We start from the raw sequence: 57,671 nt of genomic DNA, 5'->3' as shown, positions 1-57,671 counted from the left end.
GGCTGTGTAGGTGGACCGAAGGTGCTCATTGAAAAAGAGAGTGGGAGAGAATATGTAACGCAGTACGGCAAAGCGGCATCGTATCAGACACCGCTCGAAAATCCTTATATAAGAGAAGTGTTAGAACGTCTTGGATTTACGGAAATTGAAGATTTTGTGGAGCACAGCAGACTGTTAGACCGTACATTTTCCTAAACAGGAGGAATGATTACTTTGTTTCGTTACTGTTCACTCCGTGAGCAGTAACTCGTGATTTTTGCATGAAAGTTCGCTTTGCGAAGCAAAAATCACCACCTGAATCACTTTCTTACGCAGCCAGACAGCAAATGTCTGTCTGCTGTGTGAACTGTAACTTTGTTTCTATTTTTGTACCAAAAAATGTCGTCGAAACTATTGATTTTTTGGCATAAGACCTATATAGTATTATATTAGAGGCGGCATGAAAAAGCCGCCATAAATCTAGGAACATTATAATCTTTTAAGGAGGAAAACAAATGTCTAGAGCAAAACAGTCAATGGACGGTAACACAGCTGCTGCACATGTAGCATACGCTTTTACAGATGTTGCTGCCATTTACCCAATTACTCCTTCCAGCCCAATGGCTGACACTGTTGACCAGTGGTCCGCAGCAGGACAGGAGAACATTTTCGGAAACCAGGTTAAAGTCGTAGAGATGGAATCAGAAGCAGGTGCTGCAGGTGCCGTTCATGGTTCATTAGCATCCGGTGCTTTAACTACAACATTTACAGCATCTCAGGGTCTTTTACTTATGATCCCGAATATGTACAAGATCGCTGGTGAGCAGTTACCATGTGTATTTGATGTATCAGCACGTACAGTAGCTACACAGTCTTTAAATATCTTTGGTGACCACAGTGACGTATATGCCTGTCGTCAGACCGGTTTCGCAATGTTATGTGAAACAAACCCACAGGAAGTTATGGACTTAAGCCCGGTTGCCCATTTAGCAACAATCGAAGGAAAAGTTCCATTCATCAACTTCTTTGATGGATTCCGTACATCCCATGAGATCCAGAAGATCGAGAAATGGGATTATGCAGATTTAAAAGAAATGTGCAACATGGACGCAGTTGCTGCATTCAGAGCACATGCATTAAATCCGGAACATCCTGCAATGCGTGGTTCCCACGAAAACGGGGATGTATTCTTCCAGCATCGTGAAGCTTGTAACACAGCTTACAATGAATTACCGGCTATCGTTGAAAAATACATGAACAAAGTAAACGAGAAACTTGGTACAAACTATGGTTTATTTAACTACTACGGAGCAGAAGATGCAGACCGTGTGATCGTAGCTATGGGTTCCATCAACGACGTAGCAGAGGAAGTTATCGATTACTTAACAGCTAAGGGTGAGAAAGTCGGACTTGTAAAGGTTCGTTTATATCGTCCATGGGTTGCTGATGCATTCTTAAAAGCTCTTCCAAAAACAGCTAAGAAAGTTGCTGTTCTCGATAGAACAAAAGAGCCGGGATCATTAGGAGATCCATTATACTTAGATGTTGCTGCAACACTTCGTGAAGCAGGATTAGATACGATCGTATTAACAGGCGGACGTTACGGATTAGGTTCTAAAGATACACCACCTTCATCTGTATTCGCTGTATACAAAGAATTAGAGAAAGATGCTCCAAAGGCACGTTTCACGATCGGTATCGTAGATGATGTTACAAACTTAAGCTTACCAGAAGTTAAACCAGCTCCTATCACAGCAGCAGAAGGAACTGTAGAATGTAAGTTCTGGGGACTTGGTGGAGATGGTACTGTAGGTGCTAACAAGAACTCTACTAAGATCATCGGTGACCATACAGACAAATACATTCAGGCATACTTCCAGTATGACTCTAAGAAAACCGGTGGTGTTACAATTTCTCACTTAAGATTTGGTGACAAACCGATCAGAAGCCCATATTACATCAATCAGGCTGACTTCGTTGCCTGTCATAACCCAGCTTATGTAAATAAGGGATTCAAGATGGTTCAGGACGTTAAACCAGGCGGAGTATTCATGATCAACTGCCAGTGGTCTGACGAAGAATTAGAGCATCACTTAAATGCAGAAGCTAAGAAATACATTGCTGATAACAACATTCAGTTATATACGATCAACGCTATCGATAAAGCAATCGAAATTGGAATGGGTAAACGTACCAATACAATTTTACAGTCTGCTTTCTTCAAATTAGCAAACGTTATGCCGATCGATGAAGCAGTTGACTTTATGAAAGCAGCAGCTAAGAAATCCTATGGTAAGAAGGGTGACGCAGTTGTAGAAATGAACTACAAGGCAATCGATGCCGGTGTAGATGCAGTACATAAAGTAGAGATTCCGGCTTCATGGTCTAATCCGGCAGCAGATCCTGTTAAGAAACCATACGAAGGACGTCCGGAAGTAGTTAAGATGGTAGAAAACCTTCTTGATCCTATCTCCTTAATGGATGGTGATTCTTTACCGGTATCCGCATTCATGGGTAACCCAGACGGACAGTTTGAACATGGTGCATCTGCATATGAGAAACGTGGTACAGCAGTTACAGTTCCTACATGGAATGCAGAGAAATGTATCCAGTGTAACCAGTGTGCATTCGTATGTTCACATGCTACCATCCGTCCATTCATGTTAAGTGAAGACGAAGTAAAGGCAGCTCCTTCTAATATTAAACTTGCTGATACAAAACCAAAGGCAAGCGAATACAAATATACAATGAGTGTATCTCCATTAGATTGTATGGGATGTGGTGAATGTATCACTGTATGTCCAGTTGGTGCAATCGAAATGGTTCCACAGGAATCTCAGGCAGACGAGCAGCCAGTATTTGACTACTTAGTAGCAAATGTTGGTAAGAAACCGGGAATGCCGGCAGACAATACTGTAAAAGGTTCCCAGTTCAACCAGCCATTACTTGAGTTCTCAGGATCTTGTGCTGGATGTGCTGAAACATCTTACGCTCGTTTAATCACACAGTTATTTGGTGAGCATATGTACATCTCCAATGCAACAGGATGTTCCTCTATCTGGGGTGGTCCGGCTGCTACATCACCATATACAGTAAATAAAGATTCTAAGAAAGGACCAGCATGGGCTAACTCCTTATTCGAGGATAACGCAGAGCATGGTCTTGGTATGGAAATCGGACAGAAAGTTCTTCGTGAGCAGGCAATCGCAAGCGCAGAGAAATGTGCTTCTTCCGATAAAGCAAGCGCAGAATTAAAAGATGCATTTGCTAAATTTGTTGAAACAAAAGATGATACAAAAGCAAATACACCTGCAACAGCTGCATTAGTAGCTGAATTAGAAAAAGCAGCAGCAGCCGGATGCCCGGATGCAAAAGCAGCGGTTGACAAGAAAGATTACCTTGCTAAGAAATCCGTATGGATCTTCGGTGGTGACGGATGGGCTTATGATATCGGATTCGGTGGATTAGACCATGTACTTGCTTCCGGTGAGAACGTAAACGTTATGGTATTCGATACAGAAATGTACTCTAATACAGGTGGACAGGCTTCTAAGGCTTCTAACATCGGTGAAGTTTGTCAGTTCGCTGCAGCAGGTAAAGAAATCGGCAAGAAGAGTCTTGCAGAGATCGCTATGAGCTATGGCTATGTATATGTAGCACAGATCGCTCTGGGTGCAAACATGGCTCAGGCTGTTAAAGTTATCGCTGAAGCAGAAGCTTACAACGGACCTTCTCTGATCATCGGATATGCTCCATGTGAGTTACACGGTGTTAAGGGTGGAATGAACCATTGTCAGGATGAAATGAAGAAAGCTGTTGCAGCCGGATACTGGAATCTCTTCTCCTTCAACCCAGCATTAAAAGCAGAAGGAAAGAATCCATTTACATTAACATCTAAACCTGGTGATGGAACATATCAGGAATTCTTAAATAATGAAACACGTTACAGCCGTCTGACAAGATCCTTCCCGGATCGTGCTAAGAAGTTGTTCGAAGCTTCAGAGCAGGCTGCAAAAGACCGTTACGATCACCTGTTAAGATTAGTTGAATTATACAAATAATTTTTATCAGGCAGACCGTGGATAGTCTGTATCAGGAGTTGTTGTATGAGTTTTTCATACAACAACTTCTTTTTAAATTTTTGAGTGTTTTATTGTACAAACTGTATAGAATATGTTATCATAAGATTGTGGTTATATAAAAAATGTACAAAGGAGAGAAGCTATGAAAAACTTAAAAGTAAGAAACAAGCTCAACCTGATATTGCTCTGCATGGCAGTTATGATCCTTACAGCCGGGATCTGTGCAATCAAGGGATTGAATGATGTACGGAATCATGCAGATGAAGTGTTAGAAGAAGCTGTACGGGTGGATTATGATGAATCAATTAAAGAGGAAGTAGAGAATGCGATTTCCGTTTTGGATCAGTACAATGCTAAGTATGAGGCTGGTGAATACAGTTTAGAAGAAGCAGAGAAACTTGCAGCAGATATGCTTCGTGAAATGCGTTATGGCGAAGATGGTTATTTCTGGGCTGATGATACAGAAGGTAACAATATCGTACTTCTTGGAAGTGCAACAGAAGGAACGAACCGAATGGAAACTGTAGATGGTAACGGCTATCAGATGGTAAAGAATATCATTGCAGTAGGACAGGAAGAAGGCGGTGGATACAGCGATTATGTATTCCCAAAAGCAGGTGAAACCGAGAATTCACCAAAGAGAAGTTACTCAAAATTATATAAACCGTTTGGCTGGGTGATTGGAACCGGAAATTATACAGACAGCCTTGATGAGCAGGTCCAGGCAGAAAGTGCAGAAGTCAATAAGATCGTAAGGAAATGGATCAGTGCCATGTGCGCAGTTGTTGTTATTTTCTTTGCATTGACAGTAATATTGACAATATGTGTGATCAAGGATATTACATCTTCGTTAAAGAGAGTGGTTGCATTTGTTGAGAAGCTTGAAACCGGAGATATGACAGGGCGTGCAAGTAAGCGGCAGTTAGCACGTAAAGACGAATTTGGAACATTAGCAAGAGCAATGAATAATCTTTCTTCGACTTTTGACCATGTGATCAGTGATGTGAAAAACAGCAGTTTTATATTGACAAATGGCGTTGGAGATTCTGTTGAGAATATCGATCTTTTAAATGGTGAGATCGAAGGAGTTTCCGCAACAACCGAAGAATTATCCGCAAGTATGCAGGAAACAGCAGCGGCAGCACAGCAGATCGCTACCATGTCCCATGAGATAGAAACTGTTTCAAAAAGTATTGCAGTACGTTCACAGGAGGGTGCAGAAAAAGCAGTCAGCATACATGAACGGGCAGCAAAAGCAAAAGATGAAACCGAACAGAACCAGCAAAAGGCAAAGACCATACAGTCTGAGATCAGTGTAAGATTAAAACAGGCATTAGAAGATGCCAAAGTCGTAGACCAGATCGAACTGTTAGCAGAGTCTATTATGGAGATTACAGCGCAGACGAACCTGCTTGCACTCAATGCTTCTATTGAAGCAGCAAGGGCAGGAGAAGCCGGTAAGGGATTTGCAGTTGTTGCAGATGAGATCAGAAATCTTGCAGAACAGTCAAAGACAACGGTAGAGAATATCCAGCAGGTAACGCAGGAAGTAACCGGTGCTGTCAGTCAGTTGTCAGAGGATTCCGGCAAGCTGTTAGAATATGTTTCTGAAGATGTTACAGAAAACTTTGATTCTTTCCTGACAGTTGCAAGTGCATACAATGAAGATGCAGCTTATGTGGATGAATTAGTCACTGATTTCAGTGCAATCTCAGAAGAATTACTTGCTTCTATCGATGGGGTCTTAGAGTCAATCGAAAGTGTCAGCAGATCAGCAAATGAAGGAGCCACAGGAACGTCAGATATCGCCGTTAAAGCTGCAAATGTGGCAGAAAAATCTTCGCAGGTGCTTGATGTGATCAAGAATGCAGGCTCAACAGCAGAGGTCTTAAAAGAAAAAGTAAGTAAATTTATTGTAAACGAACACGAATAATTTAGGCAAGGCAGTTCACAGATGATATGTGGACTGCCTTTTTCGGCATTGACAATATATGGAAAATTGATTAGACTATAACCGAAAATAAAATTTAGGAGGATGGATTTATGAAAATCTTAAAAAAAGTATCATGCTTTGTGCTGACACTTGCGATGTTAGCAACAATCGTCAGTGTACCGGATGCAGCATATGCAGCAACAACAAAAGACACAGTTCCTGCAAAGATCCGTATTTATTCTGGAGTTTATGATAACTCTGCGATCAGTTTTGACTATGATAATGCAGGTGATCAGGTAAAGAATGTTAAGACAAGCAACAAGAACCTGATCGCAAGACAGACAAGACAGGAAAGTGCATCAGAAGAATATGCAAAAGACAGTGATTTTTCTTATAATTCTGCACAGATCGGTCTGTATGCAAAAAAAGAAGGAAAATATACCGTATCATTTGATGTATACAGCAGTGATGGAACAACAAAGAGAAACAGCTACAAAGTAACTGTTTTTGCAAAGAATGACAATCCGTTTACAGATATCAAGTACGCGGGAAAATCCCTGTTTTCCTACAATTCTTCTTATAGTTCATCACAGGAGATTGCAACAAAGAGCAGTGGTAAATTATCCATTAAGATGGCAAAAGGATATAAATTAAAGAAAATCGAAGTCATTACCCGCGATAAAGCCGGTAATGAAGTTGTAAAAGTTGTAAAGAACAACAAGAAAATCAAACTTGGTGAATATCCATACAGCTATTCTTATGAATACCAGAGCAGCTACAATCCACAGTACTGGAGAAGTTACTGGTATAAATATATGAATGCATCGACAAGAATCCAGATCACATATAAGGACAAATGGACAAAGCAGGAAGAAGTGACTTCTTACAGCATCAATAAACTTGCAAAATAGAATAGGGCAGTTTATTTCCCCGGTCTATCTGTAATATGCAGATAGGCCGGGGATTTTTTTTGAATGATATGGTTGTTGCCTCAATCCCTTGTTCTATAGAATTCTGGATAAATTTATAGAAAATGGAAATCCTATCAAAAAAAGAAAAGAGGATTTTTTATGGAGCGAAAAAAAGCAGCGATGGATGGAAATCATGCAGCAGCTTATGTGGCATATGCCTATACGGATATTGCAGCGATCTATCCGATCACACCTTCCTCTGTGATGGCAGAGGCAACAGAAGAATGGGCAGTAGAAGGACGAAAGAATCTGTTTGGAAATGTAGTGGAAATTTCAGAAATGCAGTCAGAAGCAGGAGCGGCAGGAGCCGTCCATGGGGCACTTACAGCCGGTACATTAGCCACGACTTTTACCGCATCACAGGGATTGCTTTTAATGATCCCAAATCTTTATAAGATCGCAGGGGAAGGACTGCCGGGGGTCTTTCATGTGGCAGCGAGAAGTATTGCGACACATGCACTCAGTATTTTTGGGGATCATTCGGATGTTTATGCGTGCAGGCAGACAGGAGCAGCTATGCTTTGTGCATCTTCAGTACAGGAAGTGATGGATTTTGCACCAGTGGCGCATGCTTCTGCAGTAGAAGGACGTATTCCGTTTATCCATTTTTTTGATGGATTCCGAACTTCACATGAGATTCAGAAGATCTCCATCTGGGACGAAGAAGATCTGCGTGATATGTTTCCTATGGATTCCTTAAAAAAATTCCGCAGGAATGCCTTAAATCCAGAACATCCGTTTGAGTGTGGGCAGGCACAGAATCCGGATACATTTTTTCAGGTGCGTGAAGCTGCAAACCGTCATTATGAGGAAATACCAAAGATCGTAGAGCAGTACTTTAAAAAAGTAAATGAAAAGACCGGTGCAGATTATCATCTGTTTGAATATTATGGGGATCCAGATGCGGAATGTGTGATCGTTGCCATGGGTTCTGTCTGCGAAACGATCACAGAAACGATTGACCGTCTGCGTATGGAAAATCAGAAGGTGGGACTGATTAAAGTACGCCTTTACCGTCCATTTGCAATAGAGCATTTTATTAAATGTCTGCCGGAAAGTGCAAAAAGGATCGCCGTCATTGACCGGACAAAAGAACCAGGATCAGCCGGAGAACCATTGTATTTAGATGTAGTGTCTGCTCTGCGTGATACAGCATTTGCCGATAGGAAGGTCTATCATGGACGTTACGGATTAAGTTCAAAAGATACGACACCGGAACAGATCGCAGCAGTATTTTTAAATCAGGAAAAGCAGGAATTTACGATTGGGATCAAAGATGATGTGACAGAACTTTCCCTAGAACCCGTTCATATACCGGAAATGCCTGAGAATGAGGTATACAGTTGTAAATTTTATGGGTTGGGAGCAGATGGTACTGTCGGTGCAAATAAAAATTCCATTAAGATCATTGGAGATCATACGGATATGTATGTACAGGCATATTTTGAATATGATTCTAAAAAATCGGGCGGTCTTACGGTATCACATTTGAGATTCGGCAAACAGCCTATCCGGTCTGCTTATCTGGTGCAGAGAGCAAATTTTGTGGCATGTCATAACCCATCTTATCTCTGGAAATACAATATGGTACAGGAACTTGTAGAGGGTGGGACGTTTTTATTAAACTGTCCATGGGAGGAACAGGAAATTGCAGAGCATCTTCCGGGACAGTTGAAGCGTTATATTGCAGAAAATAAGATCCGGTTTTATGTGATCGATGCTGCAAAGATCGGAATGGAAACCGGCATGGGGGCGACAAGGATCAATACGATTTTGCAGGCGGCATTTTTTAAGTTGGCAGATATCCTGCCGGAAACACAGGTGATAGAGTTATTAAAAGATGCAGTCAGACGCACCTATGGCAAAAAAGGTGAAGACATTGTGGAAAAGAACTGTGCAGCCATTGATGCCGGTATGCAGGGAATCAGAAAGATCGAGCTAAAACAGGAATGGCTGTCATGTGAAAGTGATGATCTGTTTGGAAAGAAAATCTGTGCAAAAAGCGAATATGTATCTGATTATGTCAATCATATCCAGCGTGCCGTCAATGCGTTTGAAGGAAATAAACTGCCGGTATCAGCATTTTTAGAATATGCAAGCGGGGCAGTCCCTTCCGGTACAGCGGCTTATGAAAAAAGAAATATTGCTGTACGCATACCGCACTGGATCGCAGGAAATTGTATCGAATGTAACATCTGTTCTTATGTATGTCCACATGCGGTTATCCGTCCGGTGGCAATGGATCATACCGAACGGCAGAAAGCTCCGTCTGGCATGGTCAGCAAAGATATGCGTGGTGCAGAAAAATACCAGTTTGCAATTACAGTATCTGTATTAGACTGTACCGGCTGTGGAACATGTGCAGCCTGCTGTCCGGCAAAGGACAAAGCGCTTGTCATGGAACCTACGGAAAAATACTATGATTACCAGAAATATTATGAATATGGAAGAACGATCAAAGAAAGAGAAGAACTGGTGGAAAAATTTGGAATTTCCAGTGTCAAAGGCAGTCAGTTTAAACAGCCATTATTAGAGTTTCACGGAGCATGTGCCGGCTGTGGAGAAACCGCATATGCAAAACTGGCAACACAGTTATTCGGAGAGAGGATGTATATTGCAAATGCGACCGGATGTTCTTCTATCTGGGGTAATTCATCACCTGCCACACCATATACAATCAATGAGAAAGGAAGGGGACCGGCGTGGTCAAATTCCTTATTTGAAGATGCTGCAGAATTTGGCTATGGAATGTTATTAGGGGCAGATGCGATCCGCAAAAGCCTTCGGGAAAAAGTAGAGGAGATCGTGGAAACGACAAAGATAGAATCATTAAAAAAGGCGGCAGATGCATGGATTTTAAGCTATGAGAACGGGCATGAAAACCAGATGACATCTGAAAAACTGACCGGAGAACTGTTAGAATGTGACTGTCAGCTTGCAGAAGAAATCCTTGAGAAAAAAATGTTTTTATCAAAGAAATCAAACTGGATCTTTGGTGGAGATGGCTGGGCATATGATATCGGTTTTGGAGGTTTAGACCATGTACTTGCCAGCGGCAGGGATATCAATATCTTAGTATTTGATACAGAAGTGTATTCTAATACCGGCGGACAGGCATCAAAGTCAACTCCGATGGGGGCAGTTGCACAGTTTGCAGCCGGTGGCAAAAAAAGCAGAAAAAAAGATTTAGCAGCCATGGCAATGAGTTACGGAAATGTATTTGTGGCACAGGTAGCCATGGGAGCAGATTACAACCAGTGTATCAAGGCATTTACAGAGGCAGAAGCATACCCTGGAACATCATTGATACTTGCCTATGCACCATGTATCAATCATGGGATAAAGTCTGGAATGCAGATGGCGCAGGAAGAAGAAAAGTCAGCAGCAAAGTCAGGCTATTTTCCATTGTTCCGCTATCAGCCGGCAGTTAATGGGCAGGACAAAGCAGTATTTCATTTAGACAGTAAAGAACCAGATGACGGATTTTACGATTTCCTGCATGGAGAACTGAGGTTTGAATCATTAGTCAGACAGAATCCCATATTAGCACGGGAGTTGTTTGAACAGGCGAAGGCGGATGCCGACGCGAGGTATAAAAGCCTTAAGTTTTCCTCTTTACAATAAAACACGATAATGCTACAATCATAGAAGTTAATCACAGTTCAGTGAATGTATTTATGGCTCATATGACATGTTGATCTAAGAAGGCATGATTCTTATGTTATATGGGCTATAGCTGAACGGTTATAAAATATAGTTTCGTATGCATAGATATGAGGGCGGACTTTAGGAGGAAGCATTTATGAGTGGAATGTCACAAAAGTTAAAAGGATATATAGACCGCCGGAAAATACAACGGGAAAGGATAACAGATAACGTGGAAAGAGAAGATTTTTTACTCAGTCAGATTGACGAATTTAGAGAAAAAGCAAAGCAGCTTCAGAATTTGATCTCATCAAAAGAAGATAAAGTGCAGGAACTTCAGGAAATCGTAGAAGAAAAAGAAGGACAGGCAAAAGAACTCTCTGATATTATAGAAGAACGGCAGGATGCGGCAGAACGTGTTGTTTCCGGTGTAGGCGAACAGATTGACGGCATGGTCAATAAAGTAGATGCCAAGTTAAAAGAATTAAACGAAACATTTGCAGAGCGTTTAGCAGAGAATGCGGTAAACAGCACAGAACAGAATGAAGCAGTACGCAAACTGATCGATGAATATCAGGACAAAATGTCAGAAGCGATCAAAGGCTTAGACGGACAGTTTGAAGCAGTTAAGAATGAAATCTGTGAGAAAGTACATACCGAGGACGTGAAATGTTACCGGAATATGCAGACACTGATCGAAGAGTCTGACCGTAAGATCGAAGAAACCAAAGATGCAGTTGCAGAGTTAGTATCTTTAAAGACGATGGTCAAAGTGACACTAGTGTTCACTGCATTGAATTTTGTTGGATTAGCGGCATTTTTGATCCACGTTTTAGGAATTATATAAGAAACATTTTTTGAAACAGGAATATATATAAGATATACGAAGTTCAGGGGGTGTCAGGAAGCAATGCATATACAGCTTTTTTTGACAGCCCTATTCGTTGTATAACAATACCGGCTGTATTACGGTTGACAAAATATTCGTGAATGGTAATACCGGATACATGACAGGTGAGGATGACATGGGATTAGAACAGAAAAATAAAGTATGGATCATAGGACATAAGAATCCTGACACAGATTCAATCTGTGCTGCGATTGCCTATACAGAATTGAAAAACCAAATCAGCAAAGAGCATCATTATGAAGCAAAGCGTGCAGGAAGTGTCAATGAAGAAACAAAATATGTGTTAGAGTATTTTCATATGAAGGAACCAGAGTTAGTGACAGATGTTGGTGCACAGATCAAAGATATTTCTTTTCGGAGGACTGCAGGAGTCACTGACCATATTTCTTTAAAACGGGCATGGGAACTGATGAAAACAGAGAATGTTGTAACACTTCCGGTAACAGATGCAAATAACAGGCTGCGTGGACTGATCGTTACGAGTGATATTGCAACTTCTTACATGGATGTATACGATAACCGTATCTTAGCAACAGCAAAGACACCTTATAAGAATATCGTGGAAACATTAGACGGTATGATCTTAGCAGGAAATGAACATGCATATTTTGTAAAAGGTAAAGTCGTTGTTGCAACCTCGAGTCCTGAGTGGATGGAAGAATTTGTAGAAGACGATGACCTTGTAATCTTAGGAAACCGCTTAGAATCACAGATGATGGCAGTAGAGAATAATGCAAGCTGTCTTGTAATCTGTTCAGGATTTGCAGTCAGTCAGGAAGTGATCGATGCCGCAAATAAGAGAGATTGTGTCATTATCGGGACACCTTATGATACTTTTACAGCTGCACGTCTGATCAATCAGAGTATGCCGATCAAATATTTTATGACAAAAAAAGACCTGATCGGATTTGATGTGGAAGATTATCTTGATGATGTCAAAGAAGTGATGTCAAAAGTGCGTCACAGGGATTTTCCGGTGGTAGATGAAAATAATAATTACATTGGAATGATCTCAAGACGTAATCTTTTAAATACACAGAAAAAGAAAGTAATCTTAGTAGACCACAATGAAAAAGCACAGGCAGTAGATGGGATCATGGGAGCAGAGATCGTAGAGATCATTGACCATCACAGACTAGGCAGCTTAGAAACCATCTCACCGGTATTTTTTCGCAACCAGCCATTAGGCTGTACGTCTACGATCATTTTTCAGATGTATGAAGAAAATGGCATCGAAGTCACAAAGGAGATCGCAGGTCTGCTCTGTGCAGCAATCATTTCCGATACTTTGATGTTCCGTTCACCGACCTGCACAGCGGTTGACAGGGCTGCAGCGGAAAAACTGGCGATTATTGCCGGAATTGATATTGAGATACTTGCAAAGAATATGTTTCAGGCGGGCAGTGATTTTAAGAGAAAGACACCAAAAGAGATTTTTTATCAGGATTTTAAAACATTTTCTGCCGGAGAATATAACTTTGGCGTTGCACAGCTTAGTGCAATGAGCCGGGAAGAAGTAGAGACTGTCAAAGAAAAGTTAAAAGATTATATAAAGATTGTGTTAAATGAACGGAAATTAGATATGATTTTCGTGATGCTGACCGATATAATAGAAGAATCAACAATACTGATCAGTGAGGGAGAAGACGCAGATGAGATGATCGGACGCGCATTTTCTGCCAAAAGGGAAACAGATGGTTACCTGCTAAAAGGTGTCGTATCCAGAAAGAAACAACTGATACCTGCACTTATGGCTGCGATGCAGGAGTAGTGGAAAGCAGACGCAGTCAAAAGTGAGCAGGATGCCTGCAAACTGTAACCTTAGTAAGGGAGTGATACAGAATGAAGTTTGAAAAAATGGAGAATGGTTCTCTGCGTTGTACATTGACGCAGGAAGATTTAGAACAAAATGGCGTGGAACTTGAAGATTTCTTTTCGAATACTGCAAATGCCAGAGAATTTTTAGAAAAACTGATCCGTATTGCGGAAGATGAAGTAGGATATACAACCAATGGAAATATGATGTCTATTCAGGCGGCGATCATGTCTGAGGACGAGATTGTTTTAACATTTTCAGACAGTCAGGTCAGCGGTTCCGAGATCATAGAGCATATCAAAAATATGTTTCATTCTTCCCAGAAAGAAGCAGAACCGGCACAGATAGATGTGAAAGAAGATATTTTATCAGAAGCAGGCGGAAAATCAAAAGATACGCAGTCAGAAGCGAAATGCGATGGTTATGTCTATCTGCTGACATTTGCATCTTTTCCAAGTGTCAGAAATTTCTGCAGGATCCTGCCGCAGAATCATTTAACAGACAGCAGATTGTATTATCTGAATCAGAAGAAGCAGTATTTTTTATGGGCAGATCTAAACAACAGTACCAAGGGCTATGTCTATGAATTTGTAGCTGCGTCGATGGAATATGCAAATGGAATCGAAAAAGACAGTGCACGCAGCAGTTTTTTAGAAGAACATGCAGATGTGATCATTAAGGAACATGCATTAGAAAAATTAGCACAGTTATAAGGAGCGGACAAAAGATGAAGCAGGTATGGAAACCGGGCAATATGCTCTATCCACTTCCGGCAGTAATGGTTAGCTGCAAAAGAAAAGATGAAAAACCAAATATCATTACCGTTGCATGGGCAGGTACGATCTGTACTTCTCCGGCAATGTTATCGATCTCTGTAAGACCGGAGCGGTATTCTTATGATATTATCAAAGAAAGCGGCGAATTTGTGGTAAATTTAGTCACAAAAGACCTGGTATATGCAGCAGACTACTGCGGGGTACGATCCGGCAGGGATACCGATAAATTTAAAGAGATGCATTTAAACGAGCAGAAATCTGTCAAAGTTGCTGCACCGGGAATTGCAGAAAGTCCTGTCAATATCGAATGTAAGGTATGTGAAATAAAAGAATTAGGAAGTCATCACCTGTTTATCGCGGAAGTGGTATCTGTCAGTGTAGATGATGATTATATGAATGAAAAAGGTAAATTTGAATTAAACAGATCCGGGCTTATCACTTATTCCCATGGAGAATATTTTGAACTGGGTAAAAAAGCAGGAAGTTTTGGTTATTCCGTCCGTAAGAAAGCAGCCGGAAAGAAAAACAGATCTGCGAAGAAAAGACCACGTAATAAGTAAATATTTTCAATATAAAAAAGTGTGCATCAGCACACTTTTTTTATTGTATCAGCATATCCATCAGATATGTGTAAATATCCATATTCTGTTCTTTCCAGTTCCGGCAGACCGCTTCTGCCTGAGCTTTTGTCCTGACATGGATCGTAAGATCAATCATGGAGATCTCTTTTTCCTTCAACTGGCAGCGGACATCATAGCCGGATGCAGTAGAGCGGTAAAAGTCAGCAACGACTGCATTTTCATTTTTCAGATCCATTTTATTTTTTTCAAAATAGGCTTTGATATCATTCTGGATCGCAGGAGAGATCTTATCACCGAAGAATTTTAAAGTGTCCTGTCCGGCAGATGTAATATAATACTGGGTATTACTGTGTGAGGATTCTGCACGAATGAGTTCAGAATCTAAAAGCCCGCTTAGAATCTGCTGTACAGTAAAATAATCGGTATAATCCTGCTCTAAAAAGAAATTAGAGATCTGTGTATTGGAAAGTGGAAAGTCCACTTGGTCTAACATAGCTAAAATGGTCATTTTATAGATAGTATTTGGCTCTGCCATTTAATTCCTCCTTTTCCCTGATAACTGTTGCGTTCTTTGAGTGTCTTGCTTATGGTGTTTAAAACACGTTTTTTATCAGCACTCCAAAGAGGAGCTGTTAGTAAACTTTTTGGTCCGTCACCGGTAATTCGGTGGATCACGATATTTTGCGGAAGCAGTTCGATGCAGTCTGCGATCAGATTGGCATAGCTATCTAAATCCATGACAGGAAACGGGTGGTTGTGATATTCGGTATCTAAATCCGTTCCTTTTAAAATATGAAGAAGCTGTAATTTAATGCCGGAAATCGGAAGGTTTGATACATAATCTACAGAATCTAACATCATATCCCTTGTTTCATCTTTCAGACCTAAGATCAGATGTACGATGATCGGAATATTGCATTGATGCAGACGGTTTACTGCACAGTTAAAATCCAAAAGAGTAAAGCCGCTTCGGATGAATTTTGCAGTCTGTGGATGGATCGTCTGTAAACCAAGTTCGATCCAGACAGGTTTTATGGCATTGATCTCGCAGAGCAGATCGATCACATCATCATCTAAACAATCCGGTCTGGTTGCAATCGAAAGGATCACGATATCAGGATGCATGATGGCTTCCATGAATAATTTCCGCAGATAGGGAATAGGTGCATAAGTGTTAGTATATGCCTGAAAATAAGCAATGAATTTTTGCGCGTTGCTCTTTGTGCGAACCTTCTCCTTTGCAGCTTCAATCTGTTCTGTGACAGAAAGGAGAGGAGAAGTGGCAAAATCTCCGGAACCACCGGAACTACAGAAAATACAGCCCCTTGTATCTAATTTCCCATCGCGGTTTGGACAGGTCATACCGCCATTTAAAGATAGGCGGTAGATCTTCTGTCCATAAGTCTTTTTTAAATAATAATCCAGTGAGTAATAGCGTTTGTCACCCCAGAGCATCTGTGTATTATGCATGGATATGGGATTTTACAGCATTGCTCACAACTTCTGCAACCCTTGGATCAAATGCTTCCGGCATAATGAAATCTTCATTTAATTCTTCATCGCTGACGAGAGCTGCAATCGCTTCTGCCGCAGCAAGTTTCATTTCTTCTGTGATGCGTGAAGCTCTGCCTTCTAATGCACCTTTAAAGATACCCGGAAAAGCAACAACGTTGTTGACCTGATTTGGAAAATCGCTTCTTCCTGTTCCAACAACCTTTGCACCGGCAGCTTTAGCGATATCCGGCATGATCTCTGGTGTAGGATTTGCCATTGCAAAAAGGATCGCATCTTTATTCATCGAAGAAACCATTTCTGCACTGACAATATTCGGTGCGGAAACGCCGACAAAGATATCAGCACCTTTTAAGGCATCTGCTAATGTTCCATGTGCATTTTCCAAATTAGTTACTTCTGTCATTTTCTGCTGCATCCAGTTTAAGTCTGGATAATCTTTTCCGATGATACCTTGTCTGTCACACATGGTCACATGCTTAAATCCATAAGTTAAAAGCAGCTTTGTGATCGCAATTCCGGCAGAACCGGCACCGTTTACGACGACTTTGCAGGTTTCTTTCTGTTTGCCGGTGACTTTTAATGCATTGATGATACCTGCAAGTACAACGATTGCAGTACCATGCTGGTCATCGTGGAAAACAGGGATGTCTAACATTTCTTTTAAGCGTTCTTCAATCTCGAAACATCTTGGAGCAGAAATATCCTCTAAGTTAATGCCTCCAAAAGCTGGAGCGATATTTTTTACAGTGGCAATGATCTCTTCTGTGTCCTGTGTGTCTAAACAGATCGGTACTGCATTGACATTGCCAAACTCTTTAAATAATACACATTTACCTTCCATAACCGGCATGGCAGCGTATGGACCGATGTTGCCAAGTCCAAGAACCGCACTTCCGTCAGATACAACAGCAACGGTGTTGGCTTTCATGGTATAGGTATAGGCTTCTTTTTTGTCTTTTGCAATGACTTTACATGGTTCTGCAACTCCCGGTGTATAAGCGATGGAAAGTGCATCACGATCCTTTACAGGTGATTTTGAAACTGTTTCTAATTTTCCGTTCCATTCTTTGTGGGCAGCTAATGCCTTTTCTCCGTAATCCATTGAAAAATACTCCTTTATCTTAATCTTAAATTCTGTAATGATTTTGTATGATAAAATGAAAAAACGTGCTTTTTTATCAGCTTTTATATCATAGCATTAAAAAAAAAACAAATCAAGAAAAAGGACTTTCTATTTTGACGACAGTGGTGTATAATGGTTACTGTTCAGACGCATAGCTTGACACTGCGCTGTCAAGCTATGCGCCATAGTGTTTAATTATTGTGTGATTACAGCCCCTGCCTCGTAGAGGCATTTTAAATGGGCTGTAATCGTTGCTGGTCACACTGTTAGGTGTGAACAGTAACGTATAATGGTTACTGTTTATTGCTATAGCAGTAAATGATAACTGATCCATCGTTATGTCATATCGGCAGAATAATCCCCATGATATAAGTTTAAATCGTATCATATATATGCGTGAACAGGAGTTGTTAAAATATGAGAGAAAAATATGAAAGCCTTTCAGTAACGGTGTTAAAAGAATTGGCGAAAGCAAGAGGGTTAAAGCATTTATCAGGCTTAAAAAAGACGGAGTTAGTAGATCTGATGGTAGCAGAAGATGAAAAGGATGCTGCAAAACAGGCCAAAGATGCAGGAGAAGGAAAAACGACAGAGGGGACAAAGGCTGTAAAGGAAACAGCAAAAACAGAGTTAAAGACCGACACAAGAGGATCAGAAGATACAAGAAATACGGAAGAACAAAAAACAGCACAGGAAGTTTCCATGAAAGAGTTAGACAGCGGAATGACAGCAAATGGTATTTTAGAGGTCATGCCGGATGGTTATGGATTTATCCGCTGTGAAAATTATCTTCCGGGAGAAAAAGACGTTTATGTATCTCCCTCACAGATCCGCAGGTTTAACTTAAAGACAGGAGATATCATTGCAGGCAACACAAGGATAAAGACACAGCAGGAGAAATTCAGTGCACTTTTATACGTGACTTCGATCAATGGATTGCATCCAAGTGAAGCACAGAAACGGAAGAATTTTGAAGATCTGACACCGATTTTTCCAAATGAAAGAATCCGTTTAGAGCAGCCGGGGGCATCTGTGGCAATGCGTATCGTCGATCTGGTATCACCGATCGGAAAGGGACAGCGTGGTATGATCGTTTCCCAGCCGAAGGCAGGTAAGACAACCTTATTAAAACAGATCGCAAAGTCTGTCACAAAAGCATATCCAAATATGCATCTGATCATTTTATTGATCGATGAAAGACCGGAAGAAGTAACTGATATCAAAGAAGCGATCGAGGGCAATAATGTAGAAGTTATCTATTCCACATTTGATGAACTTCCAGAACATCATAAACGTGTATCAGAGATGGTGATTGAACGTGCAAAACGTTTAGTAGAACATCGCAAAGATGTTATGATCCTGTTAGACAGCATCACCCGTTTGGCAAGGGCATATAACCTTACCGTTCCACCAAGTGGAAGAACGTTATCCGGTGGTCTTGATCCTGCAGCACTCCATATGCCGAAACGATTCTTTGGTGCAGCAAGAAATATGCGTGAAGGCGGCAGTCTTACGATCCTTGCAACAGCATTAGTAGATACCGGAAGTAAGATGGATGATGTTGTTTTTGAAGAATTTAAGGGAACCGGTAACATGGAACTCGTACTAGACCGTAAATTGTCAGAAAAACGTGTATTCCCGGCAATCGATATTGTAAAATCAGGTACAAGACGGGAAGACCTCTTGTTAGACAGAGAAGAACAGGAAGCTGTTGATATGATGCGTAAAGCATTCAATGGAAGTAAATCAGATGATGCAGTAGAGTCTGTTTTAAATATGTTTGCACGAACGAGAAATAACAAAGAATATATCCAGATGATCAAGAAAACAAGGCTGTAGTTTTGAAAAAATACTTGCATTTTTTCTTATCAGTGTTTATAATCATAAAGCAACTGAAAAAGAATGCTATGGTATAAAATTGGAAACGACACAAGTGTATGCTTGATAACGAACAACACAGGTGTCTTTTTTGTATTCGTTTTTATGAAAAAGGAGAAAATTTTATGCCTAAAAATTTATTTCAAAACATTGTATTTACGCTAATGATGGCGTTTCTTATGGTTTACGTGATGATCTGCTACAACATTTCCTTAAACACAGGAGGAATGAGTAATCAGGTTTTTCTCATGGCTTTTCATGAGATGGTTATTATGTGGCCGGCAGCATTCATATTAGAATTTTTTATCGTGGATAAGCTGGCACACAAGCTGGCTTTTCGTTTAGTAAAGGCAGATGACCGTCCAATCATCATTATCTTAGCAATTTCTGTTATGATCATTTGTATCATGTGTCCGGTCATGAGTCTTATTGCAACTATATTATTTAAACAGGCGGGTTCTGAAATCATATCCGTCTGTTTACAGACAACATTTATGAATTTTCCGGTAGCTTTTTTCTGGCAGTTATGCTATTGTGGACCGTTTGTTCGTTTCTTATTTGGAAAAATGTTTCCAGACAATAAGAACTAAGTAACAAAATTAAAAAAATCATAAAATTGCTTGCATATTGTAATCCGGTGTGCTACAATTAAAAAGCTGTTTATCGGGATGTAAATTAGCAATCAAAGAAATCGTGTATATCTGCATGGCAGATATGAAACAGATCATTAAAATATGAAAATAATGTGCGAGGTGAAAGACATGAGAGAAGGAATCCATCCAGATTACTATCAGGCAACTGTAACATGTAACTGTGGCAATACATTCACTACAGGTTCAACAAAACAGGAAATTCACGTTGAAATCTGTTCTAAATGCCATCCGTTCTATACAGGACAGCAGAAAGCTGCTCAGGCGCGTGGACGTATTGATAAGTTCAATAAGAAATACGGCATGACTCAGAAATAATATACAGTGCGTGATGAGGTTGAGGTTCATATCTATGTAATCTCAACCTTTTTTTAATAGGAGTTTTAAAACAGATATGAGATATTCAGGAATTGGCGGACAGGCAGTCATGGAAGGCGTTATGATGAAAAACGGTGATGATTATGCCATTGCAGTCCGTACACCAGATCAGAAGATCGTCGTAGAGAATTTTGTGAGCGCAGGTCTATTCAAAAATAAAACAGTTAAAAATATACCGGTCATCAGAGGTGTAGTTAATTTTATAGAATCCCTGACATTAGGAATGAAGGCATTGACATATTCCGCTTCTTTTTTTGAAGATGAAGAAGAAAAAAAAGAACAGAATGAGAAAAAAGAGAATTTTGTGATGGGACTTACCGTGGCATTTTCCGTTGTGCTTGCAGTTGGTATTTTTATGATCCTGCCATATGGGATTTCATTGTTATTTGAGAAAGTATTTACATCACATTGGGTGATCGCATTGTTAGAAGGCGTGCTCAGGCTTTTGATCTTTTTAGGATATGTCGCAGGAATTTCCCTGATGCCGGATATCAAACGGGTTTATATGTACCATGGAGCAGAACATAAGTGTATCAACTGTATCGAGAACGGTTTGGATCTGAATGTGGAAAATGTACGGAAAAGTTCAAGACTGCATAAGCGCTGCGGAACAAGTTTTCTTTTGATCGTTATGTTGATCAGTATTTTATTTTTCATGTTTATACAGGTAGATCAGGGAGCACTTCGGCTGATCCTTAGGATATTATTGATCCCGGTGATCGCAGGAGTATCGTATGAGTTCATACGTTTAGCAGGCAGGAGTGATAATCCAATTGTCAATATTTTCAGTAAACCGGGACTGATGCTGCAAAAGATCACCACGCAGGAACCGCAGGATGATATGATAGAAGTTGCGATCGCCTCGGTAGAAGCGGTATTTGACTGGAAAGGATATGTAGAAAAGATCAGGCAGGAGGAAGTATGACTTATCGCGAAGCAATCGATCATGGAGAATATTTTTTACAGGAACATGATATTTCGGATGCAAAAACAGATGCGTGGCTCTTACTTGCCATGGTATGTAAGATAGACAGGAACTTTTATTATCTGCATATGCTCGAAGATATTACAGAAGAACAACTGACAGAATATGAATCCGTTTTAAAAAAGCGGGCAGAGCATATTCCATTGCAATATATTACCGGAGAACAGGAATTTATGGGGTTGAACTTTGTGGTCAATTCCAATGTCCTGATCCCAAGACAGGATACCGAAGTGCTCGTTGAGGAGGCGTTAAAGCAGATCAGACCGGGAATGGAAGTATTAGATCTTTGTACCGGTTCCGGCTGCATCATCATCAGTATTATGAAAAATGTGCCGCAGATCACAGCAACAGCATCAGATATTTCAAAACAGGCATTGATTGTAGCGAAAGAAAATGCTAAATTAAATGAGGTGTCCATACAGTTTGAATGTAGTAATCTGTTTGATAATCTAAAGGGTACATTTGATGTTATTGTTTCTAATCCACCATACATCAGGACAGAAGAAATTGCAAAACTGATGCCGGAAGTGCGTGATTTTGAACCGTATGATGCGTTAGATGGAAAAGAGGACGGACTGATGTTTTACCGACAGATCATAGAACAGGCAAAGCAGTATTTAAAGTCTGACGGTTATCTGATGTTTGAGATCGGTTATGATCAGGGAGAAGCAGTATCCACACTGATGAAACAGGCAGGATATGAAGATGTCAGAGTGGTAAAGGATCTTGCAGGATCAGACCGGGTAGTAACAGGAAAGGGAAGAAATTATGTTTGATAAATTAGAAGATATTGTATTGCGTTTAGAAGAAGTGTTAAATCAGCTGAGTGAACCGGATGTGGCTTCGGATGCAGAGCGTTTCCGTAAGCTGATGAAAGAGCAGAGTGATCTGACACCGATCGTTGAAGCTTATAAAGAATATAAACAGAACAAGCAGAATATAGAAGAATCTTTAGCAATGTTAGAGGAAGAAAACGATGAAGAAATGCGTGAACTTGCCAAAGAAGAATTAAATGAATCAAAGCAAAAAGTAGAAGAATTAGAAAAGACATTAAAGATCCTTTTACTTCCAAAAGATCCGAACGATGATAAAAACGTTATCGTTGAGATCCGTGCCGGTGCAGGCGGTGATGAGGCAGCATTGTTTGCAGCAGAAATCTACCGTATGTATGTACATTATGCAGAAGGCCGCCATTGGAAAGTTGAAATGATGGAATGTGAAGAAATTGGAATCGGCGGTATGAAAAGTGTCACATTTATGATCACTGGTCAGGGTGCTTATTCGGTTATGAAATATGAGTCCGGTGTCCATCGTGTACAGCGTGTGCCGGAAACAGAGTCCGGTGGACGTATCCACACCTCAACGATCAGTGTTGCCGTTATGCCGGAAGTAGATGATGATATTGATATTAAGATCGAAGATAAAGATATCCGTATCGATGTTATGCGTGCATCCGGAAATGGTGGACAGTGTGTCAATACAACAGACTCTGCGGTTCGTCTGACACATTATCCGACAGGTATCGTTGTGTACAGCCAGACCGAGAAGTCACAGCTTCAGAACAAAGCGAAAGCATTTGCACTGTTAAAAGCAAAATTATATGATATCGAACAGCAGCAGCGTCACGATGCCGAAGCAGAAATGCGGCGCAGCCAGATCGGTACAGGTGACCGTTCGGAAAAGATCCGTACTTATAATTTTCCGCAGGGACGTGTCACAGACCACAGGATCAATCTGACATTGTATAAGTTAGATAAGATCATGAATGGGGATATTCAGGAGATCATTGATGCGTGCATTGCAGCGGATCAGGCAGCGAAGTTAGCGAAGATGAATGAGAATTAAAGATTTTTATTATATGAAAAAACGGATAGTATTGTCCGTTTTTTTGTTGTTTTAGGGATGGTACATCAGAATGAACAGCACTTGATAGAGTAGATAAATCAGGATATAATATGACTATGTCAAGAGAAGTTGTTATTTATGCAGTAGTAGACCGGCGGAAGGACTATTTAAATATTATCAGAGGGTTATAGATAATACTGCCAAAGAAACGGAGCAAACAGATCAAATGGGAAACGTATCAGGTGAATGGATCATATATGGTGTGGATTGGGACGATCCGGAGTGCATCCATACAGTAGAGGAAGCAGTTGAATACATAAATGAAGTTGGATTTCTTCCATTGTTTAAGAATGATATTCCGGGTTTTTCTCTTGAGGAAAGAACAGTTCCGGAATACTGGTGGTGTGATGAAGTAGAAAAAGATCCTTGGATGTGGAGGGCAGTCATTGCCAGAAGACATGATATTATCTATGGGAAGTTTTTTCATAAAAAAGCAGGATTTATTTCAAAAAAGTGGCTGCCTGTATTTGCTAATTACCGACGTGATGGATACGATTTTGATGCACTGTATGAAGATGGAAAAGCACCATATAAGCATAAGAAGATCATGGATAATTTCATTGACGAAAAACAGGATTCAGAAATGTATTCTAACATGTTAAAGAAGCAGGCAGGATTTGGAAAAGATGGTGAGAAGGGATTTGATGGAGCAATCACGAATCTCATGATGCAGATGTACCTTTGTAATTGCGATTTTAAGAAAAGAATAAATCAAAAAGGTGTGGAATATGGCTGGGATGTGGCTGTTTATTCTTCAATAGAACATATTTATGGATATGATCACGTCACCTCTTGTTATAAGGATGATCCAAAAGAGTCTTTTCAACAGATTATAGATTATATGCACAAGATCTATCCGGTAGCAACTGATGAGCAGATCAGGAAAGTATTAAAATAGCAGGAGGATCTATTTTTGAATCAACAATTTATCCAAGGCGTGATATTTGACTGGAATCACATAGATAAAAACAGTTATATAAATGAAATAGAAGCCTTTTGCGGCATTGAAAAAATTGATTTTTCAAATGCCATTACTTTTTTTGTTGGCGAAAACGGAAGTGGAAAATCAACATTGTTAGAAGCAGTAGCGGTTGCACATGGGTTTAATCCTGAGGGTGGAACAAAAAATTATTCTTTTTCAACGCATGACACACATTCAGAATTATGCGATGCGATCAGGATCGTAAAAGGATACCGAAAAGAAAAATGGACTGTATCTGTTTGACGAACCGGAGGCAGCACTTTCACCGCAAAGACAATTAACACTTTTAATGGAGATATACAGATGTGCAAAAGAAGGAGCTCAATTTATCATTGTGACACATTCGCCGATCTTATTAGGAATTCCGGATGCAGATATTTATTGTTTCGATGATGGGCAGCATTTATGCAGTTATGAAGATACAGACAACTATCAGATCACAAAAATGTTTATGGATCATAGGGATGTTTTATTGGACAGATTGTTAAAAGAAAAATCATAAAAAGGAGATAAGACAGAATGAAAAAGACAATGGCAATTATTTTAGGAGTTATTGGGCTGGTACTCGCTGGTTTTAGTGCAGTATTAAAATGGAAGAAACAGATGTCGGTTTCAATTATCGGTGGAGCAGATGGACCAACATCAATCTTTTTGGCAGGGAAAATCGGAAATGATTTTAGTGTAGCAGGAATTGTCGTTGGAATCCTGCTTTTAGTTATTGCCGGACTTTTGATGTTAAGAAAGAAAAAATGATGATTAAGATCGTGGGACAGGCAGATTGATCCCATCACATTACAGCATGATCTGCTGCAGTTTATAATCATCATCCTGCAATTCTAAGATTGCCATATGCTTGCCGTCACCGCGGTCATTGCCGGCACTTCCGGGATTGATATAAATTTTTCCATGACGGTTCTCATGTGAAAATATATGTGTATGACCGTAAATGATAAAGTCAGCATCTGTCAGATCAAGAGGCAGATCTGCGCGGTTGTGAACGAGATAGAACATTTTTCCACCAATCACAACAGGCATAAATTCAGGCAGGTATGAAGCCCATTCACCCTTATCACAGTTTTCGCGGACCATGTAAGAAGGGATCCCTATATTCAAAAAAGTTTCATAACACTTTCTGGTATGGAAGTCACCGGTATGGATCAGATAGGTGCAGTCTTTGATTATATCCATCCAGTCTGGACGGAAAATACCATGTGTATCAGAAAAAAGTGCGATTTTCATAAATCAATTCCTTTCCGTTAGCTAGATTATAGTTTGCTGGCATATACCAATAAACAGTAATCTGATTATAACAGTTTCAAATGAGTGTGTATAGAAAAACTTGATATTTCAAAGAAAGCGATACATAATTATCTTAATTACAAGCAAAAAGGAGTAAAGTCATGGAACAGTTTCTGATCAAAAATACAACAAGAGAACAAAGAGAAAAAATCGTCAAAGATTCCTTAGGATATGGAGATATCGGCTGCGATGATGCATTTGATGCCTATGACATGTATCTTCCATATATCGAAGGAAAGAAAGAACTGCGTGAGATCACGATGGAATATCAGGCAAATTATGTAAAAGATATGGAACGTGAAGAAAGAGGAAGATGCTGTCCGTTTTAAGCCCCATTTAAGTGCAGCATCTCTTGAAAATTCCCGCCCACTGTGACATAATAGTAATGTTAAAGTGATGTCAGAAAGGTATTCTGACCAAAGGAGGTAATGAATTATGACAGGAAAAGAGTTACAGATTTATGGACAGACAGAACCAATTCATATCAAGCCTTATGAGCATCATGCGAAATATTATGAAACAGACCAGATGGGCATTATCCATCATTCTAATTATATCCGCTGGATGGAAGAAGCAAGAATGGATTTAATGGAGCAGATCGGGTTATCCTATAAGGGAATGGAAGAAATGGAGATCATCAGTCCGGTTCTTTCCGTATCCTGTGAATATAAGAGCATGGTACACTTTGATGATATTGTAGTGATCGAAACAAAGATCACAGAATATAACGGAATAAAAATGAAAGTAGAATATCGTATGACAGATAAGAAAACGGGAGAATTGCGGACACTTGCAACAAGTGAACACTGCTTTTTGAATCGAAGCGGTAAGCCGATCTCCTTAAAACGGTCTTATCCGGAATTAGATACGAAATTTTTTGAATTTTATGGAGAAAATGACAATGACTGATCCGGTGCGTGTACGCCTTGCAGCACTTAGGGCACAGATGGCAGAACGTGGAATTGATATCTATGTAGTCCCGACAGCAGATTTTCATGGTTCTGAATATGTTGGGGAATATTTTAAAGCAAGAGAATATATGACCGGATTTACCGGTTCTGCCGGAACAGCAGTCATCTTGCAGGATGAAGCAGGACTCTGGACAGATGGCAGATATTTTATACAGGCAGCAAAACAGCTCGAAGGAAGTGGCGTGACACTGTACCGTATGGGCGAAGAAGGTGTCTGCACGGTCACAGAATTTATCAGGGATAAATTAAAAGAGAATGGATGTATCGGCTGCGATGGACGGGTACTTTGTGCAAAGACCGGAGAAGAATATCGAAAGATCGCAGAAGAAAGGCATGGTGCATTAAAAGCAGAAGAAGATTTAGTAGATCTGATCTGGACGGACAGACCACCGCTTTCCAAGGAGCCGGTATTTTTATTAGAAGAAAAATATGCAGGTGAAAGTATCGATGCAAAATTAGAAAAAGTAAGAGAACAGATGAAAGCAGAACATGCAGACAGCCACATTCTCTCGTCTTTGTATGATATTGCATGGCTTTTAAACGTACGTGGCAATGACATTGCATATGTACCGGTAGTGCTTTCTTATCTTTTACTCACAGAGCAGACTTGTATCTGGTTTTTGCAGGAAGATATTTTAACAGAAGACCAGAAAAAATATCTCTTAGATCATCAGATTACGACAAGACCATATGCATCTGTATATGAATATGTCAAAACTCTGCACGATCAGACCATATGGTTAGATAAAGAGATCGTCAATTATAAGATCGTACATGCCTTGCCGGAAGATGCAAAACTGCTTTGTAAGCAGAATCCGACAGAAATGTTAAAGGCAGTCAAAAATCCGGTTGAGATCAAAAATACGATCGCTGCACATATCAAAGACGGTGTGGCTTTTACAAAGTTTATGTACTGGCTGAAAACACATATCGGAAAAGAAACGATCACAGAGATTTCTGCTTCTGATTATTTAGAAGAAAGAAGACGGGAGCAGGAACATTTTATTGAATTGAGTTTTGATACGATCTGTGCGTATGGGGCAAATGGTGCAATGATGCACTATGCAGCAACGCCACAGAGTAATGCCACAATAAAACCGGAAGGATTTTTATTAGTGGATTCGGGCGGACATTACTTAGAAGGAACGACAGATATTACGCGGACTATGGCATTAGGTCCCATCAGTGCAGAAATGAAACGTCATTTTACAGCAGTCTGCCGGGCTAACTTAAATCTTGCAGATGCAAAATTTCTCTATGGCTGCAAAGGCATCAATCTGGATATTTTAGCAAGAGAGCCGTTGTGGAGCATGGAACTTGATTATAAATGCGGTACCGGTCATGGAGTCGGACATATTTTAAATGTACACGAAGGACCGAATGCATTCCGCTGGAAACAGCGTGGCAATGATGACAATGCAGTTTTAGAAGCAGGCATGATCACAACGGACGAACCAGGTGTTTATTTAGAAGGTGCTTATGGAATCCGTACGGAAAATGAACTTTTGTGCAGACAGGCAGGTAAAAATGAATACGGTCAGTTTATGTGTTTTGAAACAATCACATATGCACCGATCGATCTTGATGCCATTGACGCAGATGAAATGAGCAGAAAAGAAATAGAACTTTTGAATCAGTATCACAAAAAGGTATATGATACCTTATCACCATATATGACCGAGGATGAAAATCGCTGGTTAAAAGAATATACGAGGGCTATATGAGTAAAAAAATAGTATTGATCGATGGACATAGTATTTTGAACCGGGCATTTTTTGGCATACCTGATCTGACGAATGCACAGGGAGTCCATACGAATGCAGTTTATGGATTTTTAAATATCCTGTTTAAGATATTAGATGAAGAACAGCCGGAATATCTGACAGTAGCATTTGATGTACATGCACCGACATTCCGCCATAAGATGTATGCGGAATATAAAGGAACGCGAAAACCGATGGCAGAGGAATTGCGGCAGCAGGTACCTCTGATGAAAGAAATGTTATCTGCCATGGGAATCAAGACCATTGAAAAAGAAGGCTATGAGGCAGATGATCTGTTAGGAACGATCTCAAAGAGGGCAGAGCGTGAAGGTTTTGAAGTATCGGTCGTATCCGGTGACAGAGATCTGTTGCAGCTTGCTTCAGATCATATCAAGATCAGGATTCCAAAAACAAAGCGGAACGGTACAGAGATCGAAGATTATTATGCAAAAGATGTATTAGAACGTTATCAGGTGACGCCGGTACAGTTCATTGATGTCAAAGCGTTAATGGGAGATACAGCAGATAATATTCCGGGTGTACCGGGAATCGGGGAAAAGACAGCGACGAATCTGATCGTATCATATGGCAGTATCGAAAATGCACATGCACATTTAGAGGAGATCAAGCCAAAGCGGGCAAAAGAAAATTTAGAAGCACATTATGATATGGCAGAAATGTCAAAAACCTTAGCGACGATTGACATCAATGCTCCGGTCACATATGAATTTGAAGAAGCAAAACTGGGCAATTTTTATACCGAAGAAGCTTATGTATTATGTAAACAGTTAGAATTTAAAAATATGCTCAAACGGTTTGAGATCGATGTTCCACAGAATGATATCAGTACACATTTTTGTAAAATAGAAGATTTTGTTTTAGCAGAAGCAGCATTTGCAGAGGCAAAGGAACACCCTTGTATCGGAATGGCTTTTGCAGTAGAAAAAGGTCATTTTGACGGAGTTGCACTGTGTTATGGAGAAGCAAAGACAGCCTATATTCCGGTTGGCGGACTGATGAGTGAAGATTATCTCAAAGATCATGCAAAGATGATCGCATCGACAGCGAAAGAAACTGTTTTTCTGGATTTAAAAGAAGCAGTAAAACTCTTAGAACTGAATACAACAGATAAAGAATTACGAAAACATTTACATGACTGTGGGATAGCGGCATATCTGTTAAATCCCCTGCAAGGCACGTATCCATATGAGGATATTGCAAAAAATTATTTAAACCTGATGATCCCGTCACAGACAGATCTTTTAGATAAAATGAGTCTTGTATCGGCAATGGAAGAAAGACCGGAGGCGGCTTTAAAATGTATCTGCTATATGGCTTATACGGCATGGAAATCAAAGGATATTTTAACAGAGCAGTTAAAAGAAACCGGAATGTATCCATTGTATGAGGAAATCGAACTTCCACTTGTCTATGTGCTTTCTGACATGGAACGGGAAGGAATCATAGCTGATAAAGATGCGTTAGCTGCTTATGGAGAGAATCTAACGAGCCGGATTGCAGAACTTGAACAAAGCATCTATGATAAAGCAGGTGAGGAATTTAATATCAATTCACCAAAGCAGCTAGGAGTGATCCTTTTTGAAAAATTAAAAATGCCTAACGGCAAGAAAACAAAGACAGGTTATTCCACAGCCGCAGATGTATTAGATAAGTTAGCACCGGAATATCCGATCGTTGCAGAAATTCTAGAATACCGTCAGCTTACAAAGTTAAAATCAACTTATGCCGATGGACTTTCGAATGATATTGATGCTGATGGCAGGATTCACAGCACCTTCCATCAGACGATCACAGCGACCGGCAGGATCAGCAGTACAGAACCGAATCTGCAGAATATCCCGATCCGTATGGAATTAGGAAGACTGATACGAAAAGTATTTCTTCCGGCAGAAGACTGTGTGTTTGCAGATGCAGATTATTCGCAGATCGAGCTTCGTGTACTTGCCCATATGTCAGGCGATGAGCAGTTGATCGAAGCGTACAAAGAGGCAAGGGATATCCACAGAACGACAGCTTCACAGGTGTTCCATATTCCATTTGATGAAGTGACCGACCTGCAAAGGCGGAATGCGAAGGCAGTCAACTTTGGTATTGTCTATGGGATCAGTTCCTTCGGGTTAAGTCAGGATCTAAGCATCAGTAAAAAAGAAGCGGCAGAATATATCAAACGCTATTTTGAAACGTATCCAAAGATCAAGTCATTTCTGGACGGCTTAGTCAGCGAAGCAAAGGAAAAAGGATATTCCCTTACGATGTTTGGCAGACGAAGACCGGTGCCGGAACTTACATCCAGCAATTTTATGCAGAGATCTTTCGGGGAGCGTGTTGCTATGAACGCACCGATCCAGGGAACGGCAGCCGATATCATTAAGATCGCAATGATACGTGTCCATGACCGCCTGGCAGAAGAAGGACTACAGTCGAAACTGATCTTACAGGTACATGATGAATTACTGATCGAAACACACAAAGAGGAATTAACACAGGTGGAACAGATATTAACCGAAGAAATGCAGGGAGCAGCACAAATGTCTGTAACACTTGAGATCGATATGCATACCGGTAATAACTGGTACGAAGCAAAATAGGTGGCAGAATGAGATTTATTGGAATTACAGGGGGTGTAGGAGCCGGAAAATCTGAGATCCTGCACTATATAGAGAAAAACTATCCAGCAGAAGTGGTTTTAGCCGATGAATTAGCCCATACACTGATGCAGCCGGGAATGGACTGTTTTGCGGAAATCACAGAGGTGTTTGATGGAGAAGATATTTTTGCAGAAGATGGCAGCTTAGATAAAGGAAAGATGGCAGAAGTGATCTTTTCAGATGAGGAAAAAAGAGAGCAGATGAATGCCATTGTACATCCGGCTGTCAAGCGTGAAGTTCTGCGGCTTGCAGAACAAAAACGTAAGGAAGGTAAAATTTCTTATTTTATTTTAGAAGCGGCTCTTTTAATTGAAGAAGGATATGATAAAATATGTGATGAACTGTGGTATATTTATACAACAAGAAAGAACCGCAGAGAACGCTTAAAGGCAAGCCGGGGATATTCTGATGAAAAGATTGATGCTATTTTTCACAGCCAGCTTTCAGAGGAAACATACCGGGAATACTGTAAGGTGATGATTGATAATAATGGCACAAGGGAAGATACATTTCATCAGTTAGATGAGATATTTTCAGAAGAAACCGGAGAAAAAAAGACTTCAAAAACGCCCATGGGAGAAAAAGGAATGGAGAAGATGCAAACAGGAGAAGAATTAGTATTCGGTCTGGATATCGGTACGCGAAATGTCGTAGGAACCGTTGGATACCGGATCGGAAAAGAATTTGTAGTGCTTGCACAATATTCTACAGAGCATGAAACGCGTGCAATGTTAGATGGACAGATTCACGATATCGGCAGAGTTGGAAATACGATCCGGCTGGTAAAAGAAGCATTAGAAGAACAGATCGGCAAGAAGCTGACTTCTGTATGTATTGCAGCTGCTGGACGAGTATTAAAGACCGTTACGACAAATATCGAATATGAGTTTGAAACAGAAAGTGTTGTACTGGCAGAAGATGTACATACACTCGATCTGCTTGGCATTGAAAAAGCACAGGCGATCTTACAAGAGAAGAATGATACGAATTATAAATTTTATTGTGTCGGATATTCTGTCGTAAAATATTATTTAAACGGAGAGATCTTCTCAAATCTGATCGGGCATAAAGCAGAGAAGATATCCGAAGATATCATTGTCACATTTTTACCGGAAGATGTTGTGGATGGTTTATATGCAGCCGTTGGCATTGCAGGACTGACCGTTGCAAACCTGACATTGGAGCCTATTGCAGCAATCGATATTGCGATTCCTGAAAATTATCGTATGTTAAATATCGCATTGGTAGATGTGGGAGCCGGAACGTCCGATATTTCTGTCACAAAAGACGGCAGTATCATCGCATATGGCATGATACCGTTAGCAGGTGATGAGATCACAGAACTGATCGTGCAGAAATATTTAGTTGATTTCCAGATGGCAGAGCATATCAAGCTGGCATCTACTGTGGAAGAAGAAATTGAATATACAGATATTATGATGTTAAAGCATACGATTAAGGCAGAAGAAGTATGGGAATTAACAGAAAATATCGTAGACCGTATTACGACAGATGTTGCAGATAAGATCAAAGAATTAAACGGAGATCAGACCGTCAGTGCAACCTTTATTGTCGGCGGTGGTGGAAAGATCCATGGTTTTGAAACGATGTTAGCAGAGAAACTAGAACTTCCATATGAAAGAGTTGCACTGCGTGGAGAAGAAGTGTTGCAGGAAGTTACCTTTGAACAGCCGGAGATCAAGAAAGATCCGCTGCTTGTGACACCGATCGGTATCTGTTTAAATTATTTTGACCAGAAAAACAGTTTTATCATGGTACATTTTAACGGCGAACGGATAAAACTGTATGACAATAATAAATTGACGATCGTAGATGCTGCTATGCAGGCAGGTTTTCCGAATGAATACCTGTTCCCAAAACGTGGAAAAGAGATCAATTTCACAGTAAATGGAAGTCCGCGTATCGCAAGAGGAGAAGCAGGAGAATCGGCGATCGTAAAAGTCAACGATAAGATCACTAATATCAATGCACCATTGATCGCAAACAGCTATATTACTGTAGAACCGTCTACCGCAGGCGAGGCGGCAAAAGTAACCATAGCAGATATTACAGATTATACGCAGGAAACTGTGAATTTTATCGTCAATGGCAAGAATATCCACTGTCCGAAATTTGTAGAGGTCAATGGAAGTATCGAAATGTCTTCTTATGAGATCAAAGAAGGCGATGCCGTAGAAACGAGAAACTTTTATACAATAGGACAGTTGGCAGAATTTATGGATGTGGAGATCGACGCTGACCATGAGATTCTTGTGAATAACCGTCCGGCAGATTTCAATACCTTGGTATATGAGAATTTTACGGTAGAATGGGTTGCTGATGCCAGAGAAACAGATGGATTAACAGAAACAGAAGATACAGCCGTAGAAGAAAGCAGCCTGCAGGAAGAAGATATGCCAAATGAGCAGGCGGTCACAGGGACAGAAAATAGTTTGCAGGCAGATGGCAGCATCCGGCAGACAGATGCATCACAGGAAAATGATAAAATTGCAGAAGGGCAGACTGATCCCAAAACAGCACAGGATGCAATAGAAAAACCACAGGAGCAGACTGCGGAAGATACGAAAGCAGATACAGCAGAAAATGCCGGTATCTGGGTGATCGTCAACGGTGAGAGAGTTATCTTAACCGGAAAGGCAGAATATATTTTTGTCGATATCTTCAATGTGATCGATTTTGATCTTACAGTATCAAAAGGACGTTCCATCGTCACCAGAGTCAATGGAACCGATGCAGCATATATGCAGAAATTAAACAATGGCGATGTCATTGAAATCTATTGGGAAGAGAATTAAAAAAATGGAATTATGCAGTATTGCAAGCGGAAGCAGCGGAAATTGTATCATGGTAGGAGCACATGACTCCCATCTGATCATTGATGCAGGCATCAGCGGAAAAAGAATTGAACAGGGACTAAATAGTCTTGGACATAAAACTTCAGAGATGAAAGGTGTATTGGTCACACATGAACATATCGACCATATCAGTGGTCTTGGCGTGATCGCCAGAAGATATGGACTGCCGATCTATACGACTGCAGGAACGATGCAGGCAATCCTACAGACAAAATCTGTAGGAAAAATAGATGAATCCTTATTTCATATCATTGAACCGGATCATAAATTTATGATCGGAGAATTAGAGATTGAACCGATACAGATCTCACACGACGCAGCAGATCCGGTAGCTTATCTCGTAAGATGTGATGGCAGGACAGCAGGTGTGGTAACAGATCTTGGTACATACGATCAATATATGATAGACAAATTACGTGATATTCATGTATTATTATTAGAAGCGAACCATGATGTCAATATGCTTCAGATGGGTCCATATCCATATCCCTTAAAACAGAGGATCTTAGGTGACAGAGGGCATTTATCAAATGAACTTTCGGGACAACTGTTAGGAAGTGTATTACATGACAATTTTAATACAGTCGTACTCGGACATCTGAGCAAAGAGAATAATTATGCAGAGCTTGCCTATGAAACCGTACGTTTAGAAGTTACAATGGGAGATTGCCCCTATACCGGGAATGATTTTCCAATCCATGTAGCAAAGCGGGATCAGGTATCAGAGCTTATAGCAGTCTAAAACAATAAAAGAGGAGAATAACCATGGAAAAATCAACAGACAAGACAATCATTACTGTAGTTGGAAAAGATACAGTAGGCATTATTGCAAAGGTATGTACATATCTTGCAGACAATAAGATCAACGTATTAGACATTTCACAGACGATCGTGCAGGGATATTTTAACATGATGATGATCGTAGATATGAATGCAGCAGCAAAACCGTTTGGTGACTGCTCTAAGGAATTAGAGAAGTTAGGCGAAGAGATCGGCGTAAATATCAAGTGTCAGCGGGAAGAAATCTTCCAGAAAATGCATCGTATTTAATGGAGGGTAAGACATGATAAACATATGGGAAGTAAAAGAAACCAATGAAATGATCGAACAGGAGAACCTAGATGTCCGTACGATCACACTCGGTATCAGTCTGTTAGACTGTATTGATTCAGACCTTGATAAACTCAATAAAAATATCTATGAAAAGATTACAACAGTTGCAAAAGATTTAGTAGCTGTTGGAGAGAAAATCGAAAATGAATTCGCTATTCCGATTGTAAATAAACGTATTTCCGTAACACCGATCGCATTGATAGGTGGAGCAGCCTGTAAGACACCGGAAGATTTTGCAACGATTGCAGATACTTTAGATGCAGCAGCAAAAAAAGTAGGGGTGAACCTGATCGGCGGTTATTCCGCATTAGTATCAAAGGGAATGACAAAAGCAGATGAACTTCTGATCCGTTCCATTCCGATGGCACTCTGCCGGACAGAGCGTGTGTGCAGTTCCGTAAATTTAGCTTCTACAAAAACAGGTATCAATATGGATGCAGTCCGGCTGATGGGCGAGATTTTGTTAGAAGTAGCAGAACAGTCAAAGGACAGAGATTCCGTAGACTGTATGAAATTAGTTGTCTTTTGTAATGCACCGGATGATAACCCATTTATGGCAGGTGCTTTCCATGGAGTCACGGAAGCAGATGCCGTTATCAATGTCGGTGTCAGCGGACCGGGTGTTGTAAAAACAGCCTTGGAAAAAGTTCGTGGTGAGAGTTTTGAAGTATTATGCGAAACCATTAAAAAGACCGCATTTAAAGTGACTCGTGTAGGACAGTTGGTTGCACAGGAAGCATCAAGAATGTTAAATATCCCGTTTGGTATCATCGATCTTTCCTTAGCACCGACACCGGCGATCGGTGACAGTGTGGCAGATATCCTCTGTGAGATCGGTTTAGAATACGCCGGAGCACCGGGAACAACAGCGGCACTTGCCATGTTAAATGATCAGGTCAAAAAAGGCGGTGTTATGGCATCTTCTTATGTAGGCGGATTAAGCGGAGCATTTATTCCGGTCAGTGAAGATCAGGGAATGATCGATTCCGTACAGGCAGGTGCGATCACCTTGGAAAAATTAGAAGCCATGACCTGTGTATGTTCTGTAGGTTTAGATATGATCGCCATTCCGGGCGACACGAAAGCAACCACGATTTCAGGAATGATCGCAGATGAGATGGCACTTGGTATGGTCAACCAGAAAACAACGGCAGCCCGTCTGATTCCGGTTATCGGCAAGGGAGTTGGAGATACCGTTGAATTTGGTGGATTGTTTGGATATGCACCGATCATGCCGGTCAATCAGTTCTCCTGTGATGATTTTATCAACCGCAAAGGAAGAATTCCGGCACCGATCCATAGTTTTAAGAATTAAAAGAAAAGGCAGCGTAAAATGAATAGGGAAGGGTAAACTGTTTCGGCGGTTTACCCTCTTTTTCTGGCAGCAGAAAGTGTAAAAATGTATAGTTGGTATAGATGTTAAGGGGAGTATGTAATGATATATTTATCTTTATTGGAAACAGAAGAGGATAAGAAGTATTTCAAAGAGATTTATGAAAATAATTATTTGAAAATGTATCATGTAGCACTGGGAATTTTACATGATAAATCAGAAGCAGAAAATGCTGTGCATGAGGCTTTTTTGTCATTAGCAGAAAAATTTCAAAAATATTCTCATATTTCCGGTAGAAAAATGGATAACTTCTGCGTTTCTATAGTGAAGAACAAAGCTATCGATAGTATTCGCAGAAGCAGACATTACACAGAGGAAGAGATTGAAGATCTGAAACTGTATCAGGATGATAAACTGGTCAATCCAGAAAATATACTGCTAAGTGAAGAAACAAAAGGAATGATCAAAAAAGCATTAGAGCAGATTTCCGAAGTTTTCAGGGAAACATTAGTGTTAAAGTTTGTATATGAACTGAGTAATGCAGAAATTGCCTACATACAGGGTGTGTCAAGAAAGACAGTGGTTATGCGGATCTATCGGGGAAAGCAGATGCTAAGGAAGGTTATACATGAAGAAGACATGCAATAGCGAAGATACAGAAATGCGGGATTTTTTAGTGCAGATGCATGAGTACCAAATGGCACAGATTCCTCCGAAAGAAGTTTTAGAAGAAAAATACCGGCTATCTGAAATCTTTTATCAGAAGATGGATCGATTGCTGGGAAAGCAAGAGAAAAAAGTGAGATTTCGTCGAATAAGACATGGTATAACGGCAGCTGCTGTAGTCGGGATTATTCTATTTAGCGTTGCAAATCCTCAATATGTGGCAGAGGCTGCAAACAGAGTGATCCGATGGTTTACAGATCATGTTTCCTATAACTTTTATGATGGAAAAGATATTGACATTGTTCCACGATATACATTGGGGTATGTTCCGGAAGGATATGAATTAGATGCAGATGAATATTATGAGGATGGTGGTATCGTTTCCTATATAGATAATAGTGAAAACAGAATTACTTTCCTATATGGAGTAACAAGCAGTGAAACAAATCTGGATAATGAGCAAAAGGATTACATGATCTTAGAAGGAAGTAATGGAGAAACAATACATTATCTTAGAGCATGGGATGGAGAAGAAAGTTCCATCATGTGGGTCAATCAAGATAAAACAATAGATTATTGTATTATAGGAATCCTTAGTGAAGAGGAGTTATTAAAAGTACAGAAAAATATACAGATTGTAGAAGAATAAATTATGTAAAAGGTTGAAGATGAACTGATTTTAAGGCTTATCTTCAATCTTTTTTATTTACAAAAATTTTTTTGAAAAAATTGGTAGACTTTTTGGATTCTTGTGCGTTTCTTATATAGAAACATATGAAAAGGATGTTTTTAATACAAAAGAAGGGAGAAAATGCGATGTCTGAGGTGAAATTCATAGGATTCAAAAGTGGTTGATTAGCACAGGATGAAGGTTGATTTAAAAACATATGGTAATGAATGAAACAGAAACTTGATCATTAAAAAATCCTGAATCAGCAGGTCATATGGGATATGGATGGTGATAATATGAATTTATTTAAAAAGCAGATAATTTTATATATATTTTTATATGGAGGAATTTTATGTATTGGAATGGGCGTTGCAGGAGAACTGGGGATGCCGTTGCAGGTAATTTTAATTATTATAGGAGGGATATTGTTAATAGCAGGAGGAATTTATTTGTTTTGTAAATATCGTTGTCCTTGGTGTCATCGTACTTATCCATGGGGCTTATCTATTTCAACAGATTACTGTCCATATTGTGGAGAAAAAATAGAATAATCAAAAAGTTTGTAGTCTTTCATAATATATGAAGTGAATGTGTTTCTAGTGTGAAAGGAAAAAATATGAAGTTTAATATAAAAATAATCATGGGGTTAATGTTGGTATTTACTGTGCTGGTTGGAGTTGAAAGTACAGCTGTTCATGCATCAGAAGTATCGCTTTATTATGTGAATGCATCTAGTTGTATGGTAAGATTAAGTTATAACAATAATACAGCAAAATGCACAGTTTCCGTCACGGGCAAAAGTGGTACATCCAGTATATCAGGAACATTAGAATTGTATGATGTAACAGATGGGAAATCCATAAAAAAATGGACTATTTCTAAAACTGGCTCTTTATACAGCAGTAGCAAATCAAAAAAAGTAACCGTAGGACATAAGTACAGATTGAAATTTACCGGTAACGTATATAACAAAAATAATGTTGCCGAATCGGTGACTGCAAGTGTCACAAAGAAAAATTAGTTGTAAAATCATATAGCAGCCATTATACTATAAAGGAAAACCGATGAAATACATTGGCAAAATCAGTTTCAAAGTTTTAAAATAAAAGGTGACGTTTATGCGAAAAAAACTTATCGGTACTATGATCATAGTCATTGTCGGTATTCTCATTTATGCATGGAGCACTACCAGAAATGTTCAAATCTTGCAGGAGATGAAGGCATCAGATTTTGAAAAAATTGAAATATGGAATCATGGTGAATCTGTAGTGTTTACGGATCAGGAAGATATACAAAGATTTGTGGATATACTGCAATCTACACGTATACATAAAAGAAAATCTCCGGATAGAGCAGGGGGATGGATTATCGTAGATCTATATTATAAAAATGGGGAACAGGATGATATGGGGATTGCAGTTGATCAGATCAATATGGGAGCTGGAGAGTATAAAACAGAGAAAAATATTTATGATGATATCAATGAGTTGTATGAAGAACTGAAATAACAGTTCACGCGCACCATTCATACAAATATTGACTTTTTTATAAAACCGTGCTTAAATTGAATCCGTCATATGACTGACGGAAAGTAACGATTATTATATGAACTATAACTGATACAATGCCGACCGTCTGGGCAATATGCCTGGTCAGGTTGGCATTTTTATTACAAAAGAAAGATACATGAGGCATAGAAATGCTATTTTCAAACAAAGATCTAAAAAAACTGATGATCCCGCTGATATTTGAACAGATGTTAGTCATGTTAGTTGGAATGTGCGATACGGTTATGGTATCTTCCGTAGGGGAGGCGGCTGTATCGGGTGTATCACTTGTTGATATGATCAACCAGCTGATCTTTGCAGTATTATCGGCATTAGCAACCGGAGGAGCAGTGATTTCTTCCCAGTATATCGGACATCGGGATAAAAAAAGTGCCTGTAAGACAGCGAACCAGCTTAGTATTGTCGTGCTTGCAGCAGGAGTACTGATCATGTTACTCGTACTTGCAGGGGATCGGGCAATCCTCTCACTCGTCTTTGGGGCGATCGAACCGGAGGTTATGGAAAACGCAGTAATATACTTTTTGATTTCCGGTCTGTCTTATCCATTTTTAGCATTGTATAACGCAGGTGGAGCATTATTCCGTTCGATGGGAAATTCCAAGATCACATTGCAGGTTTCTCTTATAATGAATCTTGTTAATATCGTATTTAACAGCGTATTCATCTTTGGTTTTCAGATGGGTGCGGCTGGAGCAGCATTAGGTTCATTGATCGCAAGAGCAGTTGCGGCAGTTGTGATCAATCTTCTGCTTAGAAATCAGAATTTAGATGTACATTATACGAAATGGGAACGGCCATTTCTGCATATGGATACGGTGAAAAAGATTCTCTATATCGGGATTCCAAGTGGTATAGAAAATGGTATTTTCCAGTTGGGACGAATTATCGTCGTTGCGGTGATCGCTGGATTTGGTACAACACAGATCGCAGCGAATGCGGTAGCAAATAATTTTGACGGCATCGGCTGTATTCCGGGAAATGCCATGCAGCTTGCAATGATTACTGTCGTAGGTCAGTGTGTCGGTGCCGGAGATTATAAACAGGCAGAGTATTATGTGAAAAAGATCATGAAGATATCCTTTGTGGCATTTGCCATCTGGGATGGACTTATCCTGTTGACGTTGCCATGGACGTTACAGATCTATGCTTTGTCCGAGGCAACCATGAAATTAGCAAAAATCTTGATCTTCATCCACGATGGAATGGCTATCTTTTTATGGACACCGGCATTTGTACTGCCAAATGCGCTTCGTGCGGGAAATGATGTCAAATTTACCATGGGAATTTCAATCTTTTCCATGTTTGCATTCCGTGTGGCAACAAGTTTTGTCTTAGGAGCACATTTTGGCATGGGAGCTGTTGGCGTATGGATCGCAATGATCATTGACTGGATTTTTAGGACAACTTTGTTCGTGTGGCGATTCTGTAGCAAAAAGTGGGAAAGAGTGCGTCTGGTATAAAATTATGGGGAACAGTAACAGATGATTGTTACTGTTCACACCTAACAGTGTGACCAGCAACGATTACAGCCCATTTAAAATGCCTCTACGAGGCAGGGCTGTAATCACACGATAATTAACACTATGGCGCATAACTTGACAGCGCGGTGTCAAGCTTGCGTCTGAACAGTAACAGATGATTTCTTAGATTCACTTCTTGACAAGTAGTAAGAATCATGTTTAAATGAAAATAGTTATATGACTGACGGAAAGTGGAGATTACCACATGAAGTATAACTGACACAATGCCGACCGTCTGGGCGATATGCCTAGCCGGGTTGGCTTTTTTTGTAAACTAATATACTTAATCACAGGAGGAAAATTCATGGAAATGATGTCATTAGCAGCACAGCTTAGTAAAAATGCATATCCGGGACGTGGAATCGTGATCGGTAAGAGTGAAGATGGAAAATATGCAGTTACAGCATATTTTATCATGGGGCGAAGCGAAAACAGCCGTAATCGTGTATTTGTAGAGGATGGAGAAGGTATCCGTACACAGGCATTTGATCCGGCAAAATTAAGTGATCCAAGTCTGATCATTTATGCACCGGTTCGTGTATTAGGCAACAAAACAATCGTTACAAACGGTGACCAGACAGACACCATTTATGAATTGATGGATAAACAGCAGACATTTGAACAATCTCTCCGTACAAGGGAATTTGAACCGGATGAACCAAACTATACACCGAGGATTTCCGGTATCATGCATCTTGACAACGGAAAATACAGCTATGCAATGTCAATTTTAAAGAGCAACAACGGAAATCCGGCATCCTGTAACCGTTATACTTTTGCATATGAAAATCCACAGGCAGGAGAAGGACGTTTCATTCATACATATATGAGCGATGGCAACCCGCTTCCAAGTTTTGAAGGAGAACCGGAATGGGTGAAGATCTCCGGTGACATTGACACCTTTACCAATATGGTATGGGATAACTTAAACGAAGATAACAAAGTTTCTTTATTTGTCCGTTACATTGATATTGCAACAGGAAAATACGAATCAAGGATCATCAATAAGAATAAATAGGAGAGCAAAGATGAAAGAGTTAGAATTAAAATATGGCTGTAACCCGAATCAGAAACCATCCCGTATCTATGTGGAAAATGGAGAACTGCCGATCAAAGTATTAAGCGGCAGACCGGGATATATCAATTTTTTAGATGCTTTTAACGGCTGGCAGTTAGTACGGGAATTAAAAGCAGCAACCGGACTTCCGGCAGCAACTTCTTTTAAACATGTATCACCGGCAGGTGCTGCAGTCGGACTTCCATTATCTGATGTTGAAAAGAAGATCTACTGGGTAGATGATATGGATATCGAATTTACTCCGCTTGCAAATGCTTATGCAAGAGCAAGAGGTGCAGACCGTATGTCTTCATTTGGAGATTTTATCTCACTTTCTGATGTCTGTGATAAAGCAACCGCACTGATCATCAAAAGAGAAGTATCCGACGGCGTGATCGCACCGGGATATGAACCGGAAGCATTAGAGATCTTAAAAGCTAAGAAAAATGGCAATTATAATGTGATCGAGATCGATCCGGATTATGTACCGGAACCAATCGAGAGAAAACAGGTATTTGGCATTACATTTGAACAGGGCAGAAACGAATTAAAGATCGATGATGAATTCTTTAATAACATTGTAACAGAGAATAAAGAACTCACAAAACAGGCAAAGATCGATCTTGCAATTTCCATGATCACATTAAAATATACACAGTCAAATTCTGTTTGTTATGTAAAAGACGGACAGGCAATCGGTATCGGTGCAGGACAGCAGAGCCGTATCCATTGTACACGTTTAGCAGGACAGAAAGCAGATAACTGGTTTTTACGTCAGTCACCACAGGTATTAGGACTGCAGTTCGTAGATGGTATCAGACGTGCAGACCGTGATAATGCGATCGATCTTTACATCGGTGAAGATTATATGGACGTATTAGCAGATGGCGCATGGGAAAATATTTTTAAAGTAAAACCGGAAGTATTTACCAGAGAAGAAAAACGTGCATGGTTAGATCAGATGACAGGCGTGACGCTTGGTTCAGATGCGTTCTTCCCATTTGGAGATAATATTGAAAGAGCCCATAAGAGCGGTGTACAGTATGTGGCACAGCCGGGTGGTTCTATCCGTGATGACCATGTGATCGATACCTGTAACAAGTATGGAATGGTTATGAGTTTTACAGGCATCCGTTTATTCCATCACTAATCAGAAAATATATCGAGTAAATAATTATTCAGAACCCCTTAGAATCCAAAAAACTGCTGCTTATATGCTAGCAACAGTTTTTTGGATTCTAAGGGGTTCTGAATGTTACTCAAGAAAAATAATTATCTTGTCATTTCACTGATCAAAGCTTCCATCTGTGCGATCACAGCATCATTCATCGTAGATTTGATCGTAATCACCGGTTCTGCAACTGTGATATTCTGCATGGTATCTAAAATCTCACGCATTTTCTTTGCGGCAACCGGAGCCCATGAACCATTTTCCATAAGACCGATCGTACGGTTTTTAAATCCTTTTGCCTGTAAATGATGCAGGAAATCTTCCATCGGGGAGAAGATACCGCCATCATAAGTAGCAGCAGCTAAGATCATGCGGTCATATTCAAAGGCAGATTCGATCAGTTCGGAAACCATTGTTCTTGTCACATCACATAATTCTACTTTTGTTCCGGTCTGCTCGATCATTTCAGCTAATTTCTTTGCAGCAGCAGCCGTATTTCCATGAATAGATGCATAGGCAACGACAATGCCGGATTTTTCTGCACGGTAGCTGCTCCATGTATCATACAGGTTGATATAATAGCCAAGATTTTCTTTTAATACAGGACCATGTAACGGACAGATCGTTGCAATGTCAAGTGTAGCAGCTTTCTTTAAGAGTGCCTGAACGGAAGTGCCGTATTTACCTACGATATTGAAGTAATAACGGCGTGCCTCGCAAGCCCAGTCGGTAATATCATCATTTGCAAGTGCACCGAATTTACCGAATCCGTCAGCAGAGAACAGAATCTTTTCCGACTGTTCATAAGTGACCATAACTTCCGGCCAGTGAACCATAGGAGCCATGAAAAACTGTAAAGTATGTTTTCCGATAGAAAGTGTTTCACCTTCTGTTACAACTACCTGACGGTCTGTAGTATCGATATGGAAAAACTGTGGGAGCATCGTAAATGTTTTCTGGTTTCCGATCAGTTTCATGTCCGGATACATCTCTGCGAGCCGGCCGATATTTGCTGCATGATCCGGTTCAAGATGAGAGATCACAAGGTAATCGATTGTTCTGCCATTTAGAGCTGCTTTCAGATTTGCCAGCCATGCATCCGTTGCTCTTGCATCTACAGTATCCATGACAACTACTTTTTCGTCTAAGATCACGTAAGAGTTGTAGGATACACCATCCGGTACAGGGTACTGGCTTTCAAACAGATCAATGTCAGTATCATCTACACCAATATAAAGAATGTCATTTGAAATTTCAGGTTTCATAATAGCTTATACCTCCTAAGCAAAAACGATAATTATTACTGATATGTATTATAACAGATTGTCGGAAAAAGGAAATAGTAAATTAAAAAAATTTAAAAAAAAGTAAGAATTTGACGCTGGTACTCATTTTTTTGCGGGCAGCCGCTTTTTTGTGCAGTCATTCCATAATAAAGATTGCTGGAAAATATATCTTTTTGAAAAATGGCAAGTGCATCAGGAGAAAGTTTTTTCGTATCTCTTGCAGGACTTGTAAGGATTGGCAGGCTGGATTTTTTGCGGATTACAGAAAGCAACGGTGAAGCACTTTTACGAAAACCCAACAGACGCAGATAAGGAATGTAATCGCATTTTTTCCCGATTTCATAATCAGTTTCCCTGATATTTAAAAGAATATGCAGAAGCTGGCGGCTGATCCTCGTGTGGGTAATGTCTTTACTTTTTAACAGGTCACAGAAACCCTGAAAATCTGTACAATAACGCAGGGCATTTGCGATTTTGTTTGAAAAATCAGTAGAAACATCTGCATACTGGGTATAACCTGTTTCGCTTTCAGATAAAAGTTTATAATAGAGCATAGAAGAAAAATCCTGTTCAGACAAAAGTGTCGTATCATCAGCAAAAAGATGGTCTGCACTTGCCTTTGGAACAGCAGATAAAAGAGCCTGTCTATCATCAAGAGAAAGAGGTACTGTTTGCAGCAGGGCGTGGCGGATAGCGCTTGCCGAAGAAAAGTCTTTTGTAAGTTCTGTCGAATGATAGCCACCGTCAGTACGCTGTATCGGCAGAGGTGTAATATCAGAATGACGACGCAACAGGGCTTTCTGGTATTCTAATGCAAGGATATTATTCGGTGAAGCAAGCAGCAAGTCAGGTGAATCTTTCATGCTCATACCAGAGGCTTTTATATAAGAAAGCAGGGCAGCTTCTCTTGCTTTTGGAAAAGCATAGCCTTTTTTTAAATAATGAGACAGGGAAGTGCAAAAAGCGTCCGGTTCATTGACAAGGATTTCTGCAACTGTATGAAGCAGGGGAAGATCGACTGTTTCACAGCCAAAACATACCGTATCGACACAGCCGAGAGCATCTAAAAGCGTGATTCCGGCATAGGCAAAATATTCTGCAGAGGCAGTTGCCCAGATGGCAGGAATCTCAAAGACTATGTCTGCACCATTGCAAAGAGCCATGGATGCACGGCTGTATTTGTCAGTAACAGCCGGAACACCTCTCTGGACATAGCTGCCGCTCATGGCAACGATACAAAGATCAGCAGAAGATAATTCTTTTGCTTTCCTGATCTGGTAGGCATGTCCGTTGTGAAATGGATTATATTCAGCAATGATACCGACAACTTTCATAATGTAAGCCTCCTTTTTCCTGATTTTACCATGAATAGAAAAATGTTTCAAATTTTATACATAAAAATTCCTTTTTAACATTGTTTACAAAGACAAAAAGGTTTATACTTATATATAATATGGTTAAAATTACTTAGAAGAGGAGATAGAATCATGAACGTATTAGTAATTAACTGTGGTAGTTCTTCTTTGAAATATCAGGTGATCAATTCTGATAGCGAAGAAGTATTAGCAAAAGGAATCTGTGAGCGTATTGGAATCGACGGAAGATTGGTATACCAGCCGGCAGGGGGAGAAAAAGAGATTACGGAAGCACCAATGCCAACACATACTGAGGCAGTCCGCATGGTATTAGACGCACTTGTAAATCCAAAGACCGGTGTATTAAAGAGTTTAGATGAGATCGAAGCTGTCGGACACAGATTAGTACACGGTGGTGAGAAATTTGCAAGTTCTACGATCATCAACGAAGAAGTGATCAAAGCGGTAGAAGAATGCTCCGAATTAGCACCACTTCACAATCCTGCAAACCTGATCGGGGTACATGCCTGCCAGGAAGTGCTCGGTAAAGATGTTCCGATGGTAGGTGTATTTGATACAGCATTCCATCAGACAATGCCTGCAAAAGCATATATGTACGGAATCCCATATAAATATTATGAAGATTACAAGGTTCGTAAATACGGTTTCCATGGAACCAGCCACAGCTACGTTTCCAAACGTATCGCAGAGATTTTAGGAAAACCTTATGAAGAATTAAAGATCATCGTATGCCACTTAGGCGGCGGTGCTAGTATCTGTGCAGTAGAAAACGGTAAATCCATCGATACATCCATGGGACTTTCCCCACTTGAAGGCTTAGTAATGGGAACACGTTCCGGTGACATTGATCCTTCCGCAGTAGAATATATTGCAAGAAAAGAGAACTTAGATATGGAAGGTATCTTAAATGTACTGAACAAAGAATCCGGTGCATATGGTATTTCCGGTATTTCTAGTGATTTCCGCGACCTTGAAACAGCAGCAGAAAAAGGTGACAAACGTGCAGAACTCGCAAGAAGCGTATTCTGCTACAGAGCAGCAAAATATATCGGTTCTTACATCACAGCAATGCATGGTGTAGATGTGATCTGCTTTACAGCCGGTGTTGGTGAGAATGACAACGGTGTCAGAGAAGAAATCTGCAGTTACTTTGATTACTTAGGAATTAAGATCGATAAAAACGTTAATAACAGTGTTCGTGCAGTAGAAGTAGAATTAACAACAAAAGATTCTAAGATCCCTGTATGGATGGTTCCGACAAATGAAGAATTGGCAATCTGTCGTGAAACGGTAGCTTTGGTAAAATAATCATTGACAAATGATAGAAGCGTATGTATAATTGTTTAGGTGTGAATAGGAGATACATGTGAAAGTAGATATTACAGATATACTATCGATTGAGAATAAGATCGTGGAACAGCAGGTTTTATCAGACCTTGCAGTCTTTAAATCGAAATTAGGTGAGTTTTCTATCACAAAAAAAGCACCATTCGTGTTGCATCTTGAGAATCAGGATAATAAGCGTGTGCTTATACAGGGAGAAACAGATGTAACGATTGCAATTCCTTGTGACAGGTGTTTAGAGGAAGTGTCAGTTCAAATCCATCTTGTGATCGACCGGAGATATCCGCTTGGAAATCCGTCGGCAGAGGAGGATGAAGATGCAGAGGATACAGACTATATGACTGGGTCCAATCTGGATGTAGATAGACTTATCTATGATGAGATCTTGGTAAACTGGCCTATGAAGGTTTTGTGCAGGGAAGATTGTAAAGGTATCTGCAGAAAATGTGGTACGAATCTGAACTACAAGCCTTGTTCATGTGACAGAACAGAACCTGATCCGAGAATGGCAGCTATCCAAGATGTGTTTAATCAATTTAAGGAGGTGTAACCTGTGTCAATTTGTCCAAAGAACAAATCTTCCAAAGGAAGAAGAGATAAAAGACGTGCAAACTGGAAAATGACTGCTCCGGCATTAGTAAAATGCAGCAAATGTGGCGAGTTAATGATGCCTCATAGAGTTTGCAAAAACTGTGGTTCTTACAATAAGAAAGAAATCATTCCGCAGGACTAATAACTAGAAATATGAAAATAGGGACAAGCAGAAATCAATCTGTTTGTCCCTAAAATTATATTCATATATATCTTCACTTCCAATTTCATCAATCTTAGTGTTTACACTATCATCATCATTTTTCGTTTCGTTTACCGATGAAACATTTGCAGAACTACAAATCTGAGAATAATTTTCCCATACAAATCGAGCTTTTCATAAGACAATGATGCAAAAAAAGCACATTGCTAATTCAATAAAGGCTTTATTGAATCATTAAGACGTTACACAGTAGCATCTAATGGAAATACGTAATATGAGATAAGGATTGAGCCTGTTTGCTTAATCCTTATTTTTTGCTGATTACAGCATTGTGTATGTTTATCAGAAAAAATTCTGATAAACATCAGAGAAAACTTCTGATTGCAATGCAGCTTGCAAGTGCAGTTCTTTTATGCAGTGATTCTTTTGCTTGGGGCTATCGTGGATCTGCGGGTGAACAGCGTTATAGGAAAAGGAACAGAAGTGGTAATTATCCTTCGACAGCAATAGATTGTGAAAAGAAGAAAAAGTTTGATAAACCAAAAGCTGTATGATAAGATGAGTATGCAAAAAGCCTTATCATATGGCTTTTTTGACTTTTATCACAGGAGAATAACACCATGAATTTAGGCAGTATCTTTAATTATGACAATAAATTTTTCCAATTTATCAATCAGATGGTAGACTGCATTTTTGTAAGCCTTCTGTTTCTGGTATGTTCCATTCCGGTCATTACAGCAGGAACAGCGGCAACGGCACTGTATTATACGGTCAATAAAGCGATCATCCATGGAGAAGGATATGTTTTCAGGAGCTTTATCAAAGCATTCCGCACAAATTTGAAACAGACGGTCATATTGTGGCTGATCTCATTAGGTCTTTTAGGATTTTTATTCATAGATCTGTATCTGACCTATCAGATGCTTGTAAGTAAGATGCCGGTGGGATATTTATTCTATTTCTTTCTGGTATTTTTCGTATTCCTTAGTGTCTGGATCTGTTATCTGTTTGCTTATACCGCACGATTTGAGAATACGACAAAAGAAATCTTAAAAAATGTTACTCTGATCTTGATTGCTCATTTGCCGTTCACACTTTTGATCGCAGTGATCCTTCTGTTAGCAGCAGGGCTTTTATATCTGGTTCTGCCGACAGTTCTGATCGTACCGGCAGCTGTTATGGTATCGATCAACCCCCTTTTAGAGAGGATCTTCCGTAAATATATGAGGACGCAGGAGAGTTAGGGTATCATAACAGTAACGGTAGTGGTGTTACTGTTCAGACGCAAGCTTGACACTGCGCTGTCAAGCTATGCGCCATAGTGTTAATTATTGTGTGATTACAGTCCCTTCCTCGTAGAGGCGTTTTAAATGGGCTGTAATCGCTGCTGGTCACACTGTTAGGTGTGAACAGTAACGTAGTGGTCAAACTGTTAGGGAAAAGTGTCTTGATTTATAGAAAAAGATATAGTATATTGCTAATAGGTGTGCAGAAAATGGCATACGAGGAGGAAGATGGAATGCAGGATTGTGTTAAGGTAGCTGTAGATGCCATGGGTGGTGACAATGCACCGGAAGAAATCGTAAAAGGTGCAGTAGATGCCGTAAATACAAGAAAAGACATACAGGTTATTCTTGTTGGACAGCAGGATGCAGTAGAAGCAGAATTAAAGAAATATTCATATCCTACAGAGCAGATCACTGTTGTACATGCAGAGGAGGTCATCGAAACAGCAGAACCGCCGGTAATGGCAATTCGCAAGAAAAAGCAGTCATCAATCGTAGTCGGCATGAATATGGTGAAACAAAAGGAGGCAGATGCATTTGTATCAGCCGGAAGTTCAGGAGCCATATTAGTCGGCGGACAGGTGATCGTTGGAAGGATCAAAGGTGTGGAGCGGCCTCCATTAGCACCACTTATCCCGACAGAAAAAGGTGTATCACTTTTAATTGACTGTGGTGCAAATGTGGATGCAAGACCATCCCATTTAGTACAGTTTGCAAAGATGGGTTCTATTTATATGGAACATGTAATGAATATTAAGAATCCAAAGGTTGCGATTGTAAATATCGGAGCAGAAGAAGAAAAAGGAAATGCTCTTGTCAAAGAAACATTTCCGAAGTTAAAAGAATGTAAAGATATCAATTTTGTAGGAAGCATTGAAGCCAGGGAGATACCGCATGGAGAAGCAGATGTTATTGTCTGTGAAGCATTTACGGGAAATGTCATCTTAAAATTATATGAAGGTGTCGGATCAACATTCCTTAGCATGGTAAAAAAAGGACTGATGAGCAGCCTTAGAAGTAAGATCGGTGCATTGCTGATCAAACCGGCATTAAAAGAAACGATGAAATCATTTGATGCAACTGCTTATGGGGGAGCACCCCTGTTAGGTTTGAATGGCCTTGTAGTTAAGACACATGGAAGTTCAAAAGCAGCCGAAGTGAAACATTCGATCATCCAGTGTGTGACATTCAAAGAGCAGGATATCAATGGAAAAATAAAAAAGAATATTATAGACTCTGCTGATGGAGAGGAGTAGAAAGGAAGATTTTATGGAATTTGAAAAATTAAAACAGATTATTGCTGAGGTACTTAATGTAGATGCAGACGAGATTACAATGGATACAACATTCGTAGATGATCTTGGAGCAGATTCTTTAGATATTTTCCAGATCATTATGGGAATTGAAGAAGAGTTTGATATTGAGATCCAGAATGAAGATGCTGAGAAGATCGTAACAGTTTCTGATGCAGTAGAACAGATCAAGAATGCGTTAAACTAATAAATGCATAGTAAGAATGGATAAAGCCCTTGCATGGGCTTTTTCTATTCGGATAAACAGGAGGATCATATGAGAAGACAAAACGAGTTTGAAACACTCATCGGATACGAGTTTAAAAATCCACATCTTTTACAGCAGGCATTAACACACAGTTCTTATGCGAATGAAAAGCATATGAAAAAACATTCCGATAATGAGCGTCTGGAATTTTTAGGGGATGCGGTATTAGAAGTTATTTCGAGTGAGTTTTTATTTACGAATTATCCCGATCTGCCGGAAGGGAATCTTACAAAACTGCGTGCGAGTTTAGTATGTGAGCCGACACTGGCAGCTTGCACACCGCAGATACAGTTAGGAGAATTTATCCGTCTTGGAAAAGGCGAGGATATGACCGGAGGACGTACAAGAAAATCCATTTTATCCGATGCCTTAGAAGCAGTGATCGGTGCAATTTATCTGGATGGTGGTTTTACTAATGCAAAAGAGTTTATCCTGAAATTTATTCTGACGGATATCGAGCATAAAAAGCTCTTTTATGATAGCAAGACTATCCTGCAGGAAGTCGTTCAGGGACATTATGAGGAATCGCTTAATTACAAACTGATCGGTGAAAGCGGTCCTGACCATGATAAGAGTTTTTCTGTAGAAGTGCGTATCGGTGAAAAGGTCATTGGAACAGGAACGGGACATACAAAGAAAGCCGCAGAGCAGGAGGCAGCATATCAGGCACTTCTGATTTTAAAAGCAGATGAATTAAAAGCAGCAGGAAAACAATAGGAAACCGGGGGAAGATATGTATTTAAAAAGTATTGAGGTGCATGGATTTAAGTCCTTTGCAAATAAAATCGTCCTTGATTTCCACAATGGGATCACCGGTATTGTCGGCCCGAACGGAAGTGGAAAGAGCAATGTTTCAGATGCTGTCCGCTGGGTATTAGGAGAGCAGAGGGCAAAACAGCTTCGAGGCTCTAGTATGCAGGATGTTATTTTTGCGGGAACAGAGAACCGGAAACCTTTAAGTTATGCATATGTGGCGATCACGTTAGATAATTCCGATCATATGTTAGATATTGATTTTAAAGAAGTGACCGTTGCAAGAAGAGTATACCGCTCTGGAGAGAGTGAATATCTGATCAATGGAAGTCCATGCCGTCTTAAGGATGTACAGGAATTATTTTATGATACCGGTATCGGTAAAGAAGGCTATTCGATCATCGGACAGGGACAGATCGAGCGTATCTTAAACGGCAGACCGGAAGAACGCAGGGAACTCTTTGACGAAGCAGCAGGAATCGTAAAATATAAACGAAGAAAAGTAGCAGCACAGAAAAAGCTAGAGATCGAACGGGAGAATCTGGTGCGTATCAATGATATTTTAAGCGAATTAGAGCGTCAGGTAGGACCGTTAGAGCGTCAGTCAGAAAAGGCGAAGATCTATTTAAAGAAAAGAGAAGAATTAAAGACATATGATGTTAATATGTTTTTATTAGAAGTAGAACGTATCGACAGTCAGATGAAAGAAGTCCTTTCGAATTATCAGATCGCAGATGCACAGTTAAAAGAAACAACAGCAGCTTATGATAAGACCAAAGAAGAATACGAGAAAATGGAGGCAGCCATTGAAAAAATGGATGCGGATATCACATCTGCAAGGGAAAATCTTAGTAATTCAACGGTCTTAAAGGGAAAATTAGAAGGACAGATCAATGTCTTAAATGAACAGATCAAAGCAGCCGAGATGTCAGATGAGCATTTCAGAAGCCGAGTGGCAGAGATTGAGGCGGACAAGCAGGAAAAGATCAGGCAGAAAGAATCCTTTGAAGCAGAAAAGGGACGTTTGGATCAGCTGTTAGAAGAAGTATCGCTCCGCAGACAGAAGGCAGAAAAAGAACTGCGTGAATTACAGGATCATATCAAAGAATGTAATGAAGGCATCGAAAATGGCAAGAATGAATTATTAGAATTATTAAATCACAAGGCTGCCATTCAGGCAAGAGGACAGAAATTCGATACGATGATCGAACAGGTCAATATTCGGAAAGCCCAGTTAAACCAGAGATTGTTGCAAAGAAAGAGCGAAGAATCGAATTTAGATGTACTGTTAGAAGAGCAGAAACAGGCATTAAATGAGATTGTCGATGCGATCACGCAGTTAAAAGAAGAACAGGACAAGCTGACCGCACAGCAGCAGTCATGGAAAGAAAAACTTGCAGAAGTAAACCGCAATTTAGACGAAGATACGACCAAGTATCATAAAGCCGCATCACGGTTAGAGTCTTTGCGTAATATTGCTGAAAAATATGACGGCTATGGAAACAGCATCCGAAAAGTCATGGAGCAGAAAGAAAAAGAACCCGGACTTTTAGGAGTGGTATCGGATCTTATTAAAGTAGAAAAGAAATACGAAACAGCGATCGAAACGGCGTTAGGCGGCAGTATTCAGAATATTGTCACGGAAGATGAACAGACTGCAAAACGGATGATTACATATCTAAAGCAGAACCGGTTAGGAAGGGCAACTTTTCTGCCACTGACTTCTGTAGATGGAAAAGGCGGTATCCGTACACCGGAGGCATTAAAAGAAAAAGGTGTCATCGGGCTTGCCAATACTTTAGTACAGCATGAAGAAAAATATCGTGGAGTCATCAGCTATCTGTTAGGACGTGTGGTAGTTACAGATACGATCGATAATGCGATCGCACTTGCAAAGAAATACCATCATTCACTTTCCATCGTTACGTTAGAGGGAGAATCCTTACGTCCGGGCGGTTCTATGACAGGTGGAGCGTTTAGAAACAGCAGTAACCTCTTAGGAAGAAATCGGGAGATCGAAAATCTTACCGTCGAAGTGGATCATCTGAAACAGGCATTGATCCGTCATAGAGAAAGACGAGAGGAAATCTTGACCGCACAGGCACTTTTAAATGATGATATGGAAACTGTCAAGGAAAAACTCCAGCAGCAGTACCTGTTAGAAAATACAGCGAAGATCAACGCAGAACGTGCAGGCAGACAGAAAGAAGAAAGTGAAAACGTATTTAAGAATCTCCAGAATGAAAGTGCAGATCTTGACCGTCAGATCAAAGAAGTAAAATTCCAGAAGGAACAGGCACTTGCAGAAATTGAAGCGGCAAAGCAGAGAGAAGCAGAGATCGCAGAAGAAAGTGAAGCCTACCAGAGCCAGTTAGACGAGCAGATCTATTTAGAGAGCAGCGTCAATAAAACGTTTTCCGAAGTGCAGATGGAAGAAGCGAATATCAGACAAAAGAGTGAATTTGCCGAAGAAAACCGTAAGCGTGTCACCGCAGAAATAGAACGGTGTGACGCACAGGTAGAGGAACTTTCCACAGAAGTTGCATCAGCAAAAGAAGATGCAGAAAAGAAAAAACAGGATATCGAAGAAATCCGTCAGACAATTCTTGCATCAGATACAGAATATGCACGTTTAGAAAAAGAATTAGAAGAAAAAACGAAGCAGAAAGAACAGATGGCAGCAGAGCATAAGGGATTTTTCCGGAAAAGAGAAGAAATCTCTGACCGCATGGGTGTCTTAGACAAAGAAATCTTCCGTTTGAACAGCCAGAAAGAAAAACTAGAAGAAGCAAAAGAGCGGCAGACAAATTATATGTGGGATGAATACGAATTAACTCTGCATAAAGCCATGGAACTGCGGGATGAGACCTATGAGAATTTAAGTGAGTTAAAACAGCAGATCGCGCAGATCAAAGACGAGATCAAACGGTTAGGCGATGTTAATGTCAATGCGATCGAGGAGTATAAAGAAATATCAGAGCGGTATGAGTTTTTAAAGACACAGCATGATGATCTCGTCGAAGCAGAGGCAACCTTAGTTGGCATCATTGAAGAATTAGATACCGGTATGCGGAAACAGTTTACAGAGAAATTTGCACAGATCCAGACAGAATTTGACAAGGCATTCAAGGAACTTTTTGGCGGTGGAAAAGGAACATTGGAATTAGTGGAAGATGAAGATATCCTAGAATGTGGCATCCGTATCATTGCACAGCCGCCGGGCAAGAAACTGCAGAATATGATCCTGTTATCCGGTGGAGAAAAAGCACTGACAGCGATCGCACTGTTATTTGCAATACAGAACTTAAAACCATCACCGTTTTGTCTGTTAGATGAGATCGAAGCAGCATTAGATGATTCAAATGTCGGACGTTATGCAAAATATCTGCACAAGCTGACGAAAAATACACAGTTTATCGTTATTACCCATAGGCGGGGTACAATGGCAGCGGCAGACCGTTTATATGGAATCACGATGCAGGAAAAAGGTGTATCGACTTTAGTATCAGTTGACTTGATCGAAAATGATCTGGATAAATAGGAAAAGGAGAGCAGTATGGGCGAAGAAAAAAAAGGATTTTTTGGAAGGTTAGTTGCAGGACTGACAAAAACAAGAGATAATATTGTATCCGGTATAGATTCTATTTTCAGCGGATTTTCGAGTATTGATGATGATTTTTATGAGGAGATCGAAGAAATCCTTATCATGGGTGATCTCGGTGTGAAAGCAACAGAGGAGATCATCGAGAATCTGAAAGCGAAAGTAAAAGAAAATAAGATCAAAGAGCCGGCAGCATGTAAACAGTTACTGATCGACAGTATCAAAGAACAGATGCGTGTGGAAGATACAGCATACCGTTTTGAAGAAGAAAAGTCTGTCGTACTTGTGATCGGTGTAAATGGTGTCGGAAAGACAACAACCGTCGGAAAGTTAGCAGGCAAATTAAAAGATCAGGGCAGGAAAGTTGTGATTGCGGCAGCCGATACGTTTCGTGCAGCGGCAGGCGACCAGTTAGCAGAATGGGCGAATCGTGCCGGAGTAGAGATGATCGGCGGACAGGAAGGAGCCGATCCGGCATCCGTTGTATTCGATGCAGTAGCTTCTGCAAAGTCAAAAGGTGCAGATGTACTCCTTTGTGATACCGCAGGCAGATTGCACAACAAAAAGAACCTGATGGAAGAATTACGAAAGATGAACCGTATCATCGATAGAGAATTTCCGGATGCATACCGGGAAACTTTAGTAGTCTTAGATGCAACGACCGGACAGAATGCACTTTCACAGGCAAAGCAGTTCGGGGAAGTGGCAGATATTACAGGAATCGTTTTAACGAAGATGGATGGAACAGCAAAGGGCGGTATCGCCGTTGCGATCCAGTCAGAATTAAATATCCCGGTCAAATATATCGGAGTCGGTGAAACAATCGAAGATTTACAGAAATTTGATGCAGACGAATTTGTGAATGCATTATTTAAAACAGATGGAAACGAGGAGGAATAGACATGCTGACATTAGATAAATTTGAAGAAGCAAGCGAAAAAGTAAAAGAGGTTACACTTGAAACCAAACTGGTATACAGTGATTATCTGAGTAACCAGACAGGAAATAAGGTTTATTTAAAACCGGAAAATATGCAGTTTACCGGTGCTTATAAAGTACGTGGAGCGTATTATAAGATCAGCACTTTATCCGAAGAAGAACGTGCAAAGGGATTGATCACAGCCTCCGCAGGAAATCATGCGCAGGGCGTTGCTTATGCAGCAAAATGCTATGGTGCAAAAGCAGTCATTGTCATGCCGACAACGACACCGCTCATCAAAGTCAACCGTACAAAGAGTTATGGTGCAGAAGTTGTTCTTTATGGTGATGTGTATGATGAAGCATGTGCACACGCATATGAGTTAGCAGAGAAAAACGGCTATACATTCATTCATCCATTTGACGATCTTGCAGTAGCAACCGGACAGGGAACGATCGCCATGGAGATTTTTAAAGAACTGCCGTTAGTAGAATATATCTTAGTACCGATCGGCGGCGGCGGACTTGCAACCGGTGTATCTACTTTAGCAAAACTGTTAAATCCGAAGATCAAAGTGATCGGTGTAGAACCGGCAGGTGCAAGCTGTATGAAAGCATCTTTTGAAGCCGGAAAAGTGACAACACTTCCAACTGTCAATACGATCGCAGACGGAACCGCAGTTAAGACTCCGGGAAGTAATGTTTTCCCATATATCCAGAAAAACTTAGATGAGATCATTACCGTGGAAGATGATGAATTGGTTGTTGCATTCTTAGATATGGTAGAAAATCATAAGATGATAGTCGAAAATTCCGGTCTGCTTACTGTTGCAGCATTAAAACACTTAAATGTCAAAGATAAGAGAGTTGTATCTATTTTAAGCGGTGGAAATATGGATGTCATTACAATGTCTTCCGTTGTACAGCAGGGATTGATCTTACGTGACCGTATCTTTACCGTATCCGTATTACTTCCGGATAAGCCGGGTGAACTGACAAAAGTAGCAGATACGATCGCAAAAGAACAGGGAAATGTCATTAAGTTAGAGCACAACCAGTTTGTAAGCATCAACAGAAGTGCAGCAGTAGAACTCCGTATTACGTTAGAATGTTTTGGAACAGAACATAAAAGACAGATCATGAAAGCATTAGAAAAAGCGCAGTTTAAACCAAAGCAGGTGCGTACGAGTCTGTAATATCACAATAACAGATTAACGTTTGTAAAACCGCAAACGGTAATCAGCATAGAAAGAGGGTATGATATGGGAAAAAGAATAGCATTATTAGGACTGATCTGTACAATGTTATTATCAGGATGTGGAGCGGCATCCTATGATTCGGCAGAAACTGCTGCAAACAATGCGACAGCAGATGTGTCATATGAATATGGAGAAGAAACAGCAGATGATGCGGCAGATGCGGGATCAGACGAAGATGAGATAAAGGCAGAAGATCCATCTGTTACAGAAAAGAAGCTGATCGTAACAGAACAGATCAACGTGGAAACCAGCGAATATCAGGATTTTATTACTACCGTTACGCAGAAAGTAGATGCACTTGGCGGTTATATCGAAAGTTCGGAAATGAGCGGCAGTACACAGTACCGGAATCAGTATGCGAATTTTACGATCCGTATTCCGGCTGATAAATTAGCAGATTTTATCACAGTGGTAGATCAGAACGGGACAGTGACATATGACAGTAAGACAACAGAAGATGTGACCTTAGAGTATGTCGATACCGAAAGCCATTTAAAAGCTTTAAAAACAGAAGAAGAAACACTCTTAGCTTTATTAGAAAAAGCAGAGAAACTTTCAGATGTATTTGAGATTCAGGAAGAACTGACAAATGTACGTTACCAGATCGAATCTTATGAATCAAAAATAAGAGTTTATGACAATCAGGTAGATTATAGTACCGTACACTTAAACATCATGGAAGTAGAAAGAGAGAATGCAACAGCAAAGAAGGGGTTCTGGTCAGAAGCAGGTGCAGCGTTTTTAGACAG

Annotated in this window: 51 protein-coding genes, 2 pseudogenes and 2 riboswitches (2 of these 55 running past the window's edge); of the genes and pseudogenes, 47 read left to right on the top strand and 6 right to left on the bottom strand. The window is 40.2% G+C overall.

Features of this window, described 5'->3' with window-relative positions:
* The 9 genes from H8S17_RS04435 to H8S17_RS04395 all read left to right on the top strand — a co-directional run.
* On the top strand, window positions 1-195 hold the end of the coding sequence (locus H8S17_RS04435) for a [Fe-Fe] hydrogenase large subunit C-terminal domain-containing protein (protein WP_186866396.1). It extends 1,035 nt beyond the left edge of the window; only the last 195 of its 1,230 coding nucleotides appear in the window; its start codon lies beyond the left edge, outside the window; it ends in the stop codon at window positions 193-195.
* Window positions 196-494: 299 nt separating this feature from the next.
* A complete protein-coding gene (gene nifJ, locus H8S17_RS04430; protein WP_186866395.1) occupies window positions 495-4,040 on the top strand; it encodes a pyruvate:ferredoxin (flavodoxin) oxidoreductase in 3,546 nt (1,181 codons plus the stop codon).
* 163 nt (window positions 4,041-4,203) lie between these two features.
* Window positions 4,204-5,994, top strand: a complete 1,791-nt coding sequence (locus H8S17_RS04425; RefSeq protein ID WP_186866394.1) for a methyl-accepting chemotaxis protein — start codon at window positions 4,204-4,206, stop codon at window positions 5,992-5,994.
* 110 nt (window positions 5,995-6,104) lie between these two features.
* Window positions 6,105-6,905, top strand: coding sequence for a hypothetical protein (locus H8S17_RS04420; RefSeq protein WP_186866393.1), 801 nt, complete (start codon window positions 6,105-6,107; stop codon window positions 6,903-6,905).
* A 159-nt stretch (window positions 6,906-7,064) separates the two neighbouring features.
* A complete protein-coding gene (gene nifJ / locus H8S17_RS04415) occupies window positions 7,065-10,589 on the top strand; it encodes a pyruvate:ferredoxin (flavodoxin) oxidoreductase (RefSeq protein WP_186866392.1) in 3,525 nt (1,174 codons plus the stop codon).
* Between the two features lie 178 nt (window positions 10,590-10,767).
* Complete coding sequence (locus H8S17_RS04410; protein WP_178050623.1) at window positions 10,768-11,457, top strand: hypothetical protein; 690 nt, start codon at window positions 10,768-10,770, stop codon at window positions 11,455-11,457.
* A 178-nt stretch (window positions 11,458-11,635) separates the two neighbouring features.
* The gene (locus H8S17_RS04405) at window positions 11,636-13,291 is read left to right on the top strand and encodes a putative manganese-dependent inorganic diphosphatase (RefSeq protein ID WP_186866391.1); all 1,656 of its coding nucleotides are present in this window, start codon (window positions 11,636-11,638) and stop codon (window positions 13,289-13,291) included.
* Between the two features lie 71 nt (window positions 13,292-13,362).
* Window positions 13,363-14,049 carry an adaptor protein MecA gene (locus tag H8S17_RS04400; protein ID WP_186866390.1) on the top strand — a complete coding sequence of 229 codons (687 nt, stop codon included), beginning with the start codon at window positions 13,363-13,365 and terminating at the stop codon, window positions 14,047-14,049.
* Window positions 14,050-14,063: 14 nt separating this feature from the next.
* Window positions 14,064-14,672 carry a flavin reductase family protein gene (locus tag H8S17_RS04395; protein WP_186866389.1) on the top strand — a complete coding sequence of 203 codons (609 nt, stop codon included), beginning with the start codon at window positions 14,064-14,066 and terminating at the stop codon, window positions 14,670-14,672.
* A 40-nt stretch (window positions 14,673-14,712) separates the two neighbouring features.
* Here H8S17_RS04395 and H8S17_RS04390 read toward each other — a convergent pair whose 3' ends face one another.
* From H8S17_RS04390 to H8S17_RS04380, 3 genes are read right to left on the bottom strand one after another with little or no spacing between them, the layout of a single operon-like run.
* Window positions 14,713-15,228 (bottom strand): DUF4364 family protein, encoded by a 516-nt coding sequence (locus H8S17_RS04390; RefSeq protein ID WP_178050619.1) that lies wholly within the window; start codon window positions 15,226-15,228, stop codon window positions 14,713-14,715.
* On the bottom strand, window positions 15,198-16,163 hold the full coding sequence (locus H8S17_RS04385) for a TIGR01212 family radical SAM protein (RefSeq protein ID WP_243237965.1): 966 nt from the start codon (window positions 16,161-16,163) through the stop codon (window positions 15,198-15,200). The genes H8S17_RS04390 and H8S17_RS04385 overlap by 31 nt, the downstream gene beginning before the upstream one ends.
* A complete protein-coding gene (locus H8S17_RS04380) occupies window positions 16,156-17,310 on the bottom strand; it encodes an NAD(P)-dependent malic enzyme (protein WP_186866388.1) in 1,155 nt (384 codons plus the stop codon). The genes H8S17_RS04385 and H8S17_RS04380 overlap by 8 nt, the downstream gene beginning before the upstream one ends.
* Window positions 17,311-17,748: 438 nt before the next feature.
* Between H8S17_RS04380 and rho the strand changes: the two genes are divergently transcribed.
* The 9 genes and pseudogenes from rho to H8S17_RS04335 all read left to right on the top strand — a co-directional run bounded on the left by rho (window position 17,749) and on the right by H8S17_RS04335 (window position 24,862).
* A complete protein-coding gene (rho, locus tag H8S17_RS04375; RefSeq protein ID WP_186866387.1) occupies window positions 17,749-19,170 on the top strand; it encodes a transcription termination factor Rho in 1,422 nt (473 codons plus the stop codon).
* A 164-nt stretch (window positions 19,171-19,334) separates the two neighbouring features.
* Complete coding sequence (locus tag H8S17_RS04370) at window positions 19,335-19,799, top strand: DUF2798 domain-containing protein (protein ID WP_186866386.1); 465 nt, start codon at window positions 19,335-19,337, stop codon at window positions 19,797-19,799.
* Between the two features lie 171 nt (window positions 19,800-19,970).
* Window positions 19,971-20,177: a 50S ribosomal protein L31 gene (rpmE, locus tag H8S17_RS04365; RefSeq protein WP_186866385.1), complete on the top strand. Its 207-nt coding sequence runs from the start codon at window positions 19,971-19,973 to the stop codon at window positions 20,175-20,177.
* 76 nt (window positions 20,178-20,253) lie between these two features.
* Window positions 20,254-21,162 carry a DUF1385 domain-containing protein gene (locus H8S17_RS04360; RefSeq protein ID WP_186866384.1) on the top strand — a complete coding sequence of 303 codons (909 nt, stop codon included), beginning with the start codon at window positions 20,254-20,256 and terminating at the stop codon, window positions 21,160-21,162.
* Window positions 21,159-21,998 carry a peptide chain release factor N(5)-glutamine methyltransferase gene (gene prmC / locus H8S17_RS04355; protein ID WP_186866383.1) on the top strand — a complete coding sequence of 280 codons (840 nt, stop codon included), beginning with the start codon at window positions 21,159-21,161 and terminating at the stop codon, window positions 21,996-21,998. The genes H8S17_RS04360 and prmC overlap by 4 nt, the downstream gene beginning before the upstream one ends.
* Complete coding sequence (gene prfA, locus H8S17_RS04350; protein ID WP_186866382.1) at window positions 21,991-23,067, top strand: peptide chain release factor 1; 1,077 nt, start codon at window positions 21,991-21,993, stop codon at window positions 23,065-23,067. Before prmC ends, prfA begins: the two co-directional genes overlap by 8 nt.
* A 226-nt stretch (window positions 23,068-23,293) precedes the next feature.
* On the top strand, window positions 23,294-24,025 hold the full coding sequence (locus H8S17_RS04345) for an AlkZ-related protein (RefSeq protein WP_186866381.1): 732 nt from the start codon (window positions 23,294-23,296) through the stop codon (window positions 24,023-24,025).
* Window positions 24,026-24,040: 15 nt separating this feature from the next.
* A pseudogene (locus H8S17_RS17070) lies at window positions 24,041-24,611 on the top strand (AAA family ATPase).
* A 17-nt stretch (window positions 24,612-24,628) separates the two neighbouring features.
* On the top strand, window positions 24,629-24,862 hold the full coding sequence (locus H8S17_RS04335; RefSeq protein ID WP_186866380.1) for an LPXTG cell wall anchor domain-containing protein: 234 nt from the start codon (window positions 24,629-24,631) through the stop codon (window positions 24,860-24,862).
* 39 nt (window positions 24,863-24,901) lie between these two features.
* On the opposite strand, the gene H8S17_RS04330 is transcribed toward H8S17_RS04335, so the two are convergent.
* Window positions 24,902-25,348, bottom strand: a complete 447-nt coding sequence (locus tag H8S17_RS04330) for a metallophosphoesterase family protein (RefSeq protein ID WP_186866379.1) — start codon at window positions 25,346-25,348, stop codon at window positions 24,902-24,904.
* 161 nt (window positions 25,349-25,509) lie between these two features.
* Between H8S17_RS04330 and H8S17_RS04325 the strand changes: the two genes are divergently transcribed.
* The 17 genes and pseudogenes from H8S17_RS04325 (at window position 25,510) to H8S17_RS04250 (ending at window position 42,764) form a co-directional block, all read left to right on the top strand.
* Entirely contained in the window at window positions 25,510-25,737 is a 228-nt protein-coding gene (locus tag H8S17_RS04325) for a purine biosynthesis protein PurH (protein ID WP_186866378.1), read from the top strand.
* Between the two features lie 106 nt (window positions 25,738-25,843).
* Window positions 25,844-26,317 (top strand): acyl-CoA thioesterase, encoded by a 474-nt coding sequence (locus H8S17_RS04320; protein WP_178052455.1) that lies wholly within the window; start codon window positions 25,844-25,846, stop codon window positions 26,315-26,317.
* The gene (locus H8S17_RS04315; protein ID WP_186866377.1) at window positions 26,304-28,103 is read left to right on the top strand and encodes an aminopeptidase P family protein; all 1,800 of its coding nucleotides are present in this window, start codon (window positions 26,304-26,306) and stop codon (window positions 28,101-28,103) included. Before H8S17_RS04320 ends, H8S17_RS04315 begins: the two co-directional genes overlap by 14 nt.
* The gene (polA, locus tag H8S17_RS04310; protein WP_186866376.1) at window positions 28,100-30,751 is read left to right on the top strand and encodes a DNA polymerase I; all 2,652 of its coding nucleotides are present in this window, start codon (window positions 28,100-28,102) and stop codon (window positions 30,749-30,751) included. Before H8S17_RS04315 ends, polA begins: the two co-directional genes overlap by 4 nt.
* 8 nt (window positions 30,752-30,759) lie before the next feature.
* Window positions 30,760-31,323 (top strand): annotated as a pseudogene (gene coaE, locus H8S17_RS17225) (dephospho-CoA kinase); the annotation flags it as partial.
* Window positions 31,324-31,398: 75 nt separating this feature from the next.
* A complete protein-coding gene (locus tag H8S17_RS04305) occupies window positions 31,399-33,627 on the top strand; it encodes a cell division protein FtsA (protein ID WP_243237974.1) in 2,229 nt (742 codons plus the stop codon).
* A 4-nt stretch (window positions 33,628-33,631) separates the two neighbouring features.
* Window positions 33,632-34,429 (top strand): MBL fold metallo-hydrolase, encoded by a 798-nt coding sequence (locus tag H8S17_RS04300; RefSeq protein WP_178051912.1) that lies wholly within the window; start codon window positions 33,632-33,634, stop codon window positions 34,427-34,429.
* Between the two features lie 23 nt (window positions 34,430-34,452).
* Window positions 34,453-34,737, top strand: a complete 285-nt coding sequence (locus H8S17_RS04295) for an ACT domain-containing protein (protein ID WP_178051911.1) — start codon at window positions 34,453-34,455, stop codon at window positions 34,735-34,737.
* A 13-nt stretch (window positions 34,738-34,750) separates the two neighbouring features.
* Window positions 34,751-36,115, top strand: a complete 1,365-nt coding sequence (locus H8S17_RS04290; protein WP_186866374.1) for a PFL family protein — start codon at window positions 34,751-34,753, stop codon at window positions 36,113-36,115.
* A gap of 120 nt (window positions 36,116-36,235) precedes the next feature.
* On the top strand, window positions 36,236-36,781 hold the full coding sequence (locus tag H8S17_RS04285) for an RNA polymerase sigma factor (protein ID WP_186866373.1): 546 nt from the start codon (window positions 36,236-36,238) through the stop codon (window positions 36,779-36,781).
* Entirely contained in the window at window positions 36,762-37,448 is a 687-nt protein-coding gene (locus H8S17_RS04280) for a DUF4367 domain-containing protein (RefSeq protein WP_186866372.1), read from the top strand. Before H8S17_RS04285 ends, H8S17_RS04280 begins: the two co-directional genes overlap by 20 nt.
* Window positions 37,449-37,750: 302 nt before the next feature.
* Window positions 37,751-38,020 (top strand): hypothetical protein, encoded by a 270-nt coding sequence (locus tag H8S17_RS04275; protein WP_178050318.1) that lies wholly within the window; start codon window positions 37,751-37,753, stop codon window positions 38,018-38,020.
* 65 nt (window positions 38,021-38,085) lie between these two features.
* Window positions 38,086-38,490: a hypothetical protein gene (locus H8S17_RS04270; protein WP_178050317.1), complete on the top strand. Its 405-nt coding sequence runs from the start codon at window positions 38,086-38,088 to the stop codon at window positions 38,488-38,490.
* 97 nt (window positions 38,491-38,587) lie between these two features.
* Window positions 38,588-38,977 carry a hypothetical protein gene (locus H8S17_RS04265; RefSeq protein ID WP_186866371.1) on the top strand — a complete coding sequence of 130 codons (390 nt, stop codon included), beginning with the start codon at window positions 38,588-38,590 and terminating at the stop codon, window positions 38,975-38,977.
* Between the two features lie 59 nt (window positions 38,978-39,036).
* A riboswitch (ZMP/ZTP riboswitch) is annotated at window positions 39,037-39,117 on the top strand.
* Between the two features lie 51 nt (window positions 39,118-39,168).
* Window positions 39,169-40,497 (top strand): MATE family efflux transporter, encoded by a 1,329-nt coding sequence (locus tag H8S17_RS04260; RefSeq protein WP_186866370.1) that lies wholly within the window; start codon window positions 39,169-39,171, stop codon window positions 40,495-40,497.
* A 227-nt stretch (window positions 40,498-40,724) separates the two neighbouring features.
* Window positions 40,725-40,805, top strand: a riboswitch (ZMP/ZTP riboswitch).
* Window positions 40,806-40,861: 56 nt separating this feature from the next.
* Window positions 40,862-41,575 (top strand): IMP cyclohydrolase, encoded by a 714-nt coding sequence (locus H8S17_RS04255; protein ID WP_178050314.1) that lies wholly within the window; start codon window positions 40,862-40,864, stop codon window positions 41,573-41,575.
* Window positions 41,576-41,585: 10 nt separating this feature from the next.
* Window positions 41,586-42,764 (top strand): phosphoribosylaminoimidazolecarboxamide formyltransferase, encoded by a 1,179-nt coding sequence (locus H8S17_RS04250; RefSeq protein WP_178050313.1) that lies wholly within the window; start codon window positions 41,586-41,588, stop codon window positions 42,762-42,764.
* Window positions 42,765-42,886: 122 nt separating this feature from the next.
* Here the strand turns inward: H8S17_RS04250 and H8S17_RS04245 are convergent, their stop codons facing one another.
* Together H8S17_RS04245 and H8S17_RS04240 are read right to left on the bottom strand one after the other, a co-directional pair.
* Window positions 42,887-44,050 (bottom strand): FprA family A-type flavoprotein, encoded by a 1,164-nt coding sequence (locus tag H8S17_RS04245; RefSeq protein WP_186866369.1) that lies wholly within the window; start codon window positions 44,048-44,050, stop codon window positions 42,887-42,889.
* Between the two features lie 92 nt (window positions 44,051-44,142).
* Window positions 44,143-45,405, bottom strand: coding sequence for a tRNA(Met) cytidine acetate ligase (locus tag H8S17_RS04240; protein ID WP_186866368.1), 1,263 nt, complete (start codon window positions 45,403-45,405; stop codon window positions 44,143-44,145).
* 153 nt (window positions 45,406-45,558) lie between these two features.
* Here H8S17_RS04240 and H8S17_RS04235 point away from each other — a divergent pair, with 153 nt between their 5' ends.
* From H8S17_RS04235 to H8S17_RS04180, 12 genes are all read left to right on the top strand, one after another.
* Entirely contained in the window at window positions 45,559-46,755 is a 1,197-nt protein-coding gene (locus H8S17_RS04235) for an acetate kinase (protein ID WP_178050410.1), read from the top strand.
* A gap of 58 nt (window positions 46,756-46,813) precedes the next feature.
* On the top strand, window positions 46,814-47,341 hold the full coding sequence (locus H8S17_RS04230; RefSeq protein ID WP_178050411.1) for a YceD family protein: 528 nt from the start codon (window positions 46,814-46,816) through the stop codon (window positions 47,339-47,341).
* Between the two features lie 3 nt (window positions 47,342-47,344).
* A complete protein-coding gene (gene rpmF, locus H8S17_RS04225) occupies window positions 47,345-47,524 on the top strand; it encodes a 50S ribosomal protein L32 (RefSeq protein ID WP_006858546.1) in 180 nt (59 codons plus the stop codon).
* Between the two features lie 356 nt (window positions 47,525-47,880).
* The gene (locus tag H8S17_RS04220) at window positions 47,881-48,099 is read left to right on the top strand and encodes a hypothetical protein (protein WP_186866367.1); all 219 of its coding nucleotides are present in this window, start codon (window positions 47,881-47,883) and stop codon (window positions 48,097-48,099) included.
* 66 nt (window positions 48,100-48,165) lie between these two features.
* On the top strand, window positions 48,166-48,789 hold the full coding sequence (locus H8S17_RS04215; protein WP_186866366.1) for a YesL family protein: 624 nt from the start codon (window positions 48,166-48,168) through the stop codon (window positions 48,787-48,789).
* A 275-nt stretch (window positions 48,790-49,064) separates the two neighbouring features.
* Window positions 49,065-50,087, top strand: a complete 1,023-nt coding sequence (gene plsX, locus H8S17_RS04210; RefSeq protein ID WP_178050421.1) for a phosphate acyltransferase PlsX — start codon at window positions 49,065-49,067, stop codon at window positions 50,085-50,087.
* Window positions 50,088-50,100: 13 nt separating this feature from the next.
* A complete protein-coding gene (gene acpP / locus H8S17_RS04205; RefSeq protein WP_178050418.1) occupies window positions 50,101-50,331 on the top strand; it encodes an acyl carrier protein in 231 nt (76 codons plus the stop codon).
* Window positions 50,332-50,400: 69 nt separating this feature from the next.
* Window positions 50,401-51,108: a ribonuclease III gene (rnc, locus tag H8S17_RS04200; protein WP_178050419.1), complete on the top strand. Its 708-nt coding sequence runs from the start codon at window positions 50,401-50,403 to the stop codon at window positions 51,106-51,108.
* Window positions 51,109-51,124: 16 nt separating this feature from the next.
* Complete coding sequence (gene smc, locus H8S17_RS04195) at window positions 51,125-54,685, top strand: chromosome segregation protein SMC (RefSeq protein WP_186866365.1); 3,561 nt, start codon at window positions 51,125-51,127, stop codon at window positions 54,683-54,685.
* A gap of 15 nt (window positions 54,686-54,700) precedes the next feature.
* A complete protein-coding gene (gene ftsY / locus H8S17_RS04190) occupies window positions 54,701-55,645 on the top strand; it encodes a signal recognition particle-docking protein FtsY (RefSeq protein ID WP_186866364.1) in 945 nt (314 codons plus the stop codon).
* A gap of 2 nt (window positions 55,646-55,647) precedes the next feature.
* Window positions 55,648-56,859, top strand: a complete 1,212-nt coding sequence (gene ilvA, locus H8S17_RS04185; RefSeq protein WP_186866363.1) for a threonine ammonia-lyase — start codon at window positions 55,648-55,650, stop codon at window positions 56,857-56,859.
* Window positions 56,860-56,925: 66 nt separating this feature from the next.
* Window positions 56,926-57,671 carry the 5' portion of a DUF4349 domain-containing protein gene (locus H8S17_RS04180; RefSeq protein ID WP_186866362.1) on the top strand. It continues 175 nt past the right edge of the window, so 746 of the gene's 921 nt are visible here — the first part of the coding sequence; its start codon is at window positions 56,926-56,928; the stop codon falls past the right edge of the window.

The sequence above is a fragment of the Roseburia zhanii genome (assembly GCF_014287635.1).
Taxonomy (GTDB): Bacteria; Bacillota; Clostridia; order Lachnospirales; family Lachnospiraceae; genus Roseburia_B; species Roseburia_B zhanii.
The sequence above is the reverse complement of the archived record's forward strand: the minus strand, read 5'-3'. Positions and strand labels throughout refer to the sequence as shown.

Excerpts from the sequence above, each read along its gene's own strand:
- nifJ (WP_186866395.1), top strand. The coding sequence starts at position 495 with ATGTCTAGAGCAAAACAGTCAATGGACGGTAACACAGCTGCTGCACAT.
- H8S17_RS04425 (WP_186866394.1), top strand. The coding sequence starts at position 4,204 with ATGAAAAACTTAAAAGTAAGAAACAAGCTCAACCTGATATTGCTCTGC.
- H8S17_RS04420 (WP_186866393.1), top strand. The coding sequence starts at position 6,105 with ATGAAAATCTTAAAAAAAGTATCATGCTTTGTGCTGACACTTGCGATG.
- nifJ (WP_186866392.1), top strand. The coding sequence starts at position 7,065 with ATGGAGCGAAAAAAAGCAGCGATGGATGGAAATCATGCAGCAGCTTAT.
- H8S17_RS04410 (WP_178050623.1), top strand. The coding sequence starts at position 10,768 with ATGAGTGGAATGTCACAAAAGTTAAAAGGATATATAGACCGCCGGAAA.
- H8S17_RS04405 (WP_186866391.1), top strand. The coding sequence starts at position 11,636 with ATGGGATTAGAACAGAAAAATAAAGTATGGATCATAGGACATAAGAAT.
- H8S17_RS04400 (WP_186866390.1), top strand. The coding sequence starts at position 13,363 with ATGAAGTTTGAAAAAATGGAGAATGGTTCTCTGCGTTGTACATTGACG.
- H8S17_RS04395 (WP_186866389.1), top strand. The coding sequence starts at position 14,064 with ATGAAGCAGGTATGGAAACCGGGCAATATGCTCTATCCACTTCCGGCA.
- H8S17_RS04390 (WP_178050619.1), bottom strand. The coding sequence starts at position 15,228 with ATGGCAGAGCCAAATACTATCTATAAAATGACCATTTTAGCTATGTTA.
- H8S17_RS04385 (WP_243237965.1), bottom strand. The coding sequence starts at position 16,163 with ATGCATAATACACAGATGCTCTGGGGTGACAAACGCTATTACTCACTG.
- H8S17_RS04380 (WP_186866388.1), bottom strand. The coding sequence starts at position 17,310 with ATGGATTACGGAGAAAAGGCATTAGCTGCCCACAAAGAATGGAACGGA.
- rho (WP_186866387.1), top strand. The coding sequence starts at position 17,749 with ATGAGAGAAAAATATGAAAGCCTTTCAGTAACGGTGTTAAAAGAATTG.
- H8S17_RS04370 (WP_186866386.1), top strand. The coding sequence starts at position 19,335 with ATGCCTAAAAATTTATTTCAAAACATTGTATTTACGCTAATGATGGCG.
- rpmE (WP_186866385.1), top strand. The coding sequence starts at position 19,971 with ATGAGAGAAGGAATCCATCCAGATTACTATCAGGCAACTGTAACATGT.
- H8S17_RS04360 (WP_186866384.1), top strand. The coding sequence starts at position 20,254 with ATGAGATATTCAGGAATTGGCGGACAGGCAGTCATGGAAGGCGTTATG.
- prmC (WP_186866383.1), top strand. The coding sequence starts at position 21,159 with ATGACTTATCGCGAAGCAATCGATCATGGAGAATATTTTTTACAGGAA.
- prfA (WP_186866382.1), top strand. The coding sequence starts at position 21,991 with ATGTTTGATAAATTAGAAGATATTGTATTGCGTTTAGAAGAAGTGTTA.
- H8S17_RS04345 (WP_186866381.1), top strand. The coding sequence starts at position 23,294 with ATGGGAAACGTATCAGGTGAATGGATCATATATGGTGTGGATTGGGAC.
- H8S17_RS04335 (WP_186866380.1), top strand. The coding sequence starts at position 24,629 with ATGAAAAAGACAATGGCAATTATTTTAGGAGTTATTGGGCTGGTACTC.
- H8S17_RS04330 (WP_186866379.1), bottom strand. The coding sequence starts at position 25,348 with ATGAAAATCGCACTTTTTTCTGATACACATGGTATTTTCCGTCCAGAC.
- H8S17_RS04325 (WP_186866378.1), top strand. The coding sequence starts at position 25,510 with ATGGAACAGTTTCTGATCAAAAATACAACAAGAGAACAAAGAGAAAAA.
- H8S17_RS04320 (WP_178052455.1), top strand. The coding sequence starts at position 25,844 with ATGACAGGAAAAGAGTTACAGATTTATGGACAGACAGAACCAATTCAT.
- H8S17_RS04315 (WP_186866377.1), top strand. The coding sequence starts at position 26,304 with ATGACAATGACTGATCCGGTGCGTGTACGCCTTGCAGCACTTAGGGCA.
- polA (WP_186866376.1), top strand. The coding sequence starts at position 28,100 with ATGAGTAAAAAAATAGTATTGATCGATGGACATAGTATTTTGAACCGG.
- H8S17_RS04305 (WP_243237974.1), top strand. The coding sequence starts at position 31,399 with ATGGAGAAGATGCAAACAGGAGAAGAATTAGTATTCGGTCTGGATATC.
- H8S17_RS04300 (WP_178051912.1), top strand. The coding sequence starts at position 33,632 with ATGGAATTATGCAGTATTGCAAGCGGAAGCAGCGGAAATTGTATCATG.
- H8S17_RS04295 (WP_178051911.1), top strand. The coding sequence starts at position 34,453 with ATGGAAAAATCAACAGACAAGACAATCATTACTGTAGTTGGAAAAGAT.
- H8S17_RS04290 (WP_186866374.1), top strand. The coding sequence starts at position 34,751 with ATGATAAACATATGGGAAGTAAAAGAAACCAATGAAATGATCGAACAG.
- H8S17_RS04285 (WP_186866373.1), top strand. The coding sequence starts at position 36,236 with ATGATATATTTATCTTTATTGGAAACAGAAGAGGATAAGAAGTATTTC.
- H8S17_RS04280 (WP_186866372.1), top strand. The coding sequence starts at position 36,762 with ATGAAGAAGACATGCAATAGCGAAGATACAGAAATGCGGGATTTTTTA.
- H8S17_RS04275 (WP_178050318.1), top strand. The coding sequence starts at position 37,751 with ATGGATGGTGATAATATGAATTTATTTAAAAAGCAGATAATTTTATAT.
- H8S17_RS04270 (WP_178050317.1), top strand. The coding sequence starts at position 38,086 with ATGAAGTTTAATATAAAAATAATCATGGGGTTAATGTTGGTATTTACT.
- H8S17_RS04265 (WP_186866371.1), top strand. The coding sequence starts at position 38,588 with ATGCGAAAAAAACTTATCGGTACTATGATCATAGTCATTGTCGGTATT.
- H8S17_RS04260 (WP_186866370.1), top strand. The coding sequence starts at position 39,169 with ATGCTATTTTCAAACAAAGATCTAAAAAAACTGATGATCCCGCTGATA.
- H8S17_RS04255 (WP_178050314.1), top strand. The coding sequence starts at position 40,862 with ATGGAAATGATGTCATTAGCAGCACAGCTTAGTAAAAATGCATATCCG.
- H8S17_RS04250 (WP_178050313.1), top strand. The coding sequence starts at position 41,586 with ATGAAAGAGTTAGAATTAAAATATGGCTGTAACCCGAATCAGAAACCA.
- H8S17_RS04245 (WP_186866369.1), bottom strand. The coding sequence starts at position 44,050 with ATGAAACCTGAAATTTCAAATGACATTCTTTATATTGGTGTAGATGAT.
- H8S17_RS04240 (WP_186866368.1), bottom strand. The coding sequence starts at position 45,405 with ATGAAAGTTGTCGGTATCATTGCTGAATATAATCCATTTCACAACGGA.
- H8S17_RS04235 (WP_178050410.1), top strand. The coding sequence starts at position 45,559 with ATGAACGTATTAGTAATTAACTGTGGTAGTTCTTCTTTGAAATATCAG.
- H8S17_RS04220 (WP_186866367.1), top strand. The coding sequence starts at position 47,881 with ATGTTTATCAGAAAAAATTCTGATAAACATCAGAGAAAACTTCTGATT.
- H8S17_RS04215 (WP_186866366.1), top strand. The coding sequence starts at position 48,166 with ATGAATTTAGGCAGTATCTTTAATTATGACAATAAATTTTTCCAATTT.
- plsX (WP_178050421.1), top strand. The coding sequence starts at position 49,065 with ATGCAGGATTGTGTTAAGGTAGCTGTAGATGCCATGGGTGGTGACAAT.
- acpP (WP_178050418.1), top strand. The coding sequence starts at position 50,101 with ATGGAATTTGAAAAATTAAAACAGATTATTGCTGAGGTACTTAATGTA.
- rnc (WP_178050419.1), top strand. The coding sequence starts at position 50,401 with ATGAGAAGACAAAACGAGTTTGAAACACTCATCGGATACGAGTTTAAA.
- smc (WP_186866365.1), top strand. The coding sequence starts at position 51,125 with ATGTATTTAAAAAGTATTGAGGTGCATGGATTTAAGTCCTTTGCAAAT.
- ftsY (WP_186866364.1), top strand. The coding sequence starts at position 54,701 with ATGGGCGAAGAAAAAAAAGGATTTTTTGGAAGGTTAGTTGCAGGACTG.
- ilvA (WP_186866363.1), top strand. The coding sequence starts at position 55,648 with ATGCTGACATTAGATAAATTTGAAGAAGCAAGCGAAAAAGTAAAAGAG.